Origin of the sequence: Sphingomonas sp., from assembly GCA_019635535.1 — a bacterium.
Lineage (GTDB): Bacteria > Pseudomonadota > Alphaproteobacteria > Sphingomonadales > Sphingomonadaceae > Allosphingosinicella.
Map to the genome: position 1 here is coordinate 1,147,091 of JAHBZH010000001.1, position 56,206 is coordinate 1,203,296.

Sequence of the window (56,206 nt, forward strand, 5' to 3'; positions counted from 1 at the left end):
GCCCTGGTGAACTTGGTCATGTCAGGCCTCCCCTCAATCTGTACATTCTTGTCAGTAAGGGATGCGCCCAAAGTCTCTGGCTGGCAAGAGTCGCGCGCGGCCCGGTCGCCGAACCTCAACGGCTTGTCACTGAAAAGCCTCACCTTTCCCATTTTCGTCGCATGCCCGAAACAGATCGGCTCCGTCCTCTTGCGGGAAGCCGCGCGCTTCACCCCAATTCGCCTCCCAAGGCTGGGAGGGCGCTCAATTGTTGCGCGAAAATGTGCGGGGTTCGCCCGAATTCGGGCAGGCAAACGGCGCGGCGATGGCCGCCGATCTCGCCCGCGGGCTCACCTTCCTGCGCGCCAGCAACATGCAGGTGATGCGTCTTCAGCTCGCCATGGAGCGGGAAGACCGGCGCGGCGTCATGGCGGCGATAGACGAATTGGTCGGCCTCGACCGCGAGCTCGCCCGCTTCATCGAAACCATTCCCGATCCCGAGCTGGACGATATCGGCCGCGAGATCGATGCGCGGAGGCACGATCTGATGGAGCAGCGCGTCGTGCTGGCACGCGGCAAGCTCGGCCCCGCGCTGCGGCCGGTGCCGGATGCGGATGCCCCGGCGCCGATGCCCGCGCCGGCCCCCGCGCCGGAGCCCGAATTGCTGCTCAGCGCCGTCGCGCCCGCCGCGCATGCCGCGCCGGTCGAAGCGCCGCGCCCGCGCCGCCGCCGGTCCCGGCACTGGCCGTGGACGCTGGCCGCCCTGCTTGTCCTGGCGCTGGCCGGGGCCCTCGCCGCCTATCTGATGTTCGGCGAACAATGGGGCGTGGACGCCCGGCTCGCCGCCTTGCTGGAGAGCCTCACATGAACGCCCATGCCGGTCAGGTCCGCGAGTCCGAGGCGATGGCCCGCGCCGACGCCTTCGCCGCGTTCGAAGCGATCCCTTCGCTCGACGCCCATGGCGAGGTCGCCCGCCTGATCCTCGCCGAAGTCTCGATGCTCACCCGCAAATATCGCTGCGCCCGCCGCCACGACGTCCCCCACATCGCCGAGCTGACCGGCCTGCTCGACGTGCTCTGGCAGGAAGTCGACGAACTGGAAGCCCAGCCGGAGCGCATGCCGCATCAGGTGTAGAATCTTTTTATCGAGATGAAACACTTTCACCGTTCGCCCTGAGCTTGTCGAAGGGCTGTCCTTTCTTCGCGACGGAAGAAAAGGACAGGGCTTCGACAAGCTCAGCCCGAACGGGTCAGGGAATTCAAATCAACTGAAACCGACCACAGGTGCGGCAATCCCTCGCTCTGCAAGGGAGTGGGAAATTGGGGGGAAATTGGGGACAGTATATATTTAGCCGACGCGTCGAACCTGCCATGAGCGCCCATCTGTAGCGGTTTCCGGTTGGCGCGCAGCGCCCTTGATCCAGGCGACAGCACGGTCACGCAGTCTTCAGACAGATTTCACGCAAAGACGCGAAGACGCAAAGAGGTCGGTGAGGTGAAGCGGCCGGGGGCTATTCGCGGATGTCGGGAAGCGTTCGGCCCCTTCGCGTCTTCGCGCCTTGGCCGAAGGCCAGGTTTACCCTGAGCGCCTGCAAGTCAGTCGAAGGGCGGGAACCAAATCCGCCCTCCGCCCCCCCCGCTTCCAATGTAGGAAATCCTCTGTCACTCTCGCCCCGAATCGGGCTCCGGCGCCGGTTCGCCGGCTCCTTGAACCGTCCATCCCCACAGTCACCGCCATGACTATCCTCGCGGGAGAGGCGCCCCACCCCGACGGGGCGTCAACTTCGTCAACTTTCGCGCCCCGCAACGCCGCCGCGCGCACCTTTTCCTGGTGCGACTTTTGTGTGACCTTTGACGCCGGCCTCCCGCTGGCCCTCGGCCTTCGGCTGGGTCATAAGCGCGCATGGCCGTGCGCATCCTTCATTGTCATTCGACCTTCTCGCTGGGCGGCAAGGAGGCGCGGGCGGTGCGGCTGATGAATGCGTTCGGCGATGCGGCCGAGCACAGCATCCTCAGCGCCATGCCGGACCGGCTCGACGCCCGCGCCGCGATCGACAAGGGGATCGCGGTCGCCTTCCCGACCGACGCGCCGCCGCTCGCCGGGCGCCCGACGCCGGGGCGGCTGAAGGCGCTGGCCGCCTATATGCGCGGCTTCGATCTGGTGCTGACCTACAATTGGGGCGCGTTCGACGCGGTGATGGCGCGGCGGCTGTTTGGCGGACCTCCGATCGTCCATCACGAGGACGGCTTCAACGAGGACGAGGCGGTCAGGCTCAAGACCGCGCGCAGCCTCTATCGCCGGCTCGGTCTGCCCGCCGTCTTCCGCCTCGTCGTCCCGTCCCAGCGCCTCGCCGACATCGCCGTATGGGATTGGGTGCAGCCCGATCGCCGCGTGACGCGCATCCCGAACGGCATTCCGGTCGGGCGCTATGCGAAGCCGCCCGCGCCTGGCGCGATCCCCGGCTTCGAGCGGCGCCCGGGCGAGATCGTGATCGGCACGGTCGCGGGCCTGCGCAAGGTCAAGAATCTGCCCCGCCTGGTCCGCGCTTTCGCCGCGATAGAGCACAAGGCCGCGCGCCTCGTCATCGTCGGCGCGGGGCCGGAGAGCGAGGCGATCGCCGCCGAGGCGCGGGCGCGGGGCGTGGCGGATCGCGTCCTGATGCCTGGCTTCCTCGCCGATCCCGCCCGCTGGATCGGCCATTTCGACATCTTCGCTTTGTCGTCGGACAGCGAGCAATTCCCGATTTCGCTGGTCGAGGCGATGGCGGCGGGGCTGCCGGCGGTGACGACGCAGGTGGGCGACGTCTTGCACATCCTGTCGGACGACAATCTGCCGCTGATCGTCGATCCGCTCGACGAGCCCGCCTTCGCCGACGCGCTCGACAGCCTCGCCCAGCGCGACGATCTGAGGCGCGCGATCGGCGCCGCCAATCGCGCGCTGGCGGCGTCCCGCTATGACGATGTGGCCATGATTTCGGCCTATGCGCGGCTCTATGGAGAGGCTATCGGGCGTCCCGGCGCGTTTGCTGCTTGCGCGTGATTTTTGCCTGGCGCGCGCGATGCGCCTATAAATGGGGCACTTTCTTCCGGAGGTGGAATGTTCAAGGGTATCAGGCCGATCCTCTATGCGGGGCGCGAGGTGCTGCCGCTGGTCGAGGGCGGCAAGGGCGTTTCGGCGACCAACCATATGAGTTCGGGCGCCTGGGCCGCGGCGGGGGGCATCGGCACCGTCTCGGCGGTCAACGCGGACAGCTATGACGCCGAAGGCAAGATCATCCCGCAGATCTACCACGCCCTGACCCGCCGCGAGCGGCACGAGGAGCTGATCCAGTATGCGATCGATGGCGCGGTCCAGCAGGTGCAGCGCGCCTATGAGATCGCCAGCGGGCGCGGTGCGATCAACATCAACGTGCTGTGGGAGATGGGCGGCGCGCAGCGCGTGCTGCAGGGCGTGCTGGAGCGGACCAAGGGCCTCGTCGCGGGCGTCACCTGCGGCGCGGGCATGCCCTACAAGCTCTCCGAGATCGCCTCCTCGCACGGCGTCTCCTACCTGCCGATCGTCAGCTCCGCGCGCGCCTTCTCGGCCTTGTGGAAGCGCGCTTATTCCAAGGCGGCGGAATGGCTGGGCGCGGTGGTCTATGAGGATCCCTGGCTGGCCGGCGGCCATAACGGCCTCTCCAATGCCGAGGACCCGCTGGTCCCGCAGGACCCTTATCCCCGCGTCAAGGCGCTGCGCGAGACGATGCGCGGCGGCGGCATCGACGACAGCGTGCCGATCGTCATGGCCGGCGGCGTCTGGAACCTGAAGGAATGGGAGCATTGGATCGACAATGAGGAGCTGGGCCAGATCGCCTTCCAGTTCGGCACCCGCCCGCTGCTCACCCAGGAAAGCCCGATCCCGGAGGCGTGGAAGCAGCGGCTGATGACGCTGGAGGAGGGCGATGTCCTGCTCCACCGCTTCTCGCCCACCGGCTTCTATTCCTCCGCCGTGCGCAACCCCTTCCTGCGCAATCTGGAAGCCCGCTCGCACCGCCAGATCGCCTTCACCAAGGAGGAGATCGGCGATCACAAGTTCCAGCTCGACGTCGGCGTGCTGGGCAAGAAGAATTACTGGGTGACGAAGGGCGATCTGCTCCACGCCCGCGAATGGTATGCGCAGGGCTTCACCGAGGCGCTGAAGACGCCGGACGAGACGCTCGTCTTCGTGACGCCGGAGGACAAAAAGATCATCCGCAAGGACCAGGCGGACTGCATGGGCTGTCTTTCCCAATGCCAGTTCTCCTCCTGGGCGGACAATGAGAAGAACTCGACCGGCCGCCTCGCCGATCCGCGCAGCTTCTGCATCCAGAAGACGCTGCAGGACATCGCGCATGGCGGCCCGACCGAGGAGAATCTGATGTTCGCCGGCCACGCCGCCTTCCGCTTCAGGAAGGACCCCTTCTATTCCAACGGTTTCGTGCCGACGGTGAAGCAGCTCGTGGAGCGGATTCAGACGGGCTATTGAGATGAGGCGCATCGCGGCTCTGCTGATGGTTGTCCTGGTCGGCACATCGCTGACCGCCGTCGATGCCCAGACCCGGCGCGAGACGCCTTATTGGGCGTCGATCGCATCGGGCGAGGCGATGATGCGGCGGGGGCCGGGGCGCAGCTATCCGGGCGAATGGCTCTATGTCCGCCGCGACCTGCCGATCCGGGTGGTCGAGGTCTATCGGGACTGGCGCAAGATCGAGGACCCGGACGGGGCGACCGGCTGGATGCTGGTCAGCCTGCTTAGCGACACCCGCACCGCGATCGTGCGAGGCGATGGCCCCCGCGAACTGCGCGAACGTCCCGACGGCGCTTCGCCGGTCCGCTTCCGCGCCCAGCCGGGCGTGGTCGGCCGCATTTCGCGCTGCGGCGACGGCTGGTGCCGCTTCGACGTGCGCGGCCGGGGCGGCTTCATCCGCATCGACCAGATCTGGGGCGTGGACGCGGGCGAGAGCCTCAACTGACGGCAAGCGGGGTTGAGATTCCGCCCTGCCTTTGCCTAGTGGGGGCATGGCCAGCCTGCCGCCGCCCCCGCCGGACTTGCTCGATGGTGCCGCCCTGTTCCTCGATTTCGACGGCACTCTCGTCGATCTCGCCGATACGCCGGACGCGATTCGGGTCGCGCCGGGGCTGGCGCCGATGCTGGAGCGGCTGCGCGCGCGCCTCGGCGGCCGCCTCGCCATCGTCAGCGGCCGCTCGATCGTCGATCTGGAGCGGCATCTGCCGCTGCACGGCATCGCCTTTTCCGGCTCGCACGGCCTTGAGCTGCGTTTCGCCGACGGCACCCGCCTGCCGCTCAGCGTCCCCGCCGGGCTCGACGCGGCGCGGGAGGCCGTGACCGGTTTCGTCGATGGCCGACCCGGTTTGCTGGTCGAGGAAAAGCCGGCGGGCATCGCCTTGCACTATCGCCTCGCGCCCCAGGCGCAGGCCGAGGTCGAGACGTTCATGGCGGCTCTAGGGCACGCGCATGGCTTCACCCTGCAAGGTGGCAAGATGGTCGCCGAGTTGCGCGCCGATGGCGCCGACAAGGGCGATGCCGTCCGAGCCTTCATGATGGAACCAGGCTTCGCCGCGACCATTCCCGTCTTCGTGGGCGACGACCTGACCGACGAACATGCTTTCGAGGCGGTGGCCGCGCTGGGCGGCGCGGGGGTGCTCGTCGGCCCGGAGCGGGACACCGCCGCGCGCTATCGATTACCTTCAGTGGAGGCCGTCGCGCGATGGCTGAGCCCCGCCGCATGAGCGGGCTCGATCTCTGGCCGATCGGCAATTGCCAGGTGAGCGCGCTGGTCGACGATGCGGCCGGTTTCGTCTGGGGATGCCAGCCGCGCGTTGACGGCGATCCCCTGTTCAGTGCGCTGATGTCGCCGAAGGATGGCGCGGGGGAGCGCGGCATCTGGCGGATCGCGCTGGAGGATCAGGTCTCGGCTTCGGCGCGCTACGTCAAGAACACGCCGATCCTCGTCACCCGGCTGACCGACGCGCAGGGCGGCGCGGTCGATATCTGCGATTTCTGCCCGCGCTTCGAGCGGACCGGACGCATGTACCGCCCGGTCGCCTTCGTGCGGATCGTCCGGCCGGTGGCAGGCGCGCCGCGCCTGAAGGTGATGCTCAATCCGACCAAGGATTGGGGCGCCGGCGATGCCGAGCGGACCAGCGGCACCAATCATATCCGCTATCTGCTGAAGCCCCAGCCGCTCCGCCTCACCACCGACGCGCCGGTCATCCATCTGCTGGAAAGGCGCAGCTTCCGGATCGAGAAGACGCTGCATTTCTTCCTGGGGCCGGACGAGCCGTTCAGCGGCGAGGTGACGCAGACGCTGGAGACGATGCTGCACCAGACCGCCGATCACTGGCGCGATTGGGTGCGCGGGCTTGCCATCCCGCTGGAATGGCAGCGCGTCGTGATCCGCGCCGCGATCGCGCTGAAGCTGTGCCAGCACGAGGAGACCGGCGCGATCGTCGCCGCGCTCACCACCTCGATCCCCGAGGCGCCCAATTCCGGACGCAACTGGGACTATCGCTATTGCTGGATCCGCGATGCCTATTACACCGTGCAGGCGCTGAACCGGCTCGGCGCGCTCGATGTGCTGGAAGGCTATCTCGGCTATCTCAGGAACATCGTCGACGAGGCCAAGGACGGGCATATCCAGCCGCTCTACGCGGTGTCGGGCGAGCCGAAGCTGGAGGAATGGGAAGCCGCGGCACTGGCCGGCTATCGGGACATGGGGCCGGTCCGGGTCGGCAATGCGGCCTATACCCAGATCCAGCACGACGCCTACGGCCAGATCGTCCTGTCCAACACCCAGGCCTTCTTCGACGAGCGGCTGCTGCGCAAGGCGACGGCGGACGATTTCGCCGCGCTGGAGAAGGTCGGCGAGCGGGCCTGGCAGACGCACGACCAGCCCGATGCGGGCCTATGGGAGCTGCGCACCCGTACGGCCGTCCACACCTACAGCTCGGTGATGAGTTGGGCGGCGTGCGACCGGCTCGCCAATATCGCCGCCGAAATCGGCCAGGCGGACCGCGAGGCGGTGTGGCGCGAGCGCGCCGACGCAGTGCGGTCCGCGATCGAAGCGCAGGCCTGGCATGAGGGAGAGGGCCGTTTCGCCGCGACCTTCGGCGGCGACGAGCTCGACGCCAGCTTGCTCCAGCTGCTCGACATGCGCTTCCTGGAGGCCGACGATCCGCGCTTCCGCGCCACGTTCGACGCGGTGGAGAAGGGGCTGCGGCGCGGCGCCCATATGCTACGCTATGCCGCCGAGGACGATTTCGGGCTTCCCGAGACGGCGTTCAACTTCTGCACCTTCTGGCTGATCGAGGCGCTGCAGCTCACCGGGCGGGGCGAAGAGGCGCGGCAGCTTTACGAGGGGATGCTGGAGCGGCTGACCCCGGCCGGGCTGCTTTCGGAGGACAGCGATTTCGATACGGGCGAGCTGTGGGGGAACTATCCGCAAACCTATTCGCTGGTGGGGCTTATCAATTGCGCCGGGCTGCTGTCCCGGCCGTGGAGCTTCGTCCGTTGAGCCGCCTGATCGTCATCTCCAACCGGGTGAGTGCGCCCAAGCCGCGCAGCGCCGACGGCGCGCAGGGCGGGCTGGCGGTCGCGCTGACCGCCGCACTGCGCGAATATCGCGGCCTGTGGTTCGGCTGGTCGGGGGAGACGGCGGAGGAATTCACCGGCCAGATCAACATACAGCGTTACGACGGGGTGACGACGGCGACGGTCGATCTCGAGGCGCAGGATGTCGAGGAATATTATAACGGCTATGCCAACCGGACGCTGTGGCCGCTCTTCCACTATCGCATCGACCTCGCCGAATATGACCGCAGCTTCGGCACCGGCTATGAGCGGGTCAACGAGCGCTTCTCCGAGACGGTCGCGCCGCTGATCGAGCCGGACGACCTGGTCTGGGTCCACGACTATCACCTGATCCCGCTCGGCCAGCAGCTTCGCCAGCGAGGGTTGAAGAACCGGATCGGCTTCTTCCTCCACATTCCCTGGCCGCCGCACCGGCTGATGGTCTCGCTGCCCTTCCATCAGCGGCTGGTGCGGTCGATGCTCGCCTACGACCTGATCGGCTTCCAGACCGTCGAATGGCTGGAGAGCTTCCATCACTACATCACCCGCGAGTTGGGCGGGACGGTGGACGCGGACGGGACGGTCCGTCTGGAGGGCCGCACCGTCCAGACCGCCGCCTTCCCGATCGGCATCGACGACGAGGAGTTCGAGGCGGCGGCCGCGAGCCATCAGGCGCACGAGGCGCAGGAGACGCTCCATCGCAGCGTCGAGGGCAAGAAACTGATCATCGGCGTCGACCGGCTCGATTACTCGAAGGGGCTGGCCGAGCGGTTCCACGGCTACCGCCGCTTCCTGGAGGAGCATGAGGACTGGCGCGGGCGCGTGTCCTTCCTCCAGATCGCCCCGCCGTCGCGCGGCGAGGTCCATACCTACGAGCATATCCGCGAGGAACTCGACGAGCTCTCCGGGCGCATCAACGGCGAATTCGCCGACGTGGACTGGGTGCCCATCCGCTATGTCAACCGGGGCTATCCGCGCGCGGCGCTGGCCGGCTTCTACCGGGCGTCTCAGGTCGGGCTGGTGACGCCGCTCAGGGACGGCATGAACCTGGTCGCCAAGGAATATGTGGCGGCGCAGGATCCGGCCGACCCGGGTGTGCTGATCCTATCCCGCTTCGCCGGCGCGGCGCATCAGATGGGCGAGGCGTTGCTGATCAATCCCTATAGCAAGGACGAGATTTCCGATGCGATCCGCCAGGCGCTCGATATGCCGAAGGCGGAGCGCGTCCGACGTTGGGAGACGCTGATCGATCCAGTCCGGCGCGAAGACGTGCTTGCCTGGCGCCACACCTTCGTTGCCGCGCTGGCGGGCGGCGCGCCGCCCGTGTCTGAAACCGAAATCGAGACGGCGACCGGGCCGGAAAGCCCCGTCGCCGCCTGAACCTTCACATCAGCGGCAGCGCACCTGGCTCTGCTGCTGTTCGACCGAGCGGCCGATCAGCGCGCCGAGCACGCCGCCGACGATCGTGCCGCCCGCGCGGTTGCGCCCGCCGTCGATCGCGCGGCCGAGCAATGCTCCCGCGCCGGCGCCGATGACCAGGCCGGTCGTGCCGTCGCTGCGCTCGCAATAATAGCGCCCGTCCGAACCGCGATACACGCGGTCGTTCGAAGTCAGCACGCGCTCCTGGTAGCGCGGGTCGTCGCGATAATAACGCGAGGCATCATAATCGCTGACATAGGGATCGTCGTAGCGGTCGTTGTAGCGGTAGCGATCGCGCCGCGTCGCATCCTCGAAGCGCGCCCGCTCGCGCTCGTAGAGGCGCTGCTCGCTGTCGAAGCGCCGCTGTGCCTGATCCCAACGCTGCTGTTCTGCGCGGGTCTGGGCCTGGGCCGGAGCTACGGCGAGCAGTCCTGCCGCCGCGGCCGCCATGGCGATCATGCTGGTTTTCATATCCCTGTCTCCTTACGCGGACGTTACGATTTCTGACATGATCGAGACGCCAAAGGAAGCGCCGCGCCGTCCGCCCGGCTTAGCGCGCGACCGGCTGAACGGTTCCAGAACGATCGGGACGGCGTCGCGGAAGTTGACGAACCTGACGCCCCGTCGGGGCGCAGCGCTCCTCCCCAGGCGAAGCCGGCGTCCCGAAACGTCCGTCGCCGCGGCAAGGAATACGGGCCGGGCGCGGGAGACGAATGTTCGCGGGCCTTGGTCGGCCGGCGATGAAAAAACATGGCGATATGGTTCATCATAATAACGAGTATGTACCATATCGGATTGCTGTAGGAAAGCCCGGAGCCGAAACGGCGCAAGGGCGTTGACGCGTGCAACCTGGAGGAATGTCATGCGACCGATATTTGCCCTGCCGCTCGCCGTGCTGGCCGCAGCCGGCTGCAGCGTCGAAAACGATCCGGGGAACGACACGACGACGATCCGCTACGATTCCCGGCCGATCGGGAATGCGGTCGGCGAGGTCGGCAATGCCGTCGGCCAATCCGTCTCCGACATCGGCAACGCCACCGAACGCGCCGAACGGGTGATCGACAATGCCCGCGATATGGAGGTCAATATCGACCTGCGGCGCGGCGAAAGCGAGGCGCAGCGCAACGGGAATTAGGGTCGGCTCCTCCGCTGAGCAGGATCAGTCCCCGCCGAGCGCCGAGAAGACGAACAGCAGCAGGAACCCGACGCCCAGGATCGTCATGGTGATGGCGAAGGTCGCGGTGAAATCCTCGATGATCTCCATGGCGCCGAACAGGGAGGTGCCGGTGTCGAGCTGTTGCGCTTCGGTGTCGGCGCGTTCGCGCGCGGTCTTCGCGGCGCGGTAATTTTCGACGCCGCAATAATTGCACAGGCAGGCGAAGGCACGGGCGTCGAAGCGCACGCCGCCGCCGCAGCTCTGGCAATTGTCATAGGCGACGCCGCCGGCCGTGACCGGCACGGCGAGCGCAGCCAGGGCCGGGAAATCGCGCTGCCGGCCGCGCAGCTCCTTCGAGAGATTGGCGAGCATGACGGACGCGATCATCCACATGATGAAGCCGGCGAAGGAGAGGCCCATCAGCAACGTGGCCCAGCCTTCGCCAAGCGGGGCGATCAGCCGCTCGATGGCGCTGTCGGGATATTCGACGGCGCCGATCATCAGGATGCCGAACATTGCCGGCTGCGCGAAAATCCACAGCAGGAAGAAGAGGCGCACGGGCGAGGCAACGAGCAGGCGCGCGATCCGCCAGTCGCGCGTCGCCGCGCGCGTGACGCTGCGCAGGCGGCGGCGCAAGGCGATCGTGGCGGTATAATCCTCCGGCAGCGGCGTGCGGTCGCGGCAGGCCGTGCAGGTCATCCGATCGGTTTCCAGCGCGAGCGCCCCGCCGCAATTGGCGCAGTTCATCGGCTGGAGATGCGGAAGGCGCTCAAGCAGGCGGGCGCGGGTCCGCTTGTGCTGTTCGCGGTCCTCGCCCAGCGCCTTTTCGAGCGCGGACCAGCGCGCCATCTGCCGGTACCAGGCGTAACAGGCCCCCAGGACGAGCGGGACGAGGAGTGCGCCCTGCAGCAGGAAGATAAAGGTGCTGACCTCGTAGACGCGCTGAAACATCCCCCGCCCCCCGCAGGTGCGTGCGGGCGGGAGGTTAGCCGTGGCCGGCCATGCTTGCCAATGGGCGAGAAGCAGGCGCGCGCGGAGCGGCGAGGCACCGGCGCATTGGAGTTGGAAGCGGCAAATGTTATGAGGCTATTATGAGCGCGCAGAAGAGCCTGTTCGATTCCCCCGAAGCCGAGGCGAAATCCGAGGCGCGTGCGGAAGCCGATGTGGCGGCCGGACGGCTGATCTCCCACGCGGCGGTGCGCCGGTGGCTCGGTTCATGGGGGAGCGCGAAGCGGTTGCCGAGGCCGCGCATCGGCGACTGATTTGCACAAAATCGTCTGGACCGACGAGGCGATCGCGCATCTCGAAGCGATCGTCACTTATGTCTCGGTCTACGATCTTGCCGCGGCGGAGCGGCTCGGACGGCGCCTGATCGAGCTGGCTGACAGTCTCGCCGAGTTCCCCAATCGCGGACGCCACGCCGGCGATGGACGGCGGGAGATGACGATCGTGCCGCCTTATGTGCTGCGCTATCGGGTGGATGGGGAGCGGGTGATTATTCTGCGTATCCGGCATGGGGCGCGGGAAGAGGGGGACGATCCGATATGATGACGTCCCAGTCCGACTTCGGCTCCTATCTTGCGGTTGTTTACGAGCGCGACATTGATCTGCTTCTCATGGAAGAGTTCCATGCGAGTGAGGGCTTCGTGGCGTGGTTTGCAGGGCGCTTGGGCATCGAGGACGCGAAATTCGATGGTGCCTGGCACAGCGTTACGGATGCCGATGGAGAAACCGATCTCCTGCTTCGAGTCAAAACCCGCGAGCAGCGAATAGGCATTCTCATCGAGAACAAGGTTTCGGCGCCGGAGCAAGACCGACAAAGCGAGCGATATCATCTAAGAGCGACGCGCGCGCAGGAGGAGAAAAAGTTCGACGCCTTCGTCACCTCTATTTGCGCACCGGAGGTCTATCTGAATGGCTTAGCCGAAGACCGGCTATATCAAGGCCACATTTCCTATGAATCGATAGCCGACTGGTTCGCCTCGCGCGACGGACCGCGCAATGAATGGCGCCACCGCATAATGCGCGAAGCGATCAATCAGGGGCGACGCGGTTATACAATGATCGTGAACCCGGCGGTTACCGGCTTTCATCAGGCCTTCTGGGAGCATGTGCAACGGCACTATCCAGCCATTGCCATGCGGCGTCCAACGTCGAAGGGAAATAAATCCAACTGGATTCTCATGAAGGGGCGTGACTTTCCTTCATATGCGCAACTGCATTTCAAGATGGATCAATGCGTCGTCGAACTCGGCTTCTTGAACCGCCAAGTGTCGGAGATTCTTGCCCGCAAGGACGATTGGCCCGGCGATGTGATACCCGTCCAGAAGGGCAAGACGGCCGCCTTGGCCATAAGAATTCCGCCCGTTGACAGAATGGCATCCTTCGCAAGCCAGGCGGAGTCGATCGGGGAGGTTTTCAAAGCGCTTTTGAAGCTCCTTCCCCACGGCCGCTTGTTGGAGACGCCCGATCTTGAGCAAGCATCGGCCATGTCCTCGTTCACGAGGGCCTATCTCAACGGGGAGCCTGTGCTGGCCGTATCGCCGAATGGCGGGACAAGGCTGGTTATGGCCTTCATCGCCTTCAACGATGGGGTAAGCTATGCTGATGATGGAGCGGTTGATCCCTATATGGCCGGCCAGCCGATCCACCATCTGACTGGTAAGCTGACCAGCGATAAAACGAGCCTGTTCTGTGCCGATCATGTGTTCCGCCCCATCGAACATGGTGAGCGTGAGGCCGGGGCTTGGTACGAAGTCTTGCGATCGATTGCGCCCAAGCCGATTGAGGCGGTTCATGACGAGTTGGAATATCTCCTCAAGAAGGATCGAGGCGGTTTCGCAAGTCTCCCCTGATCCGTGAAAGACCAGTAAGGCTTTCAGCGACCACTCGGCACGCACGGCATCGTCGTGCGGGGCAGAGCTTAATCCACCAGCTCCAGCGCCACCGCCGTCGCTTCCCCACCCCCGATGCAGAGGCTGGCCACGCCCTTCCTGCCGCCGCGATTCTGCAACGCGGCGATGAGGGTGGCGAGGATGCGGGCGCCGCTGGCGCCGATCGGGTGGCCGAGCGCGGTGGCGCCGCCGTTCACGTTCACCTTGTCGTGCGGAATGCCGAGATCGCGCATCGCGATCATCGCGACGGCGGCGAAGGCCTCGTTGACCTCGAACAGGTCGACGTCGGCGACGCTCCAGCCGGCCTTGTCGAGCGCCTTCTGGATCGCGTTGACCGGCGCGGTGGTGAAGAGGGCCGGCTTGTGGGCGTGGGCGGCGGTGGCGACGATGCGGGCGACGGGCTTGAGGCCGGCCGTGTCGGCAACGCTCGCCCGGGTGAGGACCAAAGCGGCGGCGCCGTCGCTGATCGAGCTGGCATTGGCCGCGGTGATCGTGCCGTCCTTCGCGAATGCGGGCTTCAACGTCGGGATTTTCTCCGGGTTGCCCTTCGGCGGCTGCTCGTCCTGCGCGACCGTCTCGCTGCCTTTGCGGGTCTTGACCTCGACCGCGACGATCTCTCGATCGAAGGCGCCCGAAGTCTGGGCGGCCTGGGCGCGGGTGAGGGAGGCGATGGCGTAATCGTCCTGCGCCTGGCGGGTGAACTGGTATTCCTGCGCGGTGTCCTCGGCGAAGGTGCCCATCGCGCGGCCGGGCTCGTAGGCGTCCTCGAGGCCGTCGAGGAACATATGGTCCATCACCCGGTCGTGGCCCATGCGGGCGCCGCCGCGATGCTTTTGCAGGATGTAGGGAGCGTTGGTCATGCTCTCCATGCCGCCCGCCACGAGGAGATCGACCGAGCCGGCGGCGAGCGCCTCGGCGCCCATGATGACGGTCTGCATGCCGGAGCCGCACATCTTGTTGACCGTGGTCGCCTCGACCGAATCGGGCAGGCCCGCCTTCAGCGCCGCCTGCCGCGCCGGGGCCTGGCCGAGGCCGGCGGGGAGGACACAGCCCATGTAGATGCGCTCGACCGCTTCGCCGCCCACGCCCGCGCGCTCGACCGCCGCCTTCACTGCCGCGGCGCCGAGATCGACGGCGCTGGCGCCGGCGAGGCTGCCCTGGAAGCTGCCCATCGGGGTGCGGGCGTAGGAGAGGATGACGACGGGATCGGTGGTGGGCATGGCGGATTCCTTCTTCAGTCCTCCCCGGAACGGGGAGGGGGACCGCGGCGCGAAGCGGCGTGGTGGAGGGGCCGTCCCGGCCTCCTCGACCCCTCCACCATGCCGCGCATGGTCCCCCTCCCCGTTCCGGGGAGGATTTGGGAGCGCACATAGGCGCCTCGCGCGCCTTGTTCAAATCTTCGCGGCTCTGCTAGGGCGGCGGGCGACAGGGAGAGGAATATGTCCGAGCTGGGCCTCGATTTCGAACTGGGCGAGATGGCGGACACGATCCGCGACACGACGCGGCGTTTCGCGGCGGACCGGATCGCGCCGCTTGCCGCCAGGATCGACGCGGAGGACTGGTTCCCGACCGAGCTGTGGCCAGAAATGGGCGCGCTCGGCCTGCACGGGATCACGGTGGCGGAAGAGGATGGCGGGCTGGGGCTCGGCTATCTGGAGCATGTCGTCGCGCAGGAGGAAGTGGCGCGGGCGTCGGCCTCGATCGGGCTCAGCTACGGGGCGCACTCGAATCTGTGCGTGAACCAGATACGGCGCTGGGCGAGCCCGGAGCAGAAGGCGAAATATCTGCCGAAGCTCATTTCCGGCGAGCATGTCGGCAGCCTCGCAATGTCCGAGGCGGGGGCCGGATCGGACGTCGTCTCGATGAAGCTGAAGGCCGAGCAGGTGGCGGGCGGCTACCGGCTCAACGGCACGAAATTCTGGATCACCAACGCGGCCTATGCGGACACGCTCGTCGTCTATGCCAAGACGGGGGAGGGGAGCCGGGGCATCACCACCTTCCTGATCGAAAAGGGCTTCGAGGGTTTCTCGATCGGCCAGAAGCTCGACAAGATGGGGATGCGCGGCTCCCCGACGGCGGAATTGCTGTTCGACGACTGCTTCGTGCCCGACGAGAATGTGATGGGCCCGGTGAACGGCGGCGTCGGCGTGCTGATGTCGGGCCTCGATTATGAGCGAACCGTGCTGGCGGGCATCCAGCTCGGCATCATGCAGGCCTGCCTCGACGTGGTGCTGCCCTATGTGCGCGAGAGGAAGCAGTTCGGGACGGCGATCGGCTCCTTCCAGCTCATGCAGGCCAAGGTCGCGGACATGTATGTCGCGCTGAACAGCGCGCGGGCCTATGTCTATCAGGTGGCGCGGGCCTGCGATGCGGGCAAGACGACGCGCTTCGACGCGGCCGGCGCGATCCTGCTGGCCAGCGAGAATGCGGTGCGCGTGGCGGGCGAGGCGATCCAGGCGCTGGGCGGCGCCGGCTATACGAAGGACTGGCCGGTGGAGCGATACTTCCGCGACGCCAAGCTGCTCGACATCGGCGCGGGCACGAACGAGATCAGGCGGATGCTGATCGGGCGGGAGTTGATCGGGGCGGGCGCGTGATCGCGCTTTCATTCGACCCAGACACCGTTCGCTCAGCCCGAACGGATTTGGAGGATGTGCTGTGACTCTTCTGGCCACCAAGCTCGACGAGAGCAGCGACACCTTCCGCACTTATGCCGCGCACAATCGCGCGCTGGCCGAGGAATTGCGCGCGCGGGTGGCGGCGAGCGCGCTGGGCGGGAACGAGAAGTCGCGCGAACGGCATGTGGCGCGCGGCAAATTACTCCCGAGAGAACGCGTGGAGCGGCTGCTCGATCCCGGTTCCCCCTTCCTGGAGATCGGGCAGCTCGCCGCCTGCGATCTCTATGAGGGCGAGGTGCCGGGGGCGGGGATGATCGCCGGGATCGGGCGGGTGTCGGGCCGCGAGGCGATGATCGTGTGCAACGACGCCACGGTGAAGGGCGGCACTTATTATCCGATGACGGTGAAGAAGCATCTGCGCGCGCAGGAGATCGCGCTGCAGAACCGGCTGCCGTCCATCTATCTGGTGGATTCCGGCGGCGCGAACCTGCCGCATCAGGCCGAGGTCTTCCCGGACCGCGAGCATTTCGGGCGCATCTTCTACAATCAGGCGCAGATGTCGGCCGAGGGGCTGGCGCAGATCGCCTGCGTGATGGGGAGCTGCACGGCGGGCGGCGCCTATGTGCCGGCGATGAGCGACGAGACGGTGATCGTGCGCAACCAGGGCACGATCTTCCTCGCCGGTCCGCCGCTGGTGAAGGCGGCGACGGGCGAGGTGATCAGTGCCGAGGAGTTGGGCGGCGGCGATCTCCATGCGCGCAAGAGCGGCGTGGTCGATCATCTCGCCGAGAATGACGAACATGCGCTGACCATCGTGCGCGACATCGTGGCGCGGTTGAACAGTGTGAAGGCGCCGGACATCGATCTCGCCGAGCCGGTGCCGCCGAAATTCGATCCCGAGGAATTGTACGGCGTCATTCCGGACGACGTGCGCACGCCTTACGACGTTCACGAGATCATCGCGCGGATCGTGGACGGGAGCGAGTTTCACGAGTTCAAGCCGCTCTACGGCAGCACGCTCGTCTGCGGCTTCGCGCGCATCTGGGGCATGCCGGTCGCGATCCTGGCGAATAACGGCATCCTGTTCTCCGAGAGCGCCTTGAAAGGCGCGCATTTTATCGAGCTGGCCTGTCAGCGGCGGACGCCGCTGCTGTTCCTCCAGAACATCTCGGGCTTCATGGTCGGCGGCAAATATGAGGCGGAGGGGATCGCCAAGAACGGCGCCAAGCTGGTGACGGCGGTGGCGACGGCGCAGGTGCCGAAGATCACAATCCTGATCGGCGGCAGCTTCGGCGCGGGCAATTACGGCATGTGCGGGCGGGCTTATTCGCCGCGGTTCCTGTTTACCTGGCCGAACAGCCGGATTTCCGTGATGGGCGGCGAGCAGGCGGCGTCGGTGCTGGCGACCGTCCACCGCGACGCGGAGACATGGACGCCGGAGCAGGCCGAAGCCTTCAAGCAGCCGATCCGCGACGATTACGAAGCGCAGGGCAATCCCTATCACGCCACCGCCCGGCTGTGGGACGACGGCGTGATCGATCCGGCGCAGACCCGCGACGTGCTCGGGCTGGCCTTCGCGGCGACGCTCAACGCGCCGATCCCGGAGCGGGCGAAGTTCGGCGTGTTCAGGATGTGATGATGCGTGCGATGAGCCTAGAAATCCTCCCCGGAACGGGGAGGTGGCGGCGCGGAGCGCCGACGGAGGGGTCGGTTGGCCTGTGACCGGGGTTCGGCCCCTCCACCGTCCTTCGGACGGTCTCCCTCCCCGTTCCGGGGAGGATTTGGCGTGATCTCTTCCATCCTCATCGCCAATCGCGGTGCATGAGACAGTTGGGATATTGAAGACGGAGTGAATGATGAAGGGATTGCTGTTCGCTATCGCGCTGGTGGCGCCGGTCTTCGCCGTGGCGGCGCAGACGACGCCGGCCGCGCCGCCGCCGGTGCAGGCCGACCCGGCACGGCATCTGGTGATGATCACCCGCGCCGGGCCCAATTTCGCGAACATCCGCGATCATGTGGAGGAAGCGCGCGTACATCATGCGCTTTACGAGCGGCTGGCGGCGGAAGGCCGGACGATCGCCAGCGGCCCGTTCGAGGGCGAGCCCGTCATGGGCATGACCATCTGGAGCGCCGGCGTGGACGAGGCGCAGGCGCGCGAGCTGATCCGCGACGACCAGTTGCCGGCGCTCGGCATCGTCACCTACGAGTTCCGCACGCTGCGCGTCCGGACGGGCGCGCTGGGACGATAGGGCGGGGCCTGTGATCCGATCCCTCCTCATCGCCAATCGCGGCGAAATCGCGTGCCGGGTGATCCGCACGGCGCGCAAGCTCGGGATACGGACCGTGGCCGTTTATTCCGACGCCGACGCGAAGGCGCTGCATGTGCGGGAGGCGGACGAGGCGGTGCATATCGGCCCCTCGCCGGCGCGCGAATCCTATCTCGTTGGCGAGAAGATCATCGCGGCGGCCAAGGCGACGAGGGCCGAGGCGATCCATCCGGGTTATGGGTTCCTGTCCGAGAATGCGGCGTTCGCGCAGGCCGTCATCGACGCGGGGCTGGTGTGGGTCGGGCCGGATCCGGCCAGCATCACGGCGATGGGCCTCAAGGACGCCGCCAAGAAATTGATGGCGGAGGCCGGGGTGCCGGTGACGCCGGGCTATCTGGGCGAGGACCAGGCGCCGGACCGGCTCAGGCAAGAGGCGGACGCGATCGGTTATCCGGTGCTGATCAAGGCGGTCGCGGGCGGTGGCGGCAAGGGGATGCGGCGGGTCGATGCGGCGGCTGAGTTCGCCGATGCCTTGCTCTCGTGCAAGCGCGAGGCGGCGTCCTCGTTCGGCGACGACCGGGTGCTGATCGAGAAATATATCCAGCGCCCGCGCCATATCGAGGTGCAGGTGTTCGGCGACCGCCAAGGCAATGTCGTCCACCTGTTCGAGCGCGACTGCTCGCTCCAGCGGCGCCACCAGAAGGTGATCGAGGAGGCGCCCGCGCCCGGCATGGACGAGGCGACGCGCGACGCGGTGTGCGGCGCGGCGGTGAAGGCGGCGCAGGCGGTGGACTATGTCGGCGCGGGGACGATCGAGTTCATCGCCGACGCGAGCGAGGGGCTGCGCGCCGAGAGCATCTGGTTCATGGAGATGAACACCCGCCTCCAGGTCGAGCATCCGGTGACCGAGGAGATCACCGGGGTCGATCTGGTCGAATGGCAGATCCGGGTGGCGAGCGGGGAGGCGCTGCCGCTGAAACAGGAGGAGCTCAGCATCGACGGTTGGGCGATGGAGGCGCGGCTTTATGCCGAGGATCCGTCGAAGGGGTTTTTGCCGAGCACAGGAAGACTCTCTGTCCTCCGCTTCCCCCTCGATGTTCGGGTGGAAACAGGAGTGCAGGAAGGCGATGAGGTTTCGCCATTCTATGATCCGATGATCGCGAAGCTGGTCGTCTCGGCCCCCGATCGAGACGGGGCAGTAACAGCACTCTCGGCGGCGTGCTCAGAGATGTGGTGCGCCCCGGTTCGCACGAATGCCTGGTTCCTGCGCCGGCTGCTGCAGCGGCCCGAGTTCGTCGCCGGAGAAGCAACGACCGCATTCATCGGATCGCATGTGGACCGACTGGCGGAGCGACCTGCTCCCAGCGACGCATTGTTACGCGCGGCAGCGGAAAAGGCGATTTGGCGATATGTGCCCTTCGATCAGACGGACCAGATGCGCGGCCTTCGCGGGTTCCGGCTGAACGCGCCGAGCATCGAAACCGTCCGGTTGGCCGTTGATGGCGAGGTGACGGAGGCTGACGTCGACCTGCGCGCCTATAACGACTTCTGGGACGGTCCCGGCGGCACGTCGGTGGGCAACCCACCAACATTTTTCGAGAATGGCGCGGCGTTCATCATTGCACCTCCACGCTTCGTGGGAGCGACCGGCGCAGCCGCCGGCGACGGCGCCATCGTCTCCCCCATGCCGGGCAAGATCATCGCGCTGGAGGTGAAGGCGGGAGATACAGTGGCCAAGGGGCAGAAGCTCTTGACGCTGGAGGCGATGAAGATGGAGCACAGCCTGACCTCGCCGTTCGACGGGACGGTGGCGGAGCTGAACGCCGAGGCGGGCGCACAGGTGAGCGAAGGCGCGCTGCTCGCGCGGATCGGGAAGGAGGAGGGGTGATGGAGATGCGGCGGATAATTCCTCCCCGGTACGGGGAGGGGGACCGTCCGAAGGACGGTGGAGGGGTCGATGGACTCCGAGCCGCCCCCTCCACCACGTCGCTTCGCGCCGCGGTCCCCCTCCCCGTTCCGGGGAGGAATTAGATATGCCCGGCCGCTATTTCGATCAGTGGACGCTCGGCGACACGATCCGGCATCAGCCGCACCGGACCGTGACCGAGACGGACAATCTGCTGTTCTCGACGATGACGCACAATCCGCAGCCGCTCCACCTTGACGCGGACTATGCAGCGGCGACGGAATTCGGGCGGATCGTCGTCAATTCGACCTTCACCTTCTCCCTGCTCGTCGGGCTCTCGGTCGGCGACACGACGCTCGGCACGCTCGTCGCCAATCTCGGCTTCGACAAGGTGAAGCTGCCGGCGCCGGTCTTCATCGGCGATACGCTGCGCGCCGAGACGGAAGTGGTGGGATTGAAGGATTCGAAGTCGCGGCCCGAAGCGGGGATCGTGACGTTCGAGCATCGCCTGTTCAACCAGCATGGCGAGCTGGTCTGCGTGATGGAGCGCGCGGCGCTGATGCGGCGGAGCGCGGCGTGAACATGCGCTCTTTCCTGTTCGTCCCCGGCGATCGGCCGGAGCGGATGGAGAAGGCGCTGGCCTCGGGCGCCGACGCGCTGATCCTGGACCTCGAGGATTCGGTGGCGCCGGCGGCCAAGCCGGAGGCGCGGCGACAGGCGGCGGCCTTCCTCTCGGCATATCCGGGGGCGAAGCTCTGGGTCCGGGTGAACCCGCTGGACGGTGGCGAGAACGAGAGGGACCTCGACGCGGTGCTGCCCGGCCATCCGGACGGGATCGTGCTGCCCAAGTCCGAAGGCGGGGCGAGCGTGGACGAACTGGCGCGGCGGCTGACCGCGCGCGGCAACGCGACCGCGCAGGTGATGGCGATCGGCACGGAGACGCCCGCCGCGATTTTCGGGCTGGGCAGCTACAAGGGCGCGAAGCGGCTGGCGGCGTTGACCTGGGGCGCGGAGGATTTGCCGGCCGCGATCGGGGCCGCGACCAGCCGGGAGGCGGACGGCAGCTATACGGCGCCTTATCAAGTCGCACGCGCGCTGACCCTGTTCGGCGCGGCGGCGGCGGGCGTGGCCCCGATCGAGACGGTCTATCCGGCGTTCAAGGACACCGACGGGCTGGCCGCTTATGCGGCGCGGGCGCGGCGTGACGGCTTCACCGGCATGATGGCGATCCACCCGGCGCAGGTGGAGGTGATCAACGCCGCTTTCACGCCGAGCGCGGAGGAGATCGCCCATGCCGAGGCGGTGGTCGCTATGTTCGAGGCGAATCCGGAGGCGGGGGCGCTCCAGCTCGACGGCAGGATGATCGATCGGCCCCATCTGGTGCAGGCGCGGCGCATATTGGGGCGTTGAGTGCAGAAGCTGCATTAGTCACTTTGCAGTCACGCGAACGTCATAAAAGTTTGTGGGAAGAGTCACGCAAATGTAATGTTCGTCCAAAGCGATAAGCGGAGGATGGACATGAAGAGGATCGCGATCCTGGCCCTCGGGGCGATGATGATCCCGGCGGCGGCGTCCGCCCAGGCGGTCGAGGAAGGCTATCCGCGCGGTGGCCTGGCGGTTGCGGCGATCGAGCGCGGCGACTGGTCGCGCGCCGAGGCCCTGCTCAACGACGGGCGGGTGGACCGCGCCGATCCGGCCCGGCTGATCAATCTCGGGCAGGTCTATGCCCGGACCGGGCGTGAGGGCGAGGCGGTGGCGGCATGGCGCGCGGCGCTGGCATCAAACCGGCATGTCGAAGTGGAAACGCTGGGCGGCCGCTGGGTTTCGACCGCCGATCTCGCCCGCGAGGCGCTGGCCCGCTACGAAACGGCGCGCGCGGGGGATTAGAGCGGCCGACATCTATCTTTTTCCCCTCTCCCTGGAGGGAGAGGGTAGGGTGAGGGTGTCGTGCGGCTGTGGTTATTCTCGGTCGCCGAACCCCCTCACCCCAACCATTGTCGGGTGAACAGCGCCCCGCGCTGTTCAGGTCATGCCGGGGGCATGACCGACCCGGCAATCCCCGCAGGGGAGAGGGGGTATGACTTCTGCCCCGATTGAACCGCGCCGCGCCGGCTTCTAAGCCGGGGCGGTGGCGGACCTTCTCGCAGCCTATGACACCCTGTTGGCCGACCCGTTGGCGCGGGGCGCGGTGGGTACGGTGCTCGGCGCGATCGTCGGGAGCTTCCTGGCCACGATCCTGATCCGTTGGCCGAAGGGCGAAGGCGCGATGGCCGGACGCTCACGCTGCGACGCCTGCGACACGACGCTGGACGCGCGCGACTTGGTGCCGGTTCTCTCTTATGTGATGGTGCGCGGGCGGTGTCGGCACTGCGGGGCGCGGATCGATGCGCGGCATGTCGCGGTCGAGTTGGCGGCAGCGGCGGTCGGGCTGGTCGCCTTCCTCGCCCATCCGGTGCCGTTGGCCTTAGCGACCGCATTGCTGGGCTGGTGGCTGCTGCTGCTCGCCCTGCTCGATCTGGAGCATCAATGGCTGCCGGACCTGCTGACCCTGCCACTGATCGCGATCGGACTGGCGATCGGTTGGGCGGGGATGGGACCGCCGCTCATCGACCGGCTGGCGGGCGCGGCGATCGGCTTGAGCGCGCTGATGCTGATCGCGGCGGGCTATCGCCTGTTGCGGGGACGCGAGGGATTGGGCGGGGGCGATCCCAAGGTGCTGGCGGCGATCGGCGCCTGGTTAGGTGCGTGGCATCTGCCCTTCATCCTGCTCGGCGCGGGAGTGATCGGGCTGCTTTCCGTGGCTTCGATGCGGCTGCGCGGGAGGGAAGTGACCGACGTGACGCGGCTGCCGCTCGGCACATACCTGGCGCTCGCCGCCTGGCCGCTGTGGCTGACGATCGCGGTTTAGCCGCGTGCGCGGCTGGTCAGCCGACGATACCGGTCCAGTGCAGGCTCGATACTTCCTCCGCGGCGTGCTGGACGCTGCGGCTCCAGCGCTCGCGGTAAAGGCCGTCATACGCCACCATGTCCACGGTGAATGCGATGATGACGACCACCGCGAACGCCTTGACCTTCGACATGTCCCACCTCCCGCTTCCGATGAAACGGCAACTGGACGAGTCTAGGGCGTCATGGTTGACAAGCCCCTAACGCGCTGTCGGGGATCAGCGGCAGCGGGCGTTGCCGCGCTCGACTTCGCGTCCGATCGCCGCGCCGGCGGCGGCGCCGATGATCGTGCCCAGGGTCTCCGATCCGCCTGGCGCGATCACATTGCCGAGCACGCCACCGGCCAACCCGCCGACGATCAGGCCGGTCGTGCCGTCGCTGCGGCGGCAATAATAGCGTCCGTCCTGACCGCGATAGATGCGGTCGTTGCGGCTCAGCTGACGTTCGCGATAGCGGCGGTCGTCGCGATAGTAGCGATCGGCATGATAGCCGCCATAGCTGGGATCGGGCCGGTTCCAGTCATAGGCACCGTAGCGGCCATCGTCATAGGTGGTGGCGCAGCCGGCGATGAGCGCGGCGGCGGACATGGTTGCGGCCAGAAAAGCGATACGCATGAGCCCTTCCTCTCCTCGATTGGGGTGCATGCGTAATGATCGGCGCGGCTTAAGGTTGCGCCCGTCCCGGCGGGCTCAGTGATAGAAATAGGGATCGAGGACGCTGACCTCGTGAATGGCATCGACCGGTACGCCGTTCTTCGCGCCGACGCTGCGGATCGCATCCGGCGACGGCGCATCATAGACGCAGAAGGTACGCGTCTTGTCGGCGCTGACATAGGAATGGACCCAGGTCACGCCTTCTTCGGCGTTGGTGGCGACCACGCCGCCGAGCGCCTGCGCGCCGTCATTGTTGGTCGGGATGTGCAGCCCGTCCGGAAATGTGCGTTCGACCATGTAGCGCGGCATTGACTCCTCCCCCCGCTGATGCGCGCGCATCATAGCAGAATCGGCATCCAGGCGCGCGCGGATTCGCGCGGCGCGCGGGCAAAGCGGGGGCGATCGTATAGGCTTTGCTAACCCTTCTTCCGCCATAGCAGCGGGATGGCCGTGCTCTCGCTGCTGATCGTCATGACCTTGCTTAGCACGGTGATGAGCGCGATGTTCGTTGCCGCCTGGGCGACGATGGCCCGGCCGGCCCACGCGCTCGCCTGGGCGGGCTGCTTTGGCGCCGGCACCGTCCAGTGGAGCGCCAACCTAGCTGCCACCATCATCGGCCATTCGCCGCCGATCGTCTGGGCGATCGCGTCGTTCGCCGCGACGGCGATGATCCTGCTCGGCGTCACCGGCTACCGGCAGCGCGCCGGCCTGCCCGTCTATCCGCGGGCGCTGGCTGCGATCATCGTGGCGGTCATGGCCGGGGCGGTGGCAACACGGACCGTCTGGCCCCATGCCGGCGCCTATCTCTCGCTGGTCCCGGGCTGCGCGATCCTGATGCTACCGTTGATGGCCCATGCCATCGCCGCCCGGCCGGGCCGCCGCAATGTGGTCGAGAGGGTATCGATCGCGCTCGCGCTCGCTTTCGTCCTGTTCGAGATCGCGTTGCTCGTGCTGGCGCTCCGGGTCGGGCCGACGGCGGACAATGCCGCCTATCAGCTCTATCTCGGCACGCTTATGATCGGCTTTCCCGTCCTTTATATCGCGATGGCGATGTCGGGCCTGTTCCTGCTGATGTCGGACCGGACGGCGGCGCTGTCGAGCCTCGCCCGGCTCGATCCGCTGACCGGGCTGCTCAACCGGGGCGGCTTCCGTGAGGCGCTGGCCCGGCAGATCGCCGCACCCAATGCGGGCTGCATCGCGATCGGCGACATCGACCATTTCAAGCGGATCAACGATTGCCACGGCCACGCCGCCGGCGATCTGGCGCTGCGCATGGTGGCGCGCACGTTGCGGCTCGGCGCGCATGACGACATGCTGGTCGCGCGGATCGGCGGCGAGGAATTCGCCCTTTTCATGCCCGGCTTCGCGCTGGAACGGGCCGAGCGCTTCATCGAGCGGGTGCGCGCCGCGGTGGCGACGATCGCGCTCCCTGGCCATCCGGGCCTTGGCGTCACGATGAGCTTCGGCGTCGCACCCTGCCGGGGATCGGAGGACGGGCTGGACGGCGTCATCGCGCGGGCCGACGCGGCCCTGTACCGCGCCAAGACCGGCGGGCGCGACCGGGTCGTCACCTCGGTCTCTCCGCGTGGTCGATCGAGCGAACCCCGGCCGGGGCGTCTGCAGCCGGTTGACGGCGACCGCCCGGGCGCGGCCCTGCGCGGGCTGCATTAAAAGCTTTCATCTGCTGCCTCTGCGATCGTGAAACGGTTCGTCATAGCTTAGCCATTCATGGTCCTCGATCACATCGGCGGGCACGGGGCGGCCTGCCTCGTCGCGGGAGGGGGCGAAGCGGTAGCGCCGCTCGATCAGCCGGCAGGTGGTGACGTCGAGCAGGCGGCTGCCGCTCGAGCGGGTGATCCAGCAATCGGTGACGCGGCCTTCGACACCCACGGTGAAGCGGACCGAGACGGTGCCGCCCACCCCCGCCTCGCCCGCCGCGCGGGGATAGTCGCGGTCGCTGAGGCGGCCGGAGAGGTGGCGGGGCGGGGTCCCGCGGCCCAGCCCGCCGCGTCCGCCTTCGCCGCCGCCGCCGCGCCCGTCGCCGCCCCGGCCCGCGCCGCGCCCCTCGCCCGCCCCGCCGGCACCGAAGCCCGGCCCGCGCACGGGCGCCGCGCCCTGGTCCGGCGCGCTCCCCATCCCGGCGACCGGCGCGACCGTGACCGGCGGGGGCACGGGCAGGGGGATGACGGGCGCGGGCGCGACGATCTGGGTGGCCTCGCTCCGTAGGTTCGGGGGCGCGGCGGCACCCTCCTGCTCCGGCGCGCCGGAGCGGGCGTCGTGCGCGGCCTCAGCCTTGGACGGGGGCAGATCGACGCTGAGTGGCTCGCTGGGCGGGGGCGGGGCGATGTCGAAAATGTCGAGCGCGCGGTCCGCCACCGGCGTCAAAGGCGGGGCGGCGAGGCCCCAGACGAGGGCGAGGCCGAGCAGGGCATGGACGCCCAGGGCCGCCGCGCCCGCGCCGAACCGCACCCGCCGATCGCGCGGCACCGGGCCGCCGGACGCCAGGGATCGCATCGTCCACATGGCCCTGTCCTATACCATCGCCGCCCTTGAAGCGCACCGGGACGGCAGGTGCCGGCGGAGCGCTTCCTACCGGTCCGGCGTCACGTCGCGCAGGACGACGACGGCGCCTTCCGGCAGCAGATCGTAGATCCGTCCGGGCACGAGATCGAACTGCTCGGGGCGGACCGGCGGCCCGCAGCCCGTTCTCGTCGATCTGCTCATCGCGGCTGTAGCGGTAGAAATCGGCACATTCGTCCACGCTGACCATGCGGTCGAGCCGATCGCAGCCGGCGAGCAACGGAATGGCGACGAGGAAAATAGCCGTTCGCATGGCGCAAGCCCCTTGCGCGTCGCAGGACGCGGCCGCTTCATAGCAGCAACGGCGGGGCGAGGCGATGCCGCGGCGGCGCGGCGCGCGTCAGCTGGCGGCGAGCTCCGGGACGGGTTCGGCGGCTTGCGCGGCCTTGCGGGATTCCTGTTCGGCGCGGAGGCGATCGGTGCGGTTGGCGCGATCGGCCATCACCTCCCAGGCCGCGGCGGCGCGCAGGCAGCGATCGCGGACATTGGCGAGCGCGCTCGCGGCGGCATCGCGGCGCGCCTCGGCGGCGCGGGCACGGTAGAAATCGGCATTGGTGGACATCGGCTCGGCTGCTCCTTCGAAGACGGTTCCCCGGTCCGTCCGGCGCCGCCGGACGGACCGAAGGGCGGCGCGTGCCGCTCAGGCGCTCTGGAGATTGACGGCGCTGGTCTTGCCGCGGCGATCCTGCTCCAGCTCGTAGGAGACGCGCTGATCCTGGTTGAGCGTGGTCATGCCGGCCTTTTCGACCGCGCTGATATGGACGAAGGCGTCATTGCCGCCATCCTCCGGCGCGATGAAGCCGTAGCCCTTCTGGGCATTGAAGAATTTCACTGTTCCTATCGGCATTTCTACACATGTCCTTTCTGGCGGGGCGAAACCGGGATTGGCAGGCCCCTTGATGTGTTCGGTGATAGCGGCCCGGATCAGGCGGCGGAAGGCTGCACGGCGCGATCGTCCGCCGGGTGGCGCGCGGCGCCCGCGTCGGTGATCCGGTCGCGGTAGAGATCGGCCAGCTCCGCATGCGCCGCACGGGCGGATTCGGACGCGGCTTCGGCGGCGCGCTGACGCTCCTCGTTCTCGCGCTGGATGAAATGTTCGATGTCCATATCGGGCTCCCTGGGTCGTGCAAGCGGGAGCATGTCGACGACGGGGAAAAGGCGCCCGTCCTGTCTCTCAGGCGCCGGCAGGCTCACGGAAGAATGGAGGCCGGCGATGCGTGTAGCCTAGCATGGAACAGGCCGAAGGGCGAATCCGGCGGAAAGGCGCGGTTTCGGGGCGCAAGGGCGGGGCGTCACATGCTGTTGAGGTGGAGGATGTTGCCGTCCGGGTCCTTCAGCCAGACCAGTTTGGCACCCCCGGCGACATGCACATTGCCTTCCAGGCGGCCGAGATCGGGATAATGTTCGAAGGCGGCGCCCTTCGCCTCCAGCGCGGCGACGATCGCGTCGAGATCGCCGCCCACGCCCCAGACCACGGCATTGGCCCGGTTCGTGCCGGCATGAGCGGAGGCATAGACGACGAGCCGGGTGGCGCCCGTCCGATAGACCAGAACGCCCTCCTCGGCGCCCGCCTCGTCCAGCTCCAGTCCCAGCACGTCGCCATAGAAGGCGCGGGCGCGATCGAGGTCCGCGACGGCGAGGATGGCGGAGGAATCATGGTCCTTGAGCATCGGGCTTTCCCTTCGAATCGGGCGGATGACGAGGCTCAAACCGACGGGCGGGCACGGGGTTCAACGGGGCGCGACGGACGGGTGTGAAGGAGGGACGGCGGCCGGCTCGCCTCTCTGAGAAGTTGACAAAGTTTACAGGGTGAGGGGGTGTTCTGGCGGGTCGGCTTCGGCGTTATCGGCGGTGTCGCGCGGGTCCGGGCGGGCGCCTTCCAGCCGGTCCACGGGCGCGGCGAGCTGGGGCGGCGGGGATTCGGCTTCGGCCCAGGCGCGCTCGGCCTCGGCGAGGCGATCGAGCACCGGGACGATGCCGCCGGAGCGATCCTCCACCGCGCGGCGATGCTGCCAGCCGACCAGATCGTCGAGCGGCGCATAATTCAGCGGATCGCGCACGCGCAGCAGATAGAGGAGCAGCCGGTCATGATGCTTCTCGCGGAAGCCGACCATGCGGCCGTCATGCCAGACCTGTTCCTGCGTGCCGTTGACGGCGCGATCGAAGGCGGTGGCGGCGAGCACGCCGACGGCGGCCTTCAGCGCCTCGTCCCACGCGGCGCGGAACTGGGGCGAGCGCTGATAAAGCTTGTGCGCGCTCTGCCGCGACAGGCCGACATAGCGGCACGATTCGCTGACCGAGGCGGTGGCGGCGAGCGTTTCGATGAACAGCTGCTGCCGCTCCAGCGTCCACCCGTCATGCCGCGCCCGGCACGCGTCGCGGCGCGGCGTGTCCTGCCCCAGCCGCTCCAGTTCGTCCTGATCGAGCGTGTAGAAAGGCGAGACGCTGCCATCGGCGCGGCGAGGGATGTGCGCGAGCGAGCGGGGCGGCGGATCGGACGGGAAGGGATCCCAGGGGATGGGCACGAACGGGACGGCCTCCCCGTGCTCGTTGATCTCCATGGAGGCGCCGGTCTCCGGATCATGGAAGAGGTCGCCGGGTTCGAGGGGGCGTTTGCGTTTCCTGCTCATCGACGAGCGTAGGACAGAGGAAATCCTACATTGCAAGGGGGGGTTCGCGCGGAGACGCGGAGGCGCGGAGGTGCGGAGAAGGAAAGGATGGGCCTTCGGTCCTTTGTATCACGCGAAGGGGGCGGGTAGGTGCGGCGGTCTGTGCCTCGCTCGGACTCTTTGCGCCTTCACGTTTTTGCGTGAAATGATTGGAGTCAGGCATTGCCGGAAAGACGCGGGTCACGCCCGCGTGACCATGGGGAATTAGATATACTGTCCCCGGAACTCCCTGTCCCCGAAACTCCAGAAGCGGTAGAGGTGGCCGGTGGTAAGGGGGGAGCGGCGGGCCATGGCTCCTTGCGCGCTTCGTTAGACGCTGCAAAAACAACGCGAAGGGGGAAACAATGGCCAGCTACCAACGAGTCGCACTCTTCTTGTTGTTCGATTCCATTGAGCAAGACTTAGTCAGACACATCAGGGCCCTCCCGAGCGAGCAAGTCACTTTGACTGATGTCGAACGGGAGAAAGCAGGCCGTCGAGTATTAGCTCGAATGGAGCCCCATGGGGAGGCGACGACAACCGATCTCCTCCAAGGCCTCGATATGGCCGAAAAATATGACGTTCTGCTTCGGCACAAGGCAGATATGGCTCAAGCGGATCGTACCTATTTTTCGGGGATCGCCAACGCTTTTAAGAGCATCATTCCAATTAGAAATAGTGTGATGCACGCTCGACCGCTGACGATTGAAGAATATTCATTAGGCTTTTCATTTGCTCAATCACTTTTGAAAGCAAAAGCATACTGGCCGATGCTGGCCGATAACTACAATGAATTTTCTAAAGACCCAGTATCATTCACATCAAAATCTATTGAATTTCTAGATGATCCTGAGGATACTCAGGTGCTCCATAATCTACCTACACCCGAGCACGATGATACAGGCTTTTTGCCACGACCCGAATTGGAGCGGGAACTTCGCAAACGCATCTTGGGTAGGCATCCGGTGATAACGATCCTTGGTGAGGGCGGAAACGGAAAGACCGCCCTAGCGCTGCAAACCCTGTATGGCCTCGTCAACACGAATGATCACCCGTTCGAAGCTATAATTTGGGTGACTGCAAAAAGCTCTATGCTGACTGCTGAGGGCGTACGAAAAATTGGAGACGACGTAGTCCAAGCATTAGCGATTGTAGATCAAGCATCCTTCCTAGAGCCCGGCGAGGGAGATTCGTTCGATAGACTTTATCGGCTTCTAGAAAATAACAAGATCTTACTTGTGATAGATAATCTTGAGACTATTCAAGGAGATGAAATAAAAAAGATAGCAACTGATGTGCCTGGAGAAAGTAAGCTTCTAATAACGTCTAGAGTTCCTTTAGGCGGCGACCTTTCCGTGACGGTCGGGGAGTTATCTGACAAGGATTCTATCATCTATATTAGAAGATTACTTGACGCATATTCCGTTAAAAGTCTGAAATCTAGAGATGATCCGGGATTGTTGCGATATTTGAAGCGTTTACACAACAAGCCGCTCTTGATTAAGTGGTTCGTTCTCGGCGTTAAAAGCGGCGCAAACCCCGATAAAATTGTAGCCAATCCCGAAGTTGCCTTACGGTTCTGCCTTGAAAATGTGGTAGGTCGCTTGGGTGCGCAGGCGAAAGCCTCGCTCACGGCTTTGGCCACTATTTCCGTGCCTTTGTCAGCCCAAATTTTAGAGTATGTCACGGAACTCAATGCTGCGGAGGTTGAGGCTGCATTGAACGAGCTGTGCCAATTTGGACTAGTCGATTTGGTGGCATCTCAGGCTTCCGAGCAGCTTTATCGGCTTCGACCATTTGCGCGGGCTTATACAGTCCGAGTGATAGCTCCAAAGCCGGAACTGTCCGCCGAAATTCGAAGTCGTTATCATAGGGTCGAAGCGCAATTCCGCTCTGCTCGAGGCCAAGCAAGCTATAATCCTTATAGCCTGAAGAGCTTTAAGGTGCGGTCACCTGCTGAAATGTTGGCTGCCGGCAAACTGAATCAAGCCGTCTGTGAGGCGCTCAATGGAGATTTTGAGTCAGCCAATGATCGCCTCAAAGCGCTGCGAATCACCGATCCTGGTTACTTTGAGGTGTATAGAGCGCAGGGATACATCTCATTCTTAGAAGGCGATAGTGTTGCTGCAGAGACTGCTTACGAATCGGCGTTGGAATTGGCGCCGGAGGAACCTCAACTGCATTTCTTTTATGGCTGCCTACTCATGCGAGCATTGGATAGCGAACGTGCCCGCGAGCATTTTGCAACCGCTATTAAGCTCGATCCTGAGGCGCTACCCCCTTACAGAGAAGCAGCGCGAAATTGCCTCTCGATGTGTGATTTTGAGGGCGCCGAGACTCTTCTTGAGTCCGTCAAGCAGCTTCAGTTCCGATCTTACAAGGACAAGGTCGTATATACAGACGTTCGCATTCAACTCTATGTTAGAAAGACAATCCATAGAATGCACGCACGTGATTGGGAAAGTGCGGCAGCTACCGTCAAAGACTTGGCGTATTACGTTTATGGCCTAGATTTGGCTATTTTTGACGATCGCATGGTCCAGCATCTGTTAGACGTAATTCCATCTCTTAAGCGACTCAAAGACTATATTGATCAGCCCTTGATTGCTGACCTCGAAGACTGGATTGGCTCAAAATTTGAACAACCGTGGCGGCGCAATTCGCACTCAAAGAATCTCGCTGAATATGGTTCAGCCATAGGCACGTTGAAGCAAGCCGGGCTTCAAGAGACCTTTGGCTTCCTTCGGGCCGATGACGGCAGGGAAACCTTCGTGCACGAAAACGAGGCGGGAGAGGAACTTTGGGATTGGCTCAAAAAGGGAGGCCGAGTGCGATACGATATTTCCGATGATGACGTGACAGGCCGCACGAAAGCGATAAATCTTAGGGTAGTCTAAGTCTAAGCCTAAATCTAAGTAGCGAGCCGCTAAGATTTTATTGAGCAGGCTCTCGTTCCCGCTTCGGCACGCGTGCCCGCGTTTTGCCCAGCTTCATCGCCGGCCCCGCTTCCACCCACTCCGACTTCGCCAGAATGTCCTTCAGATACTGCCCCGTATAGGACCGCGACACGCCAGCCACATCCTCCGGAGTCCCCTCAGCGACAATCTCGCCGCCTTTATCGCCGCCTTCCGGGCCAAGATCGATGATCCAGTCGGCCGTCCCTTCGACTACGCATCTCGACTTCGCTCGATGCTCCGCTCAGGACATGCCCTTCGACAGGCTCAGGACATGCTTGATGACAAGGTCACTCAGCGGCCTCTCGCTGACGCATCGAGGATCGCCGCGCTTTGGCGGGTGCTTTGTCGGCTACCGGCACTGCGTTCTTTCCGGTGAGCAACGGGGCGAGATATTGACCCGTGTATGAGCGCGGCTCTTGGGACACTTGCTCAGGTGTTCCTTCGGCAACAATCTCTCCGCCTTTGTCCCCCCCCTCCGGGCCAAGATCGATGATCCAGTCCGCCGTCTTGATGACCTCGAGATTGTGCTCGATCACCACCACCGAGTTGCCCTGCTCCACCAGCGCGTGGAGCACTTCCAGTAGCTTGCGCACATCCTCGAAATGCAGGCCCGTGGTGGGCTCGTCGAGGATGTAGAGGGTCTGGCCGGTGGCGCGGCGGCTGAGTTCCTTGGCGAGCTTGACGCGCTGGGCTTCGCCGCCGCTGAGCGTCGTCGCCTGCTGGCCGACCTTGATATAGCCCAGGCCCACTTCCTCCAGCATCCGCATCTTGTCGCGGATGGGGGGGACGGCCTTGAAGAACTCGGCGGCGTCCTCGACCGTCATGTCCAGCACGTCGGCGATGCTCTTGCCCTTGAACTTCACCTCCAGCGTCTCGCGATTGTAGCGCGCGCCGTGGCAGACATCGCAGGTGACGTAGACGTCGGGGAGGAAGTGCATCTCGATCTTGATCAGGCCATCGCCCGCGCAGGCCTCGCAGCGGCCGCCCTTCACGTTGAAGGAGAAGCGGCCGGGCTTGTAGCCGCGCGCCTGCGCCTCCGGCAGGCCGGCGAACCAGTCGCGGATCTGGGTGAAGGCGCCGGTATAGGTCGCCGGGTTCGAGCGCGGGGTGCGGCCGATCGGCGACTGATCGATGTCGATCACCTTGTCGAGATATTGCAGGCCCTCGAGCTTCTCATGCCGGCCGGCGACGAGGCGGGCGCCGTTGAGGTGGCGGGCCGCCGCCGCGTAGAGCGTGTCGATCGTGAAGCTCGACTTGCCCGAGCCGGAGACGCCGGTGACGCAGGTAAAGGTGCCGAGCGGGATGCTCGCGGTTACGCCCTTGAGATTGTTGGCGGTGGCGCCGGAGAGGGTGAGCTTCTTGCCGCTGCCCTTGCGGCGCTTTTCCGGGATGGGGACGGCGCGGCGCCCGGTGAGATAATCGGCGGTCAGCGACTTCTCGTTGGCGAGCACGTCTTCCAGCTTGCCCTGCGCGACGACCTCGCCGCCATGGACGCCGGCGCCGGGGCCCATGTCGATGACATGATCGGCCTGGCGGATCGCGTCCTCGTCATGCTCGACGACCAGCACGGTGTTGCCGAGATCGCGCAGCCGCTTGAGGGTGACGAGCAGGCGGTCATTGTCGCGCTGGTGGAGTCCGATCGACGGCTCGTCGAGGACGTAGAGGACGCCGGAAAGGCCGGAGCCGATCTGGCTGGCGAGGCGGATGCGCTGGCTCTCGCCGCCGGAGAGGGTGCCCGAGGTGCGGTTCAGATCGAGATAGTCGAGGCCGACATTGTCGAGGAAGCCGAGCCGCTCGTTGATCTCCTTCAGGATGGCGCGGGCGATCTCCCGCTGCTGCGGCGTGAGCTTCTCCTCCAGCGTGGAGAACCAGGCGAGGGCGTGGCGGACGGAGCGGGCGGTGGCCTGGGAGATGTTCTCGCCGGCGATCTTCACCGCGAGCGGCTCCGGGCGGAGGCGGGCGCCGTGGCAGGTCTCGCAGGGCTGGGCGGTCTGGTACTTGGCCAGCTCCTCGCGCATCCAGGCGCTCTCGGTCTGGAGCAGGCGGCGGTTGAGATTGCCGATGACGCCGTCGAACGGTTTGACGACCTCGTAGGACTTGCGGCCGTCGATGAACTTGAGCGTGACCGGGCGGCCCTTCGAGCCGTTCAGGATCAGGTCGTGGATCTCGGCGGGCAGATCCTGCCAGGGCGTGTCCAGCGCGAAGCCGAACTCGGCGGCGAGGCTGGCCAGCACCTGCATGTAATAGGGGCTGGGCGGATTGGATTTGGCCCAGGGCACGATCGCGCCCTTCTTGATGCTGAGCGCCGCGTTGGGGACGACCAGCTCGGGATCGAAGAGCTGCCGCTCGCCGAGGCCGTCGCAGGCCGGGCAGGCGCCCTGCGGTGCGTTGAAGGAGAACAGGCGCGGCTCGATCTCGGCGATGGTGAAGCCGGAGACGGGGCAGGCGAACTTCTCGGAGAAGGTGATGCGGCCGGGGGGGGCGTTGTCGGAGAGGACGGTGCGTTCGACCCCTCCACCAGCCTGCGGCTGGTCCCCCTCCCCGTTCCGGGGAGGATTTGATGTCGTGTCTTCCCCTTGGCCCTCCCCGGAACGGGGAGGGGGACCGCCGGCGGAGCCGGTGGTGGAGGGGCCGTCGGCAGGGTCGAGATAGACCAGCCCGTCGGCCAGCTTCAGCGCCGTCTCCAGCGAATCCGCCAGCCGCGTCTCGATCCCTTCGCGGACGACCAGGCGATCGACCACCACCTCGATGTCGTGCTTGTACTTCTTGTCGAGGGCCGGGGCCTCGTCGATCTCGTGAAAGGCGCCGTCGATGCGGACGCGGGTGAAGCCGGCCTTCTGCCATTCGGCCAGCTCCTTGCGATACTCGCCCTTGCGGCCGCGCACGACGGGGGCGAGGAGGTAGAGGCGGGTGCCTTCGGGGAGCGCCAGGGTGCGATCGACCATCTGGCTGACCGTCTGCGCGCTGATCGGCTCGCCGGTGGCGGGGCTGTAGGGGATGCCGACGCGCGCCCAGAGCAGGCGCATATAATCGTAGATCTCGGTGACGGTGGCGACCGTGGAGCGCGGGTTGCGGCTGGTCGTCTTCTGCTCGATCGAGATGGCGGGGGAGAGGCCCTCGATATGATCGACGTCGGGCTTCTGCATCATCTCCAGGAACTGGCGGGCATAAGCGGAGAGCGACTCCACGTAGCGGCGCTGCCCCTCGGCATAGATGGTGTCGAAGGCGAGGCTCGACTTGCCCGAGCCGGAGAGGCCGGTGATCACCGTCAGCGTCTCGCGCGGGATGTCGACGTCCACGCTTTTCAGATTGTGCTCGCGCGCGCCCCGGACGGACAAATGAGTCAGCATGAAAGCTCTCTGTTCCAGATTTGTTCTTGTGGTAATCGCGCCCGCGCCGGGCGTCAACGTGGATGCGGGCGAAATGGGGGCGCGGCGCGGTGGACGCAAGCGGGTGCGCGGCGTGACGGCGGTGGCGCGGCGGTCCGCTAGCGCGCCGGGCCGGTCGCCGCGTCCGGCGCTGCGCTTCCGTCTTCGTCCTCGGCCGGCTTGGTCGAGAAGCGCAGGCAGATCGGGCCCATTTCGCCAGCGGGCGGGTCCGTCGCATCCTCGGTCCGGATCGTGACGCAGGCCGTGCCCCGATTGGCGCCCCATCTGCCCGCATAGAAGGCGTCGAGACGGTAAGGCAGCACCGCGTCGTTGGCGAACAGGAACAGCTCGCCATCGCGCCGGGCCACGAATTCGCCGCTGTAGCGGTTCGGCACGTCCGGCACCGGCCGCAGCTCGAGCGCGTGGATGTAGACGGGGCTCCGGAAATAATTCCAGATGCTCCACGTGCCTTCGGACGGGTCTTCGCGGATCGCGACCAGGGGCTGCAGGTAGCTGGCATTGATCACTCGGCGCAGCGGCGCCCCGAGCAGCCCCGGCACGCCGAGCATGCCGGCGCTGGCGCCCTGCGGGGTGGTCCGGTGCCCGCCGTCGGTCCATTCGTCGACCACGTCGAAGGTCACGACATAGCGCGTATCGCGGACGACATGGCCGATCTCGGCATTGCAGGTCCGCGCGGTCTCGAAATCCGCCTGGCGGATGCCGATCGCCTGATGCATCCGGCCATTGCCGGTCTGGCACCGGCCGAGATCGGCTTCCATCGCCGGCAAGCGCAGCTGAGTGGTGACGATCAGCGCGATCCACAGCGCCACGAGCAGAATGGCGAGGCCGAACAGCAGCGGGAAGACATGCCATTTCAGCAGCCACAGGCCGCGCTGGTACGGGCCGGAGGTTCGCAGCTTGTGGATCAGGGATGGGGCATCCGGCGCTTCCGTCGCCGGCCCGGCGGAGCTCAGGGCCTCATGCCATCGCCCGCGCGCGGCGTCCTGGATGCGCTGATCGAGCCGCCCATTATAGCGGAGCAGGAACAGGATCACGAAGAACAGGCCGAAGAACAGGCCGGGATAGCGCGCGAACCCCTCGATCCAGCCATGCGTGAAAGTGGGGAGGAACGGCATCGGCAGGCGGACGATGTTGGCCAGCCAGTCCCGCCCGTCGCTCGGCAGCACCGCCTCGAACCCGCTTCGGTCGGCCGGCTGCCAATGGCCCCAGGTGGGGATCAGCAGCAGCGCGATCGTGGCGAGCAGGGTCATGAAATAGAGAATCCGCCGCTGCCAGACGAGATCCCACAGCCGCATCGCGCCTGACGAAGGGCCGGTGACGATGCCGCTCCGGTCGATCCGCGGGAGCAGCGCCTTGTCCATCGATGAAAGCAGGGTGGTGGCGGCTTTTCGCGGCGCCGCGACCGCCGCTTCGTCCTGCTGCCGCGCCTCGCCATATTTGCCCGAGCCGACGACCCGGAACCGGTCCGGCAGGACGAGGGGGGCGTAGCTGTCGGTACCGTTCGCGATCCGCGCGATCACGCTTTCGTGGACTTTCACTTCGCGGATCAGGCCGCGCCTATTGCCTGCATCGTCCCGGATCGACGGATCGCGCTGGCTCAATACGGATTTGTCCTCCGTTTCCAGCCAGATGGCGGTGTTGCGCGGCTGATAGCGATAATAAGCGCCGAAGCCGGCGCGGCTGTCGTGCATCGGGCCGGCGCTGTTGACGAGGGCGCGATAGCGATCGATCACGATGTCGAGCGTGCGCAACCCGCACTTCTCCGCCTCCTCCAGCATCCACAGCAGCGAGACGAAGCTCAGGCTCTCGTCCGGATAGCCGCCGCCGACATCGCCGTGCATGCCGGCGAACCAGACCTGCTGGATGCGGCCGGGCCGCGCCGCCTTGCGCTCGACCCGCTCCTCTTCGTGAATTTCGTCCCAGAGCAGCGGGTGGAAGGAGTCCCGCTCGTCGTCCAGCGCCAGCGCGTGACGCGCACATTCGATATTGGGGTGGAGCTGATAGCTCGGGATGCTGAGCGGATAGACCCAGTTGTCGAACGCGCGGGTGACCTCGGTGATCGGCCCGCCATAAGCCGCGACCGTGTCCCAGACGCCCAGGAAGCAGATGGCCGGCCGATGGTTCGGCGGCGCGTCGTCGCGCCGCGCGCCGCGCAGGCGACGCCAGCTTGATGTCACGAGCCGGGTCGAGGCGCGCACCAGCTGCACCAACGGTGCGCGCCAACCCAGCGGTTCCGACTTGCGATAGGTCGCATAGACCGCCCGCGCCGCCCGGGCGAGCTGGCGCTCGTCGCGATAGGGAACCACGCCCTGGGACGCGATCATGTCCATGACCAGGCGCATCGTGAAGGCGCCGCGGCTGTAGCCGAAGCCGTAGATCTGATCGCCCGGGCGATAATTGCGGCAAACATAGCGATAGATTTCCAGGGCGTTGCGCCTGAGCCCCCAGCCGAACACGCCCTGGACGATCCGGATCGGATGAAAGCCGCTCGTCCCCACGCCATTGTCGTAATAGGCGATCTGATCGCGCATTCCCGGCGGTGCGGGACCGAGGTCGATCGCCTCGTACATCCGCCAGACATTGGTCTTGAACAATTTGCCGCTGCTGTTGCCGGTGCCGTCGGAGAAAAGAACAATCGACTTCACCGGATGGGAATCGCCGGCATCTTTCGAATCATCCGACATATTTCTTCCCCCGCCTCAGATAATTAAGGTTGGACTTGAAACATGTGCTCGTCAATATTTTGCGGTCTTCCGTACAAGAACGGAGACAGGATTATATGGATAGGCTAATTATTTGAAAACAAGCGCATTTCGGAAATAGGCAAGCCAATTTGACTTGTTGTGTTCAGAGTCGTCAGCGTCAGGCAGGCCAGAAGAGCCGCCACCGCGAGCGCATCGCAGCACAAGCCGAAGGTGCGGGCCAGGGCGGCGAGCGCACGCCTCACAACAGGTTCTCCTGCTTCTCGGTCGCCTCGCGCCTGGCCTTGCGGAGCACGGCCAGAGGGTCGGGCCAGGGGATTTGCGGACGCTTGCCCTGGAACAGATCGGCGAGAGTGAGAATCTGGAGACGGGGCCAGCCGCGGTCGAACTCGTCGGTGAAGCGCCCGACGGCAGCGGCCTCGCGCAGCATCGGGCCGGTGGGATCCTGCGCGGTGATGAAGATGCCGAGCGGCGCGCGCTCGCGCTCCATGGCACTGTGCAGGTCGCGGATCATGCCGACCCCGACATTCTGGCCGCCCTTGACCGAGATCAGCGCCTTTTCGGTGCGCTTTCCGTCCGGCTTGAAATAGATGAGGCCGTCGATCCCACCGTCGGCGCCCTTCTTGCGCCCGTCGAGCGGCATGCCATCGACCAGCGACACCGCCCACCACTGGAACTGGTATTTGTCGCGCGCGGCGAGATCGAGCGCCGAGGCGAGATCGCGCGGCACGCCCTCGACGGTGAAGGCGACGCCGGGAAAGGCGTCCTTCATCCGCCGCTCGATCGCGGACACGGCGAGATGGGTGATGTCGATGCCGATCCATTGGCGTCCGAGCTTCTCGGCCGCGTGGATGGTGGTGCCGCAGCCGCAAAAGGGATCGAGCACGAGATCGCCTTCGTTGGAGGAGGCCGAGATGATCCGTTCGAGCAGGGCGACCGGCTTTTGCGTGGGATAGCCCAGCCGTTCCTTGGAATTGGGATTGAGAATGGAAATGTCCCACCAGTCGGGGATGGGCGAGCGCGCCACCTCGCCGGTGCAGCCGGCCTTGCGCACGCCGCCTTCGAACACCGCCTGCTGCCGGCGGCCGCCCCAGCGTTTCATCGTGCCGGGCGACGGCTCGCCGTAGAGCGTGTGGAAGGTCTGGGCGCCTTCTTTGCGCGCATAGAACAGGATCGTGTCGTGATTGCGCGGATATTGCCCCTGCGCGACGCTCCACTTGCGATAGCACCAGATGATCTCGTTGCGGAAATTCTCCTTTCCGAACACGCCGTCGAGCAAGAGCTTCAGATAGTGCGACGCGGTGGGATCGCAGTGGAGGTAGAGGCTGCCGGCGGATTTCAGCACGCGGTGGAGCTCGATCAGGCGGATCGCCATCATCGAGAGATAGGCCATCATGTCGTTCTCGCCGAGAAAGGCCCGCATCGCGCGGAGCAGATCGAAGGCGCGGCTCCGGCCGGAGCGCATCACCTGCTCGAAGGCGTCCTCGGCCGCGTTGTTCCAGTGCCAGCTGTCCTCGAAGGCCTGGATCTGGCTTTCGGCGGCGTGGCCGGCGGGCGAGCGGAAGAGGATGTTGTAATTGGCGTTCGAATTGAACGGCGGATCGAGATAGACGAGATCGACGCTGCCGTCCGCGACATGATCGCGCAGCGCGACCAGATTGTCGGCATAGAATAGCCGGTTCGCCATGCCCGTCCCCCCTCGATCGAAGGGGCGCCAAGGGGCGCGACGGGGCAAGCGGAACCTGGTCCGATCCCGCCTCCGCTTCGGACCCAATGCCGGTCAGGCCGGGGTCAGGATCGCGGTGCCATCGAGCCAGTAGAGCTTGGTGAAGCCTTCGAAGCCGGAATCGGTGCCGATGATCAGCCAGAGCTGACCGCTGGCGTCGGTCGTGACCAGCGGACCCGCCGTGCCGGTCGACAAGGTCTTCGTCTGGTAGGGGGCGTTGAGGCAGCCGCCGGCGGGCGTCGTTTGCGCCAGATCGCCGATGACGACCGCGTCGGCACCGCTTGTCGACTGATTGCCCTTGTCGAAATTCGGGCGGACATAGCTGCCCTGGACGATTTTCTCCGGCCGAACGCCCGTGGCGCCCGCCTTGACGTAGATGGATTCGCCCGGCGAACCCCCGGCACCGGGGCAGCCGGGCGGCACGTTGGTCGCCAGCCGGATCTGCGTTTCCACCCGGTAACGCCGGCTCGCGGCCAGGCCGTCGAGCCGGCGGACGATGTACATGAACAGATCGTCGGAGCGGTTGTCGGCGGAAAGATAGAGGCCGGACAGCGCGTCGAGCGGGGCGGGGAGGCGCTCGTGGCCGAAGGCGAAGCCGATCGAAGCCTCCATGCCGAGGCTGTAATCGGCATAAGCCGGCTCCCAGGAATCGAGGCCGTTCGCGAAGGAGAAATCGAGCCGCACCGTAGCCGGCGCGGGCGGCGGCGGAGTTGGCGGCGGCGGCGGATCGGTGCCGATCTCCACCTTGCACGATGCGGCGAACAGAAGCGGTGAGGCAAGGATGGCTCTTCGGGACAGCAGCATCTTTATATCCTTTGATCCGCGATCGGAAGGATGACGCCGGTCGCCCGCGAAATCCGCAACCTGCGCGTGTATGCTGGCATGGTCCATGCCGTTCGCCGACAATTATGGGTCGTTCGTGGATGAGTTCGTCATTGAATCGGATATTCGGGCTTAGTTCGCTGGCGGAGGGATCGGACGAATGGCGCTGACACGGCGGCGATTTCTCGAATGGCTGGGCGCGGTCGGCGGCACTGGCGCCGTCTATCTCGGCATGCAGGCGATGGGGCTGATCCACGCACCGCCGGCTTCAGCCCGGCCGTTCGCCCTGCCGCCCGGATCGGGGCGCGGGCGCTCGGTCGTCGTGCTCGGGGCGGGCATTGCCGGGCTGGTGGCGGCCTACGAGCTGGACCGGGCCGGCTGGGACGTGACCGTGCTGGAGGCACGCGAGCGGATCGGTGGCCGGGTCTGGACGGTGCGCGGCGGCGACCGGATCGTGCAGACCGGGCGCGAGGACCAGATCTGCCGGTTCGACGAAGGGCTCCATTTCGAGGCGGGGGCGGCGCGCATTCCGCACAGCCATCACGTTATCCTCGGTTATGCGCGCGCGCTCGGCGTGCCGATCGAGGTGATGGTGAACGCGAACCGGGCCGCGCGCTGCCATTATGCCGGACGCAACTTCTCCGCCCGCCAGATCCATAACGACTTTCGGGGGCGCTTTTCGGAGCTGCTCGCCAAGGCCGTCGATCGAGGCGCGCTCGATCAGGAGATGAGCGCGGGCGAGAAGAGCGCGATGCGCCAGTTCATCGCGCTGTTCGGCAATGTCGGCCGGGATGGGGCTTATATCCCCGCCGGCCGATCCGGCTATGACGAATTGCCGGGCGGTTATCGCACCGCCGGACGCGCGACCGAAGCGCTGAGCCTGGCGGAACTGACCGCGCTGCCGATCACCGCGATCCTGCCGCTCGCCTTCGAGGAAGCGTTCGACCAGCAGGCGCCGATGTTCCAGCCGGTGGGCGGCATGGATCGGATCGCCGATGCGCTCCATGAGCGCGTCCGCGCGCGGGTGCGGCTGAACAGTCCCGTGCTGGAGATCCGCCGGCGGAGCCAAGGGGTGCGCATCCTGCACGGGCCGGGGCGGCGGGCGATCGACGCGGACTATTGCGTCTGCACGCTGCCGCTCAACCTCCTGCAGCGCATCCCGAACGATTTCTCCGCCGCCAAGCAGGCAGCGATCCGCGACATCCCCTATTTCCCCACCGGCAAGGTCGCGTTCGAGTCGGCGCGTTTCTGGGAGCAAGAGGGGGTTTACGGCGGGGTCGGCTGGACCGATCAGCCCAACGAGAATGTCATCTATCCCTCCGGCGGCTGGCACGGGGAGAAGGGCGTGCTGATCGCCGCCTATATCCTCGGGCTCAGCGGCCCCAACCGGCCCCAGGAGTTCACCGACATGAGCCATGAGGATCGGTTCCGTATGTGCCGGGAGGCGGTGGAGCGGATGCATCCGGGTCATGGCGGGAACCTCGTCAAGCCGGTGACGGTGGCCTGGGCGCTGTCGCCCTGGTCCGAAGGCGTGGGGCCGGTACATCCCGACCTCGCCGCCGGCCCGCGCGGCGCGCGCTACGAGGAATTGCTGCGTCCCGAGGGCCCGATCGTCTTCGCCGGAGAGCATTTGAGCTACCTCATCTTCTGGCAGGAAGGCGCGGCGCTTTCGGCGCATGGGGCGATGGAAATGCTGACCGAAATGGCACAAGCGGGCACGGATTGATCGACGCGCGCGCGCCGCTGGTCGAAAGGGTTTGGCCTGCCCTCGAGCCGGCGGCCTAAAGCGGGCTTCTCACCGCAAAGGAGCCCTCGCCATGCCCAAGCATCTGCTCGTCGCCTTCGCATTCGCCTTGTCGCCGCTTGCCGGAGCGCATGCCGCGCCGGCCGATGTCGCCGCGGCGGTGGTCGCACCGGGACGGCCCGAGGCGGCGGTGGCGCTGGACGAGGTGCGGCGGCCGGCCGAGGTGCTGACCTGGCTCGGGCTGGAGCGCGGCGACCGGGTGCTCGATTACTTCACCGGCAGTGGCTATTATGCCGAGATCATGGCCCGCGCCGTCGGCCCGCAGGGCAGCGTCGTCGGCTGGAATTCCGACTCGTTCGGCGCCAACCCCCGCATCCTCGAAGCGCTGGACGGAATCCACGCGCGCAGCCCCAACGCGACCTTCACCGCTTCGACCCGCGCCGATTTCGCCTTCCCCGCGAACAGCTTCGATTTCGTGATGCTCCACCTCGTCTATCACGACGCCTATTGGGAGAGCACGCAATTCGCCTTGCCGCGCATCGATCCGACCAGCGTGACGCGCGCGCTGTTCACGGCGACCAAACCGGGCGGCATCGTTGCCGTGATCGATCATGTCGCCGCGCCGGGCCGCGAGACGCGGGCCGAGGTGGAGGCGACACACCGGATCGACCCCGCCGTGATCCGCGCCGATTTCGAGCGCGCCGGCTTCGTCTTCGACGGCGAAAGCGACCTGCTCCGCAATCCGCAGGACGACCGCTCGGTCAACGTCTTCGATCCGTCGATCCGGGGCCGCACCGACCGCGTCGTCTACCGCTTCCGCAAGCCGGCCTAGGTCTCGCTTTCGCCTGTCGCCGCGATGCGGCATGACCGCGAGAGGGAGACTCGCGATGGACATGCTTCTGGCGGCGATGCTGGCGTTGCAGGCGCCGGCGACGGTGGACGATCTCGGCTGGATGGCCGGGCACTGGACGCGCGAGGCGGACGGGCGCTGGACCGAGGAGAGCTGGACGGCGCCGCGTGGCGGGATGATGCTCGGCGTCAGCCGCTCCGGCCGCGCCGAAGCGGTGCGCGAGTTCGAGTTCATTCGCCTGCAGGCGGGCGCGGACGGGGTGCCGGTCTATTGGGCCTCGCCGGGCGGGCGCCCGCCGGTCGCGTTCCGGCTGGCGTCGCACGGGCCGAACGAGGCGGTGTTCGAGAATCCCGCCCACGATTTCCCGCAGCGCATCCGCTATCGCCGCGAAGGCGAAACGATGACCGCGACGATCTCGGCGATCGACGGATCCAACGCGATGAGCTGGCAGTTCCGGCGGCAATGAGGGCGGCGATTCAGTAGATGTGATCGTCGGACCATCCGCCGCAGCAGCCCGTCGTCCGCTTGGCATGCCAATAGCCGTGCAGCCATTTCGGCATCATCGAAATCGAATAGCCGGCCACCGGATTGGGCAGGACCGGATAGCCCAGGCTGCCGCAAACGCGCTTCGCGATGATGTTCGCCACCGCTTCGTTATATGCCCATTCCGCACTGGCGGGATAATGCGTGAATTTGTCGTCGGCGGTCCGCTCGCGATACTCCTTTGCGCACTTCTCACCCGTCGCCAGCCCCAGATCGCTGACATGCCCGGTTTCGTGCGCGGCGAGATAATAGAGCCCCTGATCGTGCGGGTGGGACGCATAGACGAGGAAGCTGTCGGCGTTGATTTCCTGCTTCGCGGAAAGCCAGGTCTTGCGGTCCTTGTCGCCCCAGCTGCTCGCGACCTGCCCGACGCCGCCATTGGCATATGTGCCCGATGTCAGGGACCAGCTTATGTTCCTGACCTTATGAACGAAATCCTTCGCGCTGACTTCGCCAATCCAGTTTCCGCCCCCCGATCCCCAGATTTCAAAGGTCTTTCCCGCGATGGCCGTGAGACCTGAATCGAGTTCATCAAGTATCTCTCCGAAACGCTTCCAGCGATCCGCCAGTTTTTCGTTGGAGTTCAATTCTTCCGGCAGCGGGTGGTGGGTCATCGCGCTATCCAGTCACTTGATCAAGTGTTGAATAATCTGAAACGCGATTGAAAAGAAGCCGAGATTGGCGGCTTTCCGCTTTTGCTTGCCAGCGGGTTCGCCGAGGAGAATATAGCGCTGTCGAGGAGGCGGATTTGGCCAAAGCCGAGAACAAGCTGCAGCCGACGCAGGAGAGCGTGGACGCTTTTCTGGACGCCGTGCCCGATCCGCGACGGCGCGAGGACGCGAAGGCGATCCGCGCGCTGATGGAGCGCCTGTCGGGCGAGCCGGCGGTGCTGTGGACCTACGGCATCGTCGGCTTCGGCCATTATCGCTACAAATATGACAGCGGCCGGGAGGGTCATGCGGGCCGGATCGGCTTCTCGCCGCGCGCCAGGGAGATGGTGCTCTACCTGATCGGCGGGTTCCCCCGGCACCAGGCGCTGATGGACAGGCTCGGCAAGTACAAGATCGGCAAATCCTGCCTCTACATCAAGCGGCTGGACGACGTGGACGAGGCGGTGCTCGAGGAACTGATCGTCGAGGCGCTGGCCTACATGCGCGAGACCTATCCGGAAGGCGCTTGAGCGCGTCCGGTTCAGCCGCGCTTCATCTTGCGGAGCCGAAACGACCGGAAAGCGCGACGAAAAGCGCTTGCATCCTGCTACAAATGTGACATGCTACAAAGGTAGCAGGAAAAGGGCTTGGCTTTCATGATCGATTCGCTGCCGCGCCGCGAGCGCGAGATTTTCAATATCCTTCTGGGGCTGGGCGAAGGCACGGCCGCCGACATCCGCGCGGCGATGGCGGACGCGCCGAGCTATTCGGCGGTGCGCACCTTGCTCACCCGGCTCGAGGCGCGCGGGGTGGTCAAGCACCGGACTGAGGGTCTCACTTATGTCTACAAGAGCGTTCCGCAGGCCGGCAAGGTCCGCGAATCGGCGCTCAAATCGATGGTGAAGACCTTCTTCGACGGTTCGGCGGCGAGCGCCGCGACGGCGCTGCTCGGGCTGACCAGGAGCCTGTCGCCGGAAGAGGCCGAAGCGCTGCAGCGGGCGATCGACGAAGCGAGGGAGCGGGAGTGATGGAGATGTCCTTCTTTGCCGAGATGGCGTGGAAATCCGCCCTGATCGCGGGCGCGGCCCTGATGCTGGCGATGATGCTGCGCTCGCGCGCCGCCGCCGACCGGGCGATGGTGCTGAAGCTCGGCGTCGCGATGCTGCTGGCCTTGCCGCTGATCGTGCTGTTCCTGCCGGCGCTCGAGATCGTCGCCTTCGCCGCGCCGGAAGCGCCGGCTCTTACCGCCACGCAACTGACCGAATGGCAGCTCGCCGCCCTCGCCGGCGAGCTGTCGCCCGCGGCCGCACCGACCATCTGGGACGATCCGACACCGCTCATCCTGCTCGCCTATCTGGGCGGGCTGGTGGCGATCGGTGCGCGGCTCGCCGCCGGGCTGTGGACGCTGGGGCGCTGGACGCGCAACGCCCGCGACGTGAGCTGCCCGGAATGGCTGGCGGCATTCGACCGGGTGCGCTGGCAGGCGGGCGATCCGGAATCGATCCGGCTGATGGTCGCCGACGAAGTGCGTTCGCCGTTGAGCTGGGGCTGGCGCCGACCGGTGATCCTGATCGATGCCGACACGCTGGACGAGCCCGAGGATGCCGAGGCGATCCTGGCCCATGAGGTCGCGCATATCGCGCGCGGCGACTGGCCGGTGCTGATGCTGGCGCGCGCCGCCAAGGCCCTGTTCTGGTTCAATCCGCTGGTCTGGCTGCTGGAGCGCGAGATCGTCCAGCAGGCCGAGGAGGCCGCCGATCTGGAGGCCGCCGAGCGGATCGATCCGGCCCGTTATGCCGAGACGCTGCTGTCGTGGGCGCGGTTCAACACGATGGTGCCGGCGAACAGCATCGCACCCAAGGGCAGCGCGCTCGGCCGCCGGGTTCGCGCGATCCTCGATCGCCGCGCGCGCGAGCGGCCGGCGGGATCCGTTTGGACCGGCATCGCGATGATCCTGTGCCTGGGCATCGCCGCTCCGGTGGCGGCCGCGAAGCTGGTCGCCGCCGCGCAGCAAGCGCCCGAAGCTCCACCCGCGCCGCGCACACCGGAAGCGCCGCGGGCGCCCGCCGCGCCGCGCGCTCCGGCGGCCGCACCCGCCGAAGCCCCCGATGCGCCGGAAGAAGTCCGCATGATCCATGTCCGTATTCCGCCGATCCCCGCCATCGCGCCGATCCCGCCGATTCCCGATGTCGCGCCGATCGTGCGCGATGCGCTGGCGGCGGCGTTGCCGGCGATCCCGGTGGCGCTGGCGTCCGCGAACGTCGCCATCGCGATCGATCCCGCGCAGATCGAAGACGCGCTGCGCCGCGCCGAGGCGGACATGCGCCGCGCCGGCCGCAGCCAGGCGGAGATCGACGAGCGGATGCGCCGGGCGCGCGAGGCGATGTCAAGCGCGCGCCGGGTGCAGCGGGTCGAGCTCGAAACCGCGATGCGCGAGGCGCGGCGGGCGATGGCCGAATCGCGCCAGGCGATAAGGGTCTCGATGGTCCATGGCGCCGCCGGCATGGAGCAGGGCGCCCGCCAGATGGAGCAGGGCGCCGACCGGATGGAGCGCACCGGCGAACGGTTGCGCACCGACCGCGCCTATCGCGAGGAGAAGATCGCCGAGGCCCGGCGGCGCGGCGAGACCGTGACCCACGAGGAGCTGATCCGGGCCGGCGAGGAGATGCGCGACGGCGCCCGCGACATGCGCGAAGGCGCGCGCGAGCTCCGCGAGGCCGGCGAACGGATGCGCGCCGGCCGGCACTGAGCCTCCTTCCATCCCGCGAGGGACCCAGGAGGAATGGCGGGCGCTCCCCAAGGCGTCCGCCATTCTTTTTCGTGCCGCTTTGCCTTTCGCCGGGCGCCTGTCACAAGGCTCCGAAAACGGGAGGATTCGGCGATGCGGCGATTTTGGACCTGGCTGGCGGTGGCGATGCTGGCGGCGCCGGCCATGGCGCAGGATGCGCCGCACCAGCGCGAGGCGCGCGCGATCTACGAACGGCTGATCTCGTTCCGCAGCGCCGCCGGCCACGACCAGGTGCCGGCCATGGCGGGCTATATCGTCCAGACCCTGCGCGCCGCCGGCGTGCCGGAAGCCGACATCGCGGTTCTGCCGCATGAGGAGACGGTGGGCCTGCTCGTGCGCGTGCCCGGTCGTGACGCCGCGGCCCGGCCCCTGCTCTTTTCCGGCCATATGGACGTGGTCGACGCCCGGCCCGAGGACTGGGAGCGCGATCCGTTCACGCTGATCGAGGAAGGTGGCTATTTCTTCGGACGCGGCACCGGCGACAACAAGGCCGGCATCGCATCGCTGGTGTCGACCATTCTCAGGATGCGCGCCGCCGGGCACCGGCCACGCCGCACGCTCGTCTTCGCCTTCATCGGCGACGAGGAGACCGGGATGGAAACGACCCGGCTGGTCGCCGCGCACGAATGGGTGCGGGGCGCCGAATATGCGATCAACGCCGATGCCGGCGGCGGGCTGCTCGCGCCGGACGGGCGGGCGATGGTCTATCTGATCCAGGGCGCGGAGAAGACCTATGCGACCTTCCGCCTGACCGCCACCAATCCCGGCGGCCATTCCAGCCGGCCGCGCGACGACAATGCGATTTACGATCTGACCCGCGCCTTGCTGTGGATCGAGGCCTATCGCTTCCCGGTGATGGCGAACGACCTGACCCGTGCCTATCTGGGCACAATCGGCCGCAGTGCCGAAGGGGCGGAGGGCGAGGCACTGCGCCGCTTCGCCGCCGATCCGGACGACGCCGAGGCCGCCGAGATGCTGCGCGCATCGCCCGAATATGTCGGCACGACGCGCACGACCTGCGTGGCGACCATGCTGGACGCCGGCCATGCCGAGAATGCGCTGCCGCAGCGCGCCTCGGCGATGGTCAATTGCCGGATATTCCCGGGCATCGAGGTCGAGGCGGTGCGCGCCGCGCTGGCCGAGGCGATCGGCAATCCCGCGATCCGGATCGAGACGATTGGCAATCCGCAGGCGAGCCCGGTGTCCGAAATGCGCGACGACGTCACCGCCGCGATCACCCGCTCCATCCACCGCCGCCATCCCGGCGTCGCGATCACGCCCTATCTGGAATCGGGCGGTACGGACGGACTGGTCTATCGCGCCGCCGGCATCCCGACCTTCGCCACGTCCGGCATCTTCATGAAGCCGGAGGACATGCGCTTCCACGGCCTCGACGAACGGATTCCGGTCGCCGCCTTCTACGAGGCGATCGAGCATATCCACGATCTCGCGCTGGAGCTTGGCGGACGCTGATTGCGCGGGAGCCTTGTTGCGGTGTAGCCGTTGGAGCGCAGGGGCTCGCGAAGCCGAAAGGGCCGCCAGATGCGGGACAGTGAGGCCTATATCAACGCCATGGCCGGGACGGTCCCGGACCATGACGTCCATCAGCTCTTCATCGACTGGGCGGCGCGCCGGATCGAGGATGAGCGCATCGGCAAACTGTTCGGCCGGATGGCCGAGCGTTCCGGCATCGAACATCGCTGGTCGGTCCTGCCGCCGCCCGGCGGCCGGCCGCATGACGCGCCCGGCGGCTTCTATCACGGCGCGATGCCGGCGACCTCGACGCGCATGACCTGCTATGCCGAGGAGGCGCCGAAGCTCGCCCTGCGCGCGATCGATGCGCTGAAGGAGAAGACGCCGCTGGACGGCGTCACCCATCTGGTCGTGGCGAGCTGCACCGGTTTCGTCGCGCCGGGCATCGACCAGATCATCGCCCGCGCGCTCGGGCTCGATCATGTCGAGCGGACCCTGGTGGGGTTCATGGGCTGCTACGCGGCCGTCTCTGCGTTGCGGACGGCCTATCATATCGTTCGTTCGGCGCCGGAAGCGCGGGTGCTGGTCGTGACGGTCGAGCTGTGCACCCTGCATCTGCAGGAAACGCAGCAACTCGAGCCACTGCTCGCCATGCTCCAGTTCAGCGACGGCGCGGCGGCGGCCCTGGTGACGACCGAACCGGTAGGTTTCCGGATGAGCCATCTCTTCTCGCTCGCGCTGGAGGAGTCGGCGGAGCTGATCCAGTGGAAGATCGGCGACACCGGCTTCGAGATGACCCTGTCCGGCGAGGTGCCGGGCCGCATCCAGCGGGCGCTGACCGACGACGATGCCCGAGCGACGCTGCACAACGGCTGGGCGCAGGGCGAGATCGACGCCTGGGCGGTCCATGCCGGCGGGCGCTCGATCCTCGACGCCGTGGAGCGCGGGCTGGAGCTGGAGCAGGGCGCGCTCAACGTCTCGCGCGAGGTGCTGGCGCGCTACGGCAACATGTCGTCGGCGACCTTGATGTTCGTGCTCGGCCTGATGCTGGAACGGCCGGGAGCGGAGAAAGGCGTCGCCATCGCCTTCGGCCCCGGCCTCGCCGCCGAAGGCTTCCACTTCGAGCGGGCCGAACGCGCCCGATGATCGATCTCGCCCAGCGCCTCCGGACCGACGAGCAGATGGACGATCCGGCGCTGGACGATGCGACCTATGCCGCGGTGCTCGCCGATCTCGCCCGGGTGAATCGCTGGACGCTGGCCGGGCGGCCGACACTGGGCTTTCTTGCCCGCGCGGCGCGCGACATGCCGGCCTTCCGGCTGCTCGACGTCGGCTTCGGCCAGGGCGACATGCTGCGCCGGATCGCACGCTGGGCGCGACGCAGGGGGATTGCGGTCGACCTGGTCGGCGTCGATCTCAATGCGGCCAGCGTCGGCGTGGCACGCGCCGCGACACCCATTGGCATGCCGATCGAATATCGCGCGGGGGATTATGAAGCGCAGCCGACGCCGTTCGACTTCGTCGTCTCCAGCCTGGTCGCGCACCACATGACCGACGAGGAGCTGACCGCCTTCATCCGCTACATGGAGCGGATGGGGACGCGCGGCTGGCTGATCAACGACCTGCACCGGCACCGTTTCGCTTATCTGGGCTTCCCGCTGCTGGCGCGACTGCTCGGCGCGCATCGCATCGTGCGCGAGGACGGGCAGCTTTCGATCGCGCGCGCCTTCCGCCCCGCCGAATGGCGCGACATCCTCGCGCAAGCGGGCGTGCCCGCCGATGCGGCGCGGATCGTGCGCCGCTTCCCCTTCCGGCTGTGCGTCGAACGGCTGCGCTAATCGTCGGCGGCGGTCCGGCCGGAGCGGCGGCCGCGATCGGGCTCGCCCGGGCCGGCGCGATGCCGGTGGTGATCGATCGCGCGGCGGGCGAGCGGGACGTGGTGTGCGGCGGGTTTCTCGGCTGGGACGCGCTGGCGCATCTGCGGCGGCTGGGACTCGATCCGATGGCGCTGGGCGCCAGGCCGATCCATCGGCTGCGGCTGATGGCCGGGACACGGTCCGTCGAGGTCGCGCTGCCCGGCGTGGCGGCGGGCCTGTCGCGGCGGCGGCTGGACGCGACTTTGCTGCGCATGGCGGAGGAAGCGGGGGCGACCGTGCTGCGCGGGCGGACGGCGCGGGCCGTCGAGGACCGACGGGTGCGGCTCGACGACGGCGCGGAGATGGACGCCGACGCCCTGTTCGTCGCCACCGGCAAGCATGAGCTGCGCGGCTGCGCGCGGCCGGTCGCGGGGCGCAAGCTGTCGGCGGGGCTGCGCGCCGCGGTCGAGCCGTCGCCCGACCTGGTGCGGGCGCTGGCCGGGACGATCGAGCTGCATCTTTATGACGGCGGCTATGCCGGGCTGCTGCTGCAGGAGGACGGGCGGGCCAATTTGTGCCTGTCGGTGGCGCATGCGCGGCTAAGCGAGGGGCGCGATACGTGGCTGGCGACCTTGCGCGAGGAGGCGCCGGCCCTGGTTGAGCGGCTGGACGGGGCGCTGCCGGGCGACTGGGAGGCGATCGCAGGGGTGCCTTATGGCTGGCGGGCGAAGGCGACGGAAGCGGGCGTCTATCGTGTCGGCGATCAGGCGGCAGTGATCGCCAGCCTGGCCGGCGACGGCATCGCCATGGCGCTGGCGAGCGGCGCGGCGGGGGCGCAGGCCTGCCTGCACGGCGACGGCACGGGCGCGCGCGCCTGGCAGAAGGCGTTCGCGAAGCGCGCGGCGCGGCCGGTGCTGGTCGCCGAAACGCTGCGCCACATGGCGGAGCATCGCGTCGAGCGGGGGGCGATGATGAGATTGGCGCGGTTCGGCGGACTGGCCGGCCTTGCGGCGCGGCTGACGCGGATCGGCTAACGCGCGCCGGTGATCGCGGCAGGCGCGTCGGCGCGCCACTGGCCGGACTGGCGATATTCCTCGCGCACCGTGGATTCGGGCAGATTGGTCGCCGCCCAGCGCGGATCCTGCGGGATGTCCGAAGAGATGGTGGGCGCGGACGGCGCCGGCAGCGCGGCGCGGGCTGGCACCGGCGCTTCAGTTGGCGCGCCGGGGCGGACGCCGAAGAAGATGCGGATGGGATTGGGCAGTGGCTCGGTCCCGGCATAGGCGGCGTTGAACGCGCCAGGCAGGCCGCCGGCGCCGGGCAGACGGTAGAAGATGTGCGCGCCGATCACCGTAGTGCGCGCCAGGCGCGGCCCCCAGGACGGCGCGACGGCAAAAGTGTGATAATGGGTTGAAAGGCCGACCGGCGCATAGACGCGGCCGGCCAGCGCCTCGGCGGCGAGCGCGCGGGCGCGGGCCCAGTCGATGCCTTCCGCCCGTCGCTCCAGCGAACCGTCGCAGGTGAAGGTGAACTGGCAGCCGCCACCGGGGCGCAGCGGCCCCTGATAGACGACGCCGCAGATGCTGTTCGGCCAGGCGGGATGGCGGACCCGGTTGAGCACCACCTGGGCGACGGCGCGCTGGCCGTCCTCGCTCTCCGAACGCGCCTCGTAATAGATCGCCTGGGCAAGGCAGTCCTGGCCGCGCAGCCGATCCAGGCCAGTACGGCCTTCGATGGCGAAGGCGGCGGCGACGGGGCCGGGGGCAGTGGCGGTGCGGGGCGCCGGCGGCCGGCTGCCGACCCGGGCGGACGTGACCGGGGCGGCGGTGACGGCCGGCGCGAGCGTGGACATGGTGGGGACGCAGGAGGCGTTGGCGAGCGCGAGCGCGGCAAGCGCCGGCGCGCGCGCCGCGACGTGCCTCAACTTCGACCGAGATGCGCCCGATGCCATGCCTGTCTTCCGCCCGGAGCGGCGGCTCCCTTTCGGCGCGATACGCCGAACGATGGAAGGGCGCGCGCGCTGATTTCGCGCCGTCCCGATCAGGGACAGGCGCCGCGCGATCCCTGAAGCTTTTGGTCGAGCGCGGCGCGCGCTTCGTCGAACCGCATCCGCCTTCGACGAAAGCATGCGCGTCATGGTCGAAAGGTGCGCGCGTCGGCGGTGCTGCGGCGGCAGGGAGGAGCTGCGATCCGTGCGGCATCGGATTCCCCCCAACACCGCTCGCCGGATCGCTCCTGCCAGACGAACTGGCTGGACCCGCGAACGGAGAGACGATGATACGCATGATCCTTGCTTTCTTCCTCATCGCGGCAATCGGGGCTTCTCTCACAGCCAGGACGATCGCGTGTTCGGAAGGGGCAGTGCCCGCCCGTTCGGCGGCCAGAGTTACGTTGTGAGCCGCGTCGCTATCAGAGCCCACCAGCGGCGCGGGTCCGGCTGGGAGGCGGCGGTACCCCACTGTCGCCTCCCTTGCCATCGCCGCGATGGCGTCAGCCCCGTCCGGCGAACCGCTTGACCTCATCGACATAGGAGCGCCCGATGCGCTGCTCGGCGCCGTCGGACAGGCGCGCCGTCCAGTGGCCGGTATCGTCGCGATAGAGCGCCGAGACCGTGTCGCGCCGGACGATCACCGAGCGATGGACGCGCAGGAATACAGCCGGATCGAGTTCCTGCTCCAGCTTGGCGATGGTGCGGTGGATGAGCCAGGATCGCGTGCCGACATGCAGCCGCATATAATCGCGCTCGGCGGTGATGCGGGCGATATCCGCTGCCGCGATCCGCACCAGCCCGCTATGGTCCGGAACCCAGAATTCATCGACATAAGTGGCGGCCGGGCGCGCCGTGGCGCGGGGCTCGGCCTCGAGATGCGTCCGCACGCGATCGAGCGCGCGGGCGAGCCGATCGGGCTGGACCGGCTTCATCAGATAGTCGATCGCCGCGACATCGAAGGCGGCGACCGCGAAATTGTCGAAAGCCGTGATGAACACGACCGGCGTGCCGGCCGCAGATTGCGACAGCGCGCGGGCGACGTCGATCCCGTTCATGCCAGGCATGGCGATATCGAGCAGCACCACGTCCGGCGCCACGGCTTCGGCGATGCGCAGCGCCGCCTCGCCGTCATTGGCGGCTCCGACCACGGTGACGCCGGGCAACCCGGCGAGCAGCAGCTGCAGCCGCTCGACGGCGAGCGGCTCATCGTCGACGACCATGACGCGCAGCGGCCGTTCAGCCATCGCGCACCACCGGCATGTAGAGATGAACGGTGTAGCCGCCGTCGGGATCGACGCCGTGAAGGCAACCGGCGCGGCCGCCGTAACGTGCATCGAGCCGGTCGCACACGTTCCTGAGGCCGACGCCGGTGCCGCCGTCTCCCTCTTCCGGCGCCGCCTCGCCATCGTCCTTGACCTTGAGGTGCAGCCGGCCCGCCTCCTCATAGGCAGAGATGCGGATCGTCACCGGCTTCCTGCTTTTCGCGACGCCATATTTCACCGCATTCTCGACAATCGGCTGCAGGATCAGCACCGGCACGCGCGCGCCGAGCAGCGGCTCCGGGATGTCGATCTCCACCGCCAGACGCTGGGGGAAGCGGATCTGCTCGATGTCGAGATAGAGGCGCTGGAGCTTGATCTCCTCCTCCAGCGGCACGTCGGCGGTGGGATCGGCGGAGAGGGTGGCGCGGAAGAAGGTGGAGAGGTTCATCAGCATGCGTTCGGCCACGTCGGTCTTGCGCGACAGCGTGAGCGCGGACAGCGAATTGAGCGTATTGAACAGGAAATGCGGATTGATCTGGTAGCGCAGCGCCCGGAGCTGCGCCTCCTGCGCCTCGCGGGCGAGGGCGGCGGCCCGCCGGTCTGCGGCGCGCAGCTGCCCGGCATAGCTCATCGCGACATAGAAGGACGACCAGGCGGCGAAGATGAAATACCAGCTGAGCGCGCTGTCGGCGACGGCGCGCAGCAGCTTCTCCATCGCGGAAAGCCCCTGCATCGACCAGTCCATCCGCGCCGCATCGAGCGGAGCATAGACATAGAAGATGTAGTGATTGAACGCCGCGAACAGCGCCGAGGCGGGCAGGCACAATATCCCGGCGACGATCGTCTTCTTCGCCAGCCCCGAGTGGCGCACCGAGCGAAGCGCGAGATAGATGAGGAAGGTCAGGACGGCACCCATTGCGGTCGTGAGCAGGCGACGTGCCATCATCTCCCAGAATTGCGGAAAGGCGAGTGCCAGCGCCCGCGCCGTGATCAGGGAAACATAGAGCAGCCAGAAGGCGACGATCGACTTCAGGGCGATGCCGATGTCCGCGAAACGCCGATCGCCGCCGGAAATGGACGGAAATTCGCTCATGCTACCTGTTACCGCGCCGGCATCGGAAAAGCCTTCGTCCCCGTCGCGGTTCGCAGAAGAGTCGGCCGGGTTGGTCGAAAAGCCGGGCAAGGCCCGGCGATAGCCGAGCGCGTCGGCTTCGCCCAGGACCGGCACCCCCTCGTCGGCGGCTGCGTCGTTCTTGTCGGAATCGGCGCCCACGGCAAGGCCATAGCATGGCGGGCGCGGGCGAAGCCATTGCGACGGCGCAACAGGATCGTTGCACAAGCGCAGGAAACGCGGAACCCCGCGTTTTTCGAGACGGCGCTGTTGCGCATCTGCGACAGTCGCGCGGGCCTGCGACGAAACGCGGCCTTTTGGCGTTGCCGCCGGAATCGAACCGTGATTCAATTCTGAACGGGGAGCGAGGGATTGGTTAACGGCTTCGAAAGCCGACCGGATGTAAAAGCCGGAGCCAAGGGCAAAAGGAGTGTGGGATATGAGTACGAGGACTCGGCCCGCAGGCGGAGCGGCGGCACTGGCCGAGATGAAGGAGTTCGCCGGCTTCACCAAGGGCACGCAGCGTTACATTCGCCGCTCGCTGGATGTCGGGCTGGACCGGCGCGACGCGGTCAAGCGCTGGTCGCGCGACCCGGGCGAGGCGGCCGGCATCCGGGCGCAGGCCAAGGTCTATGGCCGGCTCGACCTCATCCGCGCCAATGTGCCGGACGACAGCGGTCTCGACGCGATGGAGCCGCTGATGGCGCCGCTGATCACGATGACCGCGTTCGATCTCGGCCAGGAGCGCCTGCCCTGCTTCGCTTCCTATCGCTTCCTCTACGAACGGCTGATCGGCGCGAACGTCCGGCCCTGGCTGCCCGGCGCCTTCTGCGCCGCCGCCGCGCTGCCGCACCTCCACCCGGATCATCGTCGCGGCCTGCTCCAGTCGATCAGCGAGGCCGCCGCCACCGCGCCGGGCTGGTCGTCGCGCGAGCCGGTCTTCTACCCCGACTGGGTCGAGAAGGTGGACATGACGGTCGCCGGCTGAAGCCGGGAACGATCCGACGACGAAACACAACGGCGGGCCTTCGGGTCCGCCGTTTTCATTTGGCAAGGCGTGGAAGGGCTGGCTAGCTTGTCGCCATGCGCCGTCCCATCCTACTCGTCATCGCCATCCTCGCTCTCGCCGGGGGTGCGCTGGCCTGGTGGGTCATGAAGGAAGAGCCGCTCGATTGCTGCGCGCCGCCGGGCAAGAATCTCGCATTGCCCGAAGAGCCGCCTTTGCCCGCTTTGGCCGGCCGGACCATCCTCGCCGGCTGCCGGCAGGGCGAATGCAGCTGGATGCGGATCGGCGAGGTGACGCGCGCCGTCACGGTGCCGCAGGGCGAATTGCGGCGGATGATCGTCGAGCGGGGCAGCTCCGTCCACCTCGACGGCAACCTGCCCGAGCGTGCCGAGGGGACGCAGATCGAATGGGAGGCGGGCACGCGATCGGACTATGCCTTCTGCTCGATCGAACGGCCGGCCTATGCGTTCGAGGACGAAGGCGGGCTCATCACCCATTATCTCGATCTCTACGACCTGGCCGGATACCAGACGAGTTCCGGCCGGCTCTACATGCGCCTGTGCCACGATGTGGATGAAGAGGTACCGGACGCGGCCACTCTGGGTCGGTTCGGCTACCGGCCCGGCACGCGCAGCGAGCAGATCGAGGGCGCCACGCCCGAGG

The 56,206-nt window shown here is 66.9% G+C and carries 54 protein-coding genes and 2 pseudogenes (2 of these 56 cut by a window edge); 34 read left to right on the top strand and 22 right to left on the bottom strand.

The window, feature by feature from the left end; genetic code table 11:
- Positions 1-20, bottom strand: partial view of an autotransporter domain-containing protein gene (locus tag KF780_05905; protein MBX3561331.1) — the beginning only. The gene continues 1,828 nt to the left of window position 1, outside the view; only the first 20 of its 1,848 coding nucleotides appear in the window; it begins with the start codon at positions 18-20; its stop codon lies beyond the left edge, outside the window.
- A gap of 230 nt (positions 21-250) precedes the next feature.
- Between KF780_05905 and KF780_05910 the strand changes: the two genes are divergently transcribed.
- The 8 genes from KF780_05910 (at position 251) to otsA (ending at position 8,967) form a co-directional block, all read left to right on the top strand.
- On the top strand, positions 251-847 hold the full coding sequence (locus tag KF780_05910; GenBank protein MBX3561332.1) for a hypothetical protein: 597 nt from the start codon (positions 251-253) through the stop codon (positions 845-847).
- Positions 844-1,113: a hypothetical protein gene (locus KF780_05915; GenBank protein ID MBX3561333.1), complete on the top strand. Its 270-nt coding sequence runs from the start codon at positions 844-846 to the stop codon at positions 1,111-1,113. The genes KF780_05910 and KF780_05915 overlap by 4 nt, the downstream gene beginning before the upstream one ends.
- A 768-nt stretch (positions 1,114-1,881) precedes the next feature.
- Positions 1,882-3,018 carry a glycosyltransferase family 4 protein gene (locus tag KF780_05920; protein MBX3561334.1) on the top strand — a complete coding sequence of 379 codons (1,137 nt, stop codon included), beginning with the start codon at positions 1,882-1,884 and terminating at the stop codon, positions 3,016-3,018.
- Between the two features lie 57 nt (positions 3,019-3,075).
- Positions 3,076-4,482, top strand: a complete 1,407-nt coding sequence (locus KF780_05925) for a nitronate monooxygenase (GenBank protein ID MBX3561335.1) — start codon at positions 3,076-3,078, stop codon at positions 4,480-4,482.
- 1 nt (position 4,483) lies between these two features.
- Positions 4,484-4,969 carry a hypothetical protein gene (locus tag KF780_05930; protein ID MBX3561336.1) on the top strand — a complete coding sequence of 162 codons (486 nt, stop codon included), beginning with the start codon at positions 4,484-4,486 and terminating at the stop codon, positions 4,967-4,969.
- A 46-nt stretch (positions 4,970-5,015) separates the two neighbouring features.
- A complete protein-coding gene (otsB, locus tag KF780_05935; protein ID MBX3561337.1) occupies positions 5,016-5,747 on the top strand; it encodes a trehalose-phosphatase in 732 nt (243 codons plus the stop codon).
- Entirely contained in the window at positions 5,744-7,531 is a 1,788-nt protein-coding gene (locus KF780_05940) for a glycoside hydrolase family 15 protein (GenBank protein MBX3561338.1), read from the top strand. The genes otsB and KF780_05940 overlap by 4 nt, the downstream gene beginning before the upstream one ends.
- Positions 7,528-8,967 (top strand): alpha,alpha-trehalose-phosphate synthase (UDP-forming), encoded by a 1,440-nt coding sequence (gene otsA, locus KF780_05945; GenBank protein ID MBX3561339.1) that lies wholly within the window; start codon positions 7,528-7,530, stop codon positions 8,965-8,967. The genes KF780_05940 and otsA overlap by 4 nt, the downstream gene beginning before the upstream one ends.
- A gap of 9 nt (positions 8,968-8,976) precedes the next feature.
- On the opposite strand, the gene KF780_05950 is transcribed toward otsA, so the two are convergent.
- The gene (locus KF780_05950) at positions 8,977-9,477 is read right to left on the bottom strand and encodes a glycine zipper 2TM domain-containing protein (GenBank protein MBX3561340.1); all 501 of its coding nucleotides are present in this window, start codon (positions 9,475-9,477) and stop codon (positions 8,977-8,979) included.
- Positions 9,478-9,868: 391 nt separating this feature from the next.
- On the opposite strand from KF780_05950, the gene KF780_05955 reads away from it, so the two are divergent.
- Positions 9,869-10,141: a hypothetical protein gene (locus tag KF780_05955; protein MBX3561341.1), complete on the top strand. Its 273-nt coding sequence runs from the start codon at positions 9,869-9,871 to the stop codon at positions 10,139-10,141.
- A gap of 24 nt (positions 10,142-10,165) precedes the next feature.
- Here KF780_05955 and KF780_05960 read toward each other — a convergent pair whose 3' ends face one another.
- Complete coding sequence (locus KF780_05960; GenBank protein ID MBX3561342.1) at positions 10,166-11,113, bottom strand: hypothetical protein; 948 nt, start codon at positions 11,111-11,113, stop codon at positions 10,166-10,168.
- Between the two features lie 140 nt (positions 11,114-11,253).
- Between KF780_05960 and KF780_05965 the strand changes: the two genes are divergently transcribed.
- Genes KF780_05965 through KF780_05975 form a run of 3 tightly spaced genes read left to right on the top strand, consistent with a single transcriptional unit; the run spans position 11,254 to position 13,017 of the window.
- Positions 11,254-11,424 carry a CopG family transcriptional regulator gene (locus KF780_05965; protein MBX3561343.1) on the top strand — a complete coding sequence of 57 codons (171 nt, stop codon included), beginning with the start codon at positions 11,254-11,256 and terminating at the stop codon, positions 11,422-11,424.
- Between the two features lies 1 nt (position 11,425).
- Positions 11,426-11,710 carry a type II toxin-antitoxin system RelE/ParE family toxin gene (locus KF780_05970; protein ID MBX3561344.1) on the top strand — a complete coding sequence of 95 codons (285 nt, stop codon included), beginning with the start codon at positions 11,426-11,428 and terminating at the stop codon, positions 11,708-11,710.
- The gene (locus KF780_05975) at positions 11,707-13,017 is read left to right on the top strand and encodes a PD-(D/E)XK nuclease family protein (protein MBX3561345.1); all 1,311 of its coding nucleotides are present in this window, start codon (positions 11,707-11,709) and stop codon (positions 13,015-13,017) included. Before KF780_05970 ends, KF780_05975 begins: the two co-directional genes overlap by 4 nt.
- 68 nt (positions 13,018-13,085) lie before the next feature.
- Here KF780_05975 and KF780_05980 read toward each other — a convergent pair whose 3' ends face one another.
- Positions 13,086-14,276 carry an acetyl-CoA C-acyltransferase gene (locus KF780_05980; protein MBX3561346.1) on the bottom strand — a complete coding sequence of 397 codons (1,191 nt, stop codon included), beginning with the start codon at positions 14,274-14,276 and terminating at the stop codon, positions 13,086-13,088.
- 219 nt (positions 14,277-14,495) lie between these two features.
- Here KF780_05980 and KF780_05985 point away from each other — a divergent pair, with 219 nt between their 5' ends.
- The 8 genes and pseudogenes from KF780_05985 (at position 14,496) to KF780_06020 (ending at position 22,755) form a co-directional block, all read left to right on the top strand.
- Positions 14,496-15,653, top strand: a complete 1,158-nt coding sequence (locus KF780_05985) for an acyl-CoA dehydrogenase family protein (GenBank protein MBX3561347.1) — start codon at positions 14,496-14,498, stop codon at positions 15,651-15,653.
- 61 nt (positions 15,654-15,714) lie between these two features.
- A complete protein-coding gene (locus KF780_05990) occupies positions 15,715-17,310 on the top strand; it encodes a methylcrotonoyl-CoA carboxylase (protein ID MBX3561348.1) in 1,596 nt (531 codons plus the stop codon).
- A gap of 217 nt (positions 17,311-17,527) precedes the next feature.
- A complete protein-coding gene (locus KF780_05995) occupies positions 17,528-17,923 on the top strand; it encodes a hypothetical protein (protein ID MBX3561349.1) in 396 nt (131 codons plus the stop codon).
- Positions 17,924-17,933: 10 nt separating this feature from the next.
- On the top strand, positions 17,934-19,829 hold the full coding sequence (locus tag KF780_06000; GenBank protein MBX3561350.1) for an acetyl/propionyl/methylcrotonyl-CoA carboxylase subunit alpha: 1,896 nt from the start codon (positions 17,934-17,936) through the stop codon (positions 19,827-19,829).
- Between the two features lie 145 nt (positions 19,830-19,974).
- Positions 19,975-20,427 (top strand): MaoC family dehydratase, encoded by a 453-nt coding sequence (locus tag KF780_06005; GenBank protein MBX3561351.1) that lies wholly within the window; start codon positions 19,975-19,977, stop codon positions 20,425-20,427.
- Positions 20,424-21,257, top strand: a complete 834-nt coding sequence (locus KF780_06010) for a CoA ester lyase (GenBank protein ID MBX3561352.1) — start codon at positions 20,424-20,426, stop codon at positions 21,255-21,257. Before KF780_06005 ends, KF780_06010 begins: the two co-directional genes overlap by 4 nt.
- A gap of 108 nt (positions 21,258-21,365) precedes the next feature.
- Positions 21,366-21,734: a tetratricopeptide repeat protein gene (locus tag KF780_06015; protein ID MBX3561353.1), complete on the top strand. Its 369-nt coding sequence runs from the start codon at positions 21,366-21,368 to the stop codon at positions 21,732-21,734.
- A gap of 310 nt (positions 21,735-22,044) precedes the next feature.
- A pseudogene (locus KF780_06020) lies at positions 22,045-22,755 on the top strand (prepilin peptidase).
- A gap of 16 nt (positions 22,756-22,771) precedes the next feature.
- Here the strand turns inward: KF780_06020 and KF780_06025 are convergent.
- The 3 genes from KF780_06025 to KF780_06035 all read right to left on the bottom strand — a co-directional run bounded on the left by KF780_06025 (position 22,772) and on the right by KF780_06035 (position 23,755).
- On the bottom strand, positions 22,772-22,927 hold the full coding sequence (locus tag KF780_06025) for a hypothetical protein (GenBank protein MBX3561354.1): 156 nt from the start codon (positions 22,925-22,927) through the stop codon (positions 22,772-22,774).
- Between the two features lie 84 nt (positions 22,928-23,011).
- Positions 23,012-23,407 carry a glycine zipper 2TM domain-containing protein gene (locus KF780_06030; GenBank protein MBX3561355.1) on the bottom strand — a complete coding sequence of 132 codons (396 nt, stop codon included), beginning with the start codon at positions 23,405-23,407 and terminating at the stop codon, positions 23,012-23,014.
- A 75-nt stretch (positions 23,408-23,482) separates the two neighbouring features.
- On the bottom strand, positions 23,483-23,755 hold the full coding sequence (locus KF780_06035; protein MBX3561356.1) for a DUF4242 domain-containing protein: 273 nt from the start codon (positions 23,753-23,755) through the stop codon (positions 23,483-23,485).
- A 135-nt stretch (positions 23,756-23,890) separates the two neighbouring features.
- Here KF780_06035 and KF780_06040 point away from each other — a divergent pair, with 135 nt between their 5' ends.
- Positions 23,891-25,117 carry a GGDEF domain-containing protein gene (locus KF780_06040; protein MBX3561357.1) on the top strand — a complete coding sequence of 409 codons (1,227 nt, stop codon included), beginning with the start codon at positions 23,891-23,893 and terminating at the stop codon, positions 25,115-25,117.
- Positions 25,118-25,123: 6 nt separating this feature from the next.
- On the opposite strand, the gene KF780_06045 is transcribed toward KF780_06040, so the two are convergent.
- The 6 genes from KF780_06045 to KF780_06070 all read right to left on the bottom strand — a co-directional run bounded on the left by KF780_06045 (position 25,124) and on the right by KF780_06070 (position 28,656).
- Entirely contained in the window at positions 25,124-25,960 is an 837-nt protein-coding gene (locus KF780_06045; protein MBX3561358.1) for an energy transducer TonB, read from the bottom strand.
- 406 nt (positions 25,961-26,366) lie between these two features.
- Positions 26,367-26,588: a hypothetical protein gene (locus tag KF780_06050; protein MBX3561359.1), complete on the bottom strand. Its 222-nt coding sequence runs from the start codon at positions 26,586-26,588 to the stop codon at positions 26,367-26,369.
- A 78-nt stretch (positions 26,589-26,666) separates the two neighbouring features.
- Positions 26,667-26,873: a cold-shock protein gene (locus KF780_06055; protein ID MBX3561360.1), complete on the bottom strand. Its 207-nt coding sequence runs from the start codon at positions 26,871-26,873 to the stop codon at positions 26,667-26,669.
- Between the two features lie 77 nt (positions 26,874-26,950).
- Positions 26,951-27,133: a hypothetical protein gene (locus tag KF780_06060; GenBank protein MBX3561361.1), complete on the bottom strand. Its 183-nt coding sequence runs from the start codon at positions 27,131-27,133 to the stop codon at positions 26,951-26,953.
- A 185-nt stretch (positions 27,134-27,318) separates the two neighbouring features.
- Positions 27,319-27,696 carry a VOC family protein gene (locus tag KF780_06065; GenBank protein MBX3561362.1) on the bottom strand — a complete coding sequence of 126 codons (378 nt, stop codon included), beginning with the start codon at positions 27,694-27,696 and terminating at the stop codon, positions 27,319-27,321.
- A gap of 132 nt (positions 27,697-27,828) precedes the next feature.
- A complete protein-coding gene (locus tag KF780_06070) occupies positions 27,829-28,656 on the bottom strand; it encodes a hypothetical protein (protein MBX3561363.1) in 828 nt (275 codons plus the stop codon).
- A 383-nt stretch (positions 28,657-29,039) separates the two neighbouring features.
- On the opposite strand from KF780_06070, the gene KF780_06075 reads away from it, so the two are divergent.
- Complete coding sequence (locus tag KF780_06075; GenBank protein ID MBX3561364.1) at positions 29,040-31,571, top strand: cold shock domain-containing protein; 2,532 nt, start codon at positions 29,040-29,042, stop codon at positions 31,569-31,571.
- Between the two features lie 434 nt (positions 31,572-32,005).
- Here KF780_06075 and uvrA read toward each other — a convergent pair.
- The 5 genes and pseudogenes from uvrA to KF780_06100 all read right to left on the bottom strand — a co-directional run bounded on the left by uvrA (position 32,006) and on the right by KF780_06100 (position 40,192).
- Positions 32,006-34,981, bottom strand: a pseudogene (uvrA, locus tag KF780_06080) (excinuclease ABC subunit UvrA).
- A gap of 137 nt (positions 34,982-35,118) precedes the next feature.
- Positions 35,119-37,704, bottom strand: coding sequence for a DUF2235 domain-containing protein (locus KF780_06085; GenBank protein MBX3561365.1), 2,586 nt, complete (start codon positions 37,702-37,704; stop codon positions 35,119-35,121).
- Positions 37,705-37,808: 104 nt separating this feature from the next.
- Positions 37,809-37,967, bottom strand: a complete 159-nt coding sequence (locus KF780_06090; protein MBX3561366.1) for a hypothetical protein — start codon at positions 37,965-37,967, stop codon at positions 37,809-37,811.
- Positions 37,964-39,409 (bottom strand): restriction endonuclease, encoded by a 1,446-nt coding sequence (locus KF780_06095; protein ID MBX3561367.1) that lies wholly within the window; start codon positions 39,407-39,409, stop codon positions 37,964-37,966. The genes KF780_06090 and KF780_06095 overlap by 4 nt, the downstream gene beginning before the upstream one ends.
- Positions 39,410-39,502: 93 nt before the next feature.
- On the bottom strand, positions 39,503-40,192 hold the full coding sequence (locus tag KF780_06100; protein ID MBX3561368.1) for a hypothetical protein: 690 nt from the start codon (positions 40,190-40,192) through the stop codon (positions 39,503-39,505).
- 310 nt (positions 40,193-40,502) lie between these two features.
- Here KF780_06100 and KF780_06105 point away from each other — a divergent pair, with 310 nt between their 5' ends.
- From KF780_06105 to KF780_06115, 3 genes are all read left to right on the top strand, one after another.
- Positions 40,503-41,996 (top strand): FAD-dependent oxidoreductase, encoded by a 1,494-nt coding sequence (locus KF780_06105; protein ID MBX3561369.1) that lies wholly within the window; start codon positions 40,503-40,505, stop codon positions 41,994-41,996.
- 91 nt (positions 41,997-42,087) lie between these two features.
- On the top strand, positions 42,088-42,846 hold the full coding sequence (locus KF780_06110) for a class I SAM-dependent methyltransferase (protein MBX3561370.1): 759 nt from the start codon (positions 42,088-42,090) through the stop codon (positions 42,844-42,846).
- A gap of 61 nt (positions 42,847-42,907) precedes the next feature.
- Positions 42,908-43,330, top strand: a complete 423-nt coding sequence (locus KF780_06115; protein MBX3561371.1) for a hypothetical protein — start codon at positions 42,908-42,910, stop codon at positions 43,328-43,330.
- 10 nt (positions 43,331-43,340) lie between these two features.
- Here KF780_06115 and KF780_06120 read toward each other — a convergent pair whose 3' ends face one another.
- On the bottom strand, positions 43,341-44,021 hold the full coding sequence (locus KF780_06120; GenBank protein ID MBX3561372.1) for a hypothetical protein: 681 nt from the start codon (positions 44,019-44,021) through the stop codon (positions 43,341-43,343).
- Between the two features lie 134 nt (positions 44,022-44,155).
- Between KF780_06120 and KF780_06125 the strand changes: the two genes are divergently transcribed.
- The 7 genes from KF780_06125 (at position 44,156) to KF780_06155 (ending at position 51,208) form a co-directional block, all read left to right on the top strand.
- Entirely contained in the window at positions 44,156-44,587 is a 432-nt protein-coding gene (locus KF780_06125; protein ID MBX3561373.1) for a DUF1801 domain-containing protein, read from the top strand.
- A 126-nt stretch (positions 44,588-44,713) separates the two neighbouring features.
- Positions 44,714-45,085, top strand: coding sequence for a BlaI/MecI/CopY family transcriptional regulator (locus tag KF780_06130; protein MBX3561374.1), 372 nt, complete (start codon positions 44,714-44,716; stop codon positions 45,083-45,085).
- The gene (locus tag KF780_06135) at positions 45,085-46,806 is read left to right on the top strand and encodes a hypothetical protein (GenBank protein ID MBX3561375.1); all 1,722 of its coding nucleotides are present in this window, start codon (positions 45,085-45,087) and stop codon (positions 46,804-46,806) included. The genes KF780_06130 and KF780_06135 overlap by 1 nt, the downstream gene beginning before the upstream one ends.
- Positions 46,807-46,938: 132 nt before the next feature.
- A complete protein-coding gene (locus KF780_06140; GenBank protein ID MBX3561376.1) occupies positions 46,939-48,318 on the top strand; it encodes a M20/M25/M40 family metallo-hydrolase in 1,380 nt (459 codons plus the stop codon).
- A 69-nt stretch (positions 48,319-48,387) separates the two neighbouring features.
- Positions 48,388-49,464, top strand: a complete 1,077-nt coding sequence (locus KF780_06145; GenBank protein ID MBX3561377.1) for a type III polyketide synthase — start codon at positions 48,388-48,390, stop codon at positions 49,462-49,464.
- The gene (locus KF780_06150; protein MBX3561378.1) at positions 49,461-50,156 is read left to right on the top strand and encodes a methyltransferase domain-containing protein; all 696 of its coding nucleotides are present in this window, start codon (positions 49,461-49,463) and stop codon (positions 50,154-50,156) included. The genes KF780_06145 and KF780_06150 overlap by 4 nt, the downstream gene beginning before the upstream one ends.
- On the top strand, positions 50,135-51,208 hold the full coding sequence (locus KF780_06155) for an FAD-dependent monooxygenase (protein ID MBX3561379.1): 1,074 nt from the start codon (positions 50,135-50,137) through the stop codon (positions 51,206-51,208). Before KF780_06150 ends, KF780_06155 begins: the two co-directional genes overlap by 22 nt.
- On the opposite strand, the gene KF780_06160 is transcribed toward KF780_06155, so the two are convergent.
- The 3 genes from KF780_06160 to KF780_06170 all read right to left on the bottom strand — a co-directional run bounded on the left by KF780_06160 (position 51,205) and on the right by KF780_06170 (position 54,519).
- The gene (locus KF780_06160; protein ID MBX3561380.1) at positions 51,205-52,125 is read right to left on the bottom strand and encodes a cell wall hydrolase; all 921 of its coding nucleotides are present in this window, start codon (positions 52,123-52,125) and stop codon (positions 51,205-51,207) included. The two genes, KF780_06155 and KF780_06160, sit on opposite strands and share 4 nt — an antisense overlap.
- A gap of 539 nt (positions 52,126-52,664) precedes the next feature.
- Complete coding sequence (locus tag KF780_06165) at positions 52,665-53,408, bottom strand: response regulator transcription factor (GenBank protein MBX3561381.1); 744 nt, start codon at positions 53,406-53,408, stop codon at positions 52,665-52,667.
- Complete coding sequence (locus KF780_06170; GenBank protein MBX3561382.1) at positions 53,401-54,519, bottom strand: histidine kinase; 1,119 nt, start codon at positions 54,517-54,519, stop codon at positions 53,401-53,403. The genes KF780_06165 and KF780_06170 overlap by 8 nt, the downstream gene beginning before the upstream one ends.
- Positions 54,520-54,976: 457 nt before the next feature.
- On the opposite strand from KF780_06170, the gene KF780_06175 reads away from it, so the two are divergent.
- Positions 54,977-55,525 (top strand): hypothetical protein, encoded by a 549-nt coding sequence (locus KF780_06175; GenBank protein ID MBX3561383.1) that lies wholly within the window; start codon positions 54,977-54,979, stop codon positions 55,523-55,525.
- 95 nt (positions 55,526-55,620) lie between these two features.
- Positions 55,621-56,206, top strand: partial view of a hypothetical protein gene (locus KF780_06180; GenBank protein ID MBX3561384.1) — the 5' portion only. Its footprint extends 17 nt past the window's final position; the window shows 586 of its 603 coding nt (coding positions 1-586); the start codon lies at positions 55,621-55,623; its stop codon lies off the right edge, out of view.

Coding starts and splice junctions, on each gene's coding strand:
- KF780_05915 (MBX3561333.1), top strand. CDS start 844: ATGAACGCCCATGCCGGTCAGGTCCGCGAGTCCGAGGCGATGGCCCGC.
- KF780_05920 (MBX3561334.1), top strand. CDS start 1,882: ATGGCCGTGCGCATCCTTCATTGTCATTCGACCTTCTCGCTGGGCGGC.
- KF780_05925 (MBX3561335.1), top strand. CDS start 3,076: ATGTTCAAGGGTATCAGGCCGATCCTCTATGCGGGGCGCGAGGTGCTG.
- KF780_05930 (MBX3561336.1), top strand. CDS start 4,484: ATGAGGCGCATCGCGGCTCTGCTGATGGTTGTCCTGGTCGGCACATCG.
- otsB (MBX3561337.1), top strand. CDS start 5,016: ATGGCCAGCCTGCCGCCGCCCCCGCCGGACTTGCTCGATGGTGCCGCC.
- KF780_05940 (MBX3561338.1), top strand. CDS start 5,744: ATGAGCGGGCTCGATCTCTGGCCGATCGGCAATTGCCAGGTGAGCGCG.
- KF780_05950 (MBX3561340.1), bottom strand. CDS start 9,477: ATGAAAACCAGCATGATCGCCATGGCGGCCGCGGCGGCAGGACTGCTC.
- KF780_05955 (MBX3561341.1), top strand. CDS start 9,869: ATGCGACCGATATTTGCCCTGCCGCTCGCCGTGCTGGCCGCAGCCGGC.
- KF780_05960 (MBX3561342.1), bottom strand. CDS start 11,113: ATGTTTCAGCGCGTCTACGAGGTCAGCACCTTTATCTTCCTGCTGCAG.
- KF780_05965 (MBX3561343.1), top strand. CDS start 11,254: ATGAGCGCGCAGAAGAGCCTGTTCGATTCCCCCGAAGCCGAGGCGAAA.
- KF780_05975 (MBX3561345.1), top strand. CDS start 11,707: ATGATGACGTCCCAGTCCGACTTCGGCTCCTATCTTGCGGTTGTTTAC.
- KF780_05980 (MBX3561346.1), bottom strand. CDS start 14,276: ATGCCCACCACCGATCCCGTCGTCATCCTCTCCTACGCCCGCACCCCG.
- KF780_05985 (MBX3561347.1), top strand. CDS start 14,496: ATGTCCGAGCTGGGCCTCGATTTCGAACTGGGCGAGATGGCGGACACG.
- KF780_05995 (MBX3561349.1), top strand. CDS start 17,528: ATGATGAAGGGATTGCTGTTCGCTATCGCGCTGGTGGCGCCGGTCTTC.
- KF780_06005 (MBX3561351.1), top strand. CDS start 19,975: ATGCCCGGCCGCTATTTCGATCAGTGGACGCTCGGCGACACGATCCGG.
- KF780_06015 (MBX3561353.1), top strand. CDS start 21,366: ATGAAGAGGATCGCGATCCTGGCCCTCGGGGCGATGATGATCCCGGCG.
- KF780_06025 (MBX3561354.1), bottom strand. CDS start 22,927: ATGTCGAAGGTCAAGGCGTTCGCGGTGGTCGTCATCATCGCATTCACC.
- KF780_06030 (MBX3561355.1), bottom strand. CDS start 23,407: ATGCGTATCGCTTTTCTGGCCGCAACCATGTCCGCCGCCGCGCTCATC.
- KF780_06035 (MBX3561356.1), bottom strand. CDS start 23,755: ATGCCGCGCTACATGGTCGAACGCACATTTCCGGACGGGCTGCACATC.
- KF780_06040 (MBX3561357.1), top strand. CDS start 23,891: ATGGCCGTGCTCTCGCTGCTGATCGTCATGACCTTGCTTAGCACGGTG.
- KF780_06045 (MBX3561358.1), bottom strand. CDS start 25,960: ATGCGATCCCTGGCGTCCGGCGGCCCGGTGCCGCGCGATCGGCGGGTG.
- KF780_06050 (MBX3561359.1), bottom strand. CDS start 26,588: ATGTCCACCAATGCCGATTTCTACCGTGCCCGCGCCGCCGAGGCGCGC.
- KF780_06055 (MBX3561360.1), bottom strand. CDS start 26,873: ATGCCGATAGGAACAGTGAAATTCTTCAATGCCCAGAAGGGCTACGGC.
- KF780_06060 (MBX3561361.1), bottom strand. CDS start 27,133: ATGGACATCGAACATTTCATCCAGCGCGAGAACGAGGAGCGTCAGCGC.
- KF780_06065 (MBX3561362.1), bottom strand. CDS start 27,696: ATGCTCAAGGACCATGATTCCTCCGCCATCCTCGCCGTCGCGGACCTC.
- KF780_06070 (MBX3561363.1), bottom strand. CDS start 28,656: ATGAGCAGGAAACGCAAACGCCCCCTCGAACCCGGCGACCTCTTCCAT.
- KF780_06075 (MBX3561364.1), top strand. CDS start 29,040: ATGGCCAGCTACCAACGAGTCGCACTCTTCTTGTTGTTCGATTCCATT.
- KF780_06085 (MBX3561365.1), bottom strand. CDS start 37,704: ATGTCGGATGATTCGAAAGATGCCGGCGATTCCCATCCGGTGAAGTCG.
- KF780_06095 (MBX3561367.1), bottom strand. CDS start 39,409: ATGGCGAACCGGCTATTCTATGCCGACAATCTGGTCGCGCTGCGCGAT.
- KF780_06105 (MBX3561369.1), top strand. CDS start 40,503: ATGCAGGCGATGGGGCTGATCCACGCACCGCCGGCTTCAGCCCGGCCG.
- KF780_06110 (MBX3561370.1), top strand. CDS start 42,088: ATGCCCAAGCATCTGCTCGTCGCCTTCGCATTCGCCTTGTCGCCGCTT.
- KF780_06115 (MBX3561371.1), top strand. CDS start 42,908: ATGCTTCTGGCGGCGATGCTGGCGTTGCAGGCGCCGGCGACGGTGGAC.
- KF780_06120 (MBX3561372.1), bottom strand. CDS start 44,021: ATGACCCACCACCCGCTGCCGGAAGAATTGAACTCCAACGAAAAACTG.
- KF780_06130 (MBX3561374.1), top strand. CDS start 44,714: ATGATCGATTCGCTGCCGCGCCGCGAGCGCGAGATTTTCAATATCCTT.
- KF780_06135 (MBX3561375.1), top strand. CDS start 45,085: ATGGAGATGTCCTTCTTTGCCGAGATGGCGTGGAAATCCGCCCTGATC.
- KF780_06140 (MBX3561376.1), top strand. CDS start 46,939: ATGCGGCGATTTTGGACCTGGCTGGCGGTGGCGATGCTGGCGGCGCCG.
- KF780_06145 (MBX3561377.1), top strand. CDS start 48,388: ATGCGGGACAGTGAGGCCTATATCAACGCCATGGCCGGGACGGTCCCG.
- KF780_06150 (MBX3561378.1), top strand. CDS start 49,461: ATGATCGATCTCGCCCAGCGCCTCCGGACCGACGAGCAGATGGACGAT.
- KF780_06160 (MBX3561380.1), bottom strand. CDS start 52,125: ATGGCATCGGGCGCATCTCGGTCGAAGTTGAGGCACGTCGCGGCGCGC.
- KF780_06165 (MBX3561381.1), bottom strand. CDS start 53,408: ATGGCTGAACGGCCGCTGCGCGTCATGGTCGTCGACGATGAGCCGCTC.
- KF780_06170 (MBX3561382.1), bottom strand. CDS start 54,519: ATGAGCGAATTTCCGTCCATTTCCGGCGGCGATCGGCGTTTCGCGGAC.
- KF780_06175 (MBX3561383.1), top strand. CDS start 54,977: ATGAGTACGAGGACTCGGCCCGCAGGCGGAGCGGCGGCACTGGCCGAG.